The 57,671-nt window shown below is 69.8% G+C and carries 47 protein-coding genes and 2 pseudogenes (1 of these 49 running past the window's edge); 32 read left to right on the forward strand and 17 right to left on the reverse strand.

The features are described 5' to 3' along the window. Window positions 1–119: 119 nt before the first annotated feature. From FM119_RS10470 to FM119_RS10505, 8 genes are all read left to right on the forward strand, one after another. The gene (locus FM119_RS10470; RefSeq protein ID WP_087137876.1) at window positions 120–1,634 is read left to right on the forward strand and encodes an ABC transporter ATP-binding protein; all 1,515 of its coding nucleotides are present in this window, start codon (window positions 120–122) and stop codon (window positions 1,632–1,634) included. Then, on the forward strand, window positions 1,631–2,959 hold the full coding sequence (locus FM119_RS10475) for an ABC transporter permease (protein WP_087137878.1): 1,329 nt from the start codon (window positions 1,631–1,633) through the stop codon (window positions 2,957–2,959). The genes FM119_RS10470 and FM119_RS10475 overlap by 4 nt, the downstream gene beginning before the upstream one ends. Continuing rightward, window positions 2,956–4,242, forward strand: a complete 1,287-nt coding sequence (locus FM119_RS10480; protein ID WP_087137880.1) for an ABC transporter permease — start codon at window positions 2,956–2,958, stop codon at window positions 4,240–4,242. Before FM119_RS10475 ends, FM119_RS10480 begins: the two co-directional genes overlap by 4 nt. Continuing rightward, window positions 4,239–4,682: a cytidine deaminase gene (locus FM119_RS10485; RefSeq protein WP_087137882.1), complete on the forward strand. Its 444-nt coding sequence runs from the start codon at window positions 4,239–4,241 to the stop codon at window positions 4,680–4,682. Before FM119_RS10480 ends, FM119_RS10485 begins: the two co-directional genes overlap by 4 nt. Before the next feature lie 103 nt (window positions 4,683–4,785). Beyond that, a complete protein-coding gene (locus tag FM119_RS10490) occupies window positions 4,786–6,093 on the forward strand; it encodes a thymidine phosphorylase (protein ID WP_087137884.1) in 1,308 nt (435 codons plus the stop codon). Window positions 6,094–6,165: 72 nt separating this feature from the next. Next, window positions 6,166–7,305 carry an adenosine deaminase gene (locus FM119_RS10495; RefSeq protein WP_087137886.1) on the forward strand — a complete coding sequence of 380 codons (1,140 nt, stop codon included), beginning with the start codon at window positions 6,166–6,168 and terminating at the stop codon, window positions 7,303–7,305. 47 nt (window positions 7,306–7,352) lie between these two features. Then, window positions 7,353–7,805 (forward strand): PTS sugar transporter subunit IIA, encoded by a 453-nt coding sequence (locus FM119_RS10500; RefSeq protein WP_087137888.1) that lies wholly within the window; start codon window positions 7,353–7,355, stop codon window positions 7,803–7,805. Then, entirely contained in the window at window positions 7,802–8,074 is a 273-nt protein-coding gene (locus tag FM119_RS10505; RefSeq protein WP_087137890.1) for a PTS sugar transporter subunit IIB, read from the forward strand. Before FM119_RS10500 ends, FM119_RS10505 begins: the two co-directional genes overlap by 4 nt. Before the next feature lie 37 nt (window positions 8,075–8,111). Here the strand turns inward: FM119_RS10505 and FM119_RS10510 are convergent, their stop codons facing one another. Together FM119_RS10510 and FM119_RS10515 are read right to left on the reverse strand one after the other, a co-directional pair. After that, window positions 8,112–9,788 (reverse strand): phospho-sugar mutase, encoded by a 1,677-nt coding sequence (locus tag FM119_RS10510; protein WP_087137892.1) that lies wholly within the window; start codon window positions 9,786–9,788, stop codon window positions 8,112–8,114. Next, window positions 9,785–10,618, reverse strand: a complete 834-nt coding sequence (locus FM119_RS10515; RefSeq protein ID WP_087137893.1) for a purine-nucleoside phosphorylase — start codon at window positions 10,616–10,618, stop codon at window positions 9,785–9,787. The genes FM119_RS10510 and FM119_RS10515 overlap by 4 nt, the downstream gene beginning before the upstream one ends. A 127-nt stretch (window positions 10,619–10,745) precedes the next feature. On the opposite strand from FM119_RS10515, the gene FM119_RS10520 reads away from it, so the two are divergent. Continuing rightward, window positions 10,746–12,176, forward strand: coding sequence for an NAD(P)H-quinone dehydrogenase (locus tag FM119_RS10520; protein WP_087137895.1), 1,431 nt, complete (start codon window positions 10,746–10,748; stop codon window positions 12,174–12,176). 76 nt (window positions 12,177–12,252) lie between these two features. On the opposite strand, the gene FM119_RS10525 is transcribed toward FM119_RS10520, so the two are convergent. From FM119_RS10525 to FM119_RS10540, 4 genes are all read right to left on the reverse strand, one after another. After that, window positions 12,253–12,783 carry a DUF1003 domain-containing protein gene (locus tag FM119_RS10525; RefSeq protein WP_087137897.1) on the reverse strand — a complete coding sequence of 177 codons (531 nt, stop codon included), beginning with the start codon at window positions 12,781–12,783 and terminating at the stop codon, window positions 12,253–12,255. 130 nt (window positions 12,784–12,913) lie between these two features. Continuing rightward, complete coding sequence (locus FM119_RS10530; protein WP_087137899.1) at window positions 12,914–15,037, reverse strand: heavy metal translocating P-type ATPase; 2,124 nt, start codon at window positions 15,035–15,037, stop codon at window positions 12,914–12,916. 67 nt (window positions 15,038–15,104) lie between these two features. Continuing rightward, a complete protein-coding gene (locus FM119_RS10535; RefSeq protein WP_087137902.1) occupies window positions 15,105–16,871 on the reverse strand; it encodes an acetyl/propionyl/methylcrotonyl-CoA carboxylase subunit alpha in 1,767 nt (588 codons plus the stop codon). Between the two features lie 117 nt (window positions 16,872–16,988). Continuing rightward, window positions 16,989–17,618, reverse strand: coding sequence for a Maf family protein (locus FM119_RS10540; RefSeq protein ID WP_087137905.1), 630 nt, complete (start codon window positions 17,616–17,618; stop codon window positions 16,989–16,991). Window positions 17,619–17,683: 65 nt separating this feature from the next. Here FM119_RS10540 and FM119_RS10545 point away from each other — a divergent pair, with 65 nt between their 5' ends. The 4 genes from FM119_RS10545 to FM119_RS10560 all read left to right on the forward strand — a co-directional run bounded on the left by FM119_RS10545 (window position 17,684) and on the right by FM119_RS10560 (window position 21,934). Then, window positions 17,684–18,931, forward strand: coding sequence for a class I SAM-dependent RNA methyltransferase (locus FM119_RS10545; RefSeq protein WP_087137907.1), 1,248 nt, complete (start codon window positions 17,684–17,686; stop codon window positions 18,929–18,931). An 86-nt stretch (window positions 18,932–19,017) separates the two neighbouring features. After that, complete coding sequence (locus FM119_RS10550) at window positions 19,018–19,671, forward strand: response regulator (RefSeq protein ID WP_087137909.1); 654 nt, start codon at window positions 19,018–19,020, stop codon at window positions 19,669–19,671. Further along, window positions 19,668–20,906 carry a sensor histidine kinase gene (locus FM119_RS10555; RefSeq protein ID WP_087137911.1) on the forward strand — a complete coding sequence of 413 codons (1,239 nt, stop codon included), beginning with the start codon at window positions 19,668–19,670 and terminating at the stop codon, window positions 20,904–20,906. Before FM119_RS10550 ends, FM119_RS10555 begins: the two co-directional genes overlap by 4 nt. Further along, window positions 20,897–21,934, forward strand: coding sequence for a hypothetical protein (locus FM119_RS10560; RefSeq protein WP_087137913.1), 1,038 nt, complete (start codon window positions 20,897–20,899; stop codon window positions 21,932–21,934). Before FM119_RS10555 ends, FM119_RS10560 begins: the two co-directional genes overlap by 10 nt. 438 nt (window positions 21,935–22,372) lie before the next feature. On the opposite strand, the gene FM119_RS10565 is transcribed toward FM119_RS10560, so the two are convergent. Both FM119_RS10565 and FM119_RS10570 read right to left on the reverse strand, forming a co-directional pair. Next, entirely contained in the window at window positions 22,373–22,597 is a 225-nt protein-coding gene (locus FM119_RS10565) for an acyl-CoA carboxylase subunit epsilon (RefSeq protein WP_087137915.1), read from the reverse strand. Next, window positions 22,594–24,201: an acyl-CoA carboxylase subunit beta gene (locus tag FM119_RS10570; RefSeq protein WP_087137917.1), complete on the reverse strand. Its 1,608-nt coding sequence runs from the start codon at window positions 24,199–24,201 to the stop codon at window positions 22,594–22,596. The genes FM119_RS10565 and FM119_RS10570 overlap by 4 nt, the downstream gene beginning before the upstream one ends. Window positions 24,202–24,347: 146 nt before the next feature. Between FM119_RS10570 and FM119_RS10575 the strand changes: the two genes are divergently transcribed. The 6 genes from FM119_RS10575 (at window position 24,348) to FM119_RS10600 (ending at window position 30,313) form a co-directional block, all read left to right on the forward strand. Then, a complete protein-coding gene (locus tag FM119_RS10575) occupies window positions 24,348–25,139 on the forward strand; it encodes a biotin--[acetyl-CoA-carboxylase] ligase (protein WP_179205295.1) in 792 nt (263 codons plus the stop codon). 45 nt (window positions 25,140–25,184) lie between these two features. Beyond that, the gene (locus FM119_RS10580) at window positions 25,185–25,727 is read left to right on the forward strand and encodes a PH domain-containing protein (protein WP_087137922.1); all 543 of its coding nucleotides are present in this window, start codon (window positions 25,185–25,187) and stop codon (window positions 25,725–25,727) included. 83 nt (window positions 25,728–25,810) lie between these two features. Continuing rightward, a complete protein-coding gene (locus FM119_RS10585) occupies window positions 25,811–26,944 on the forward strand; it encodes a 5-(carboxyamino)imidazole ribonucleotide synthase (protein WP_087137924.1) in 1,134 nt (377 codons plus the stop codon). 60 nt (window positions 26,945–27,004) lie between these two features. Beyond that, window positions 27,005–27,529 (forward strand): 5-(carboxyamino)imidazole ribonucleotide mutase, encoded by a 525-nt coding sequence (purE, locus tag FM119_RS10590; RefSeq protein ID WP_245827441.1) that lies wholly within the window; start codon window positions 27,005–27,007, stop codon window positions 27,527–27,529. After that, window positions 27,526–28,878, forward strand: a complete 1,353-nt coding sequence (locus tag FM119_RS10595) for an LCP family protein (protein WP_245827446.1) — start codon at window positions 27,526–27,528, stop codon at window positions 28,876–28,878. The genes purE and FM119_RS10595 overlap by 4 nt, the downstream gene beginning before the upstream one ends. A 199-nt stretch (window positions 28,879–29,077) precedes the next feature. Further along, entirely contained in the window at window positions 29,078–30,313 is a 1,236-nt protein-coding gene (locus FM119_RS10600; protein ID WP_087137926.1) for a M23 family metallopeptidase, read from the forward strand. Window positions 30,314–30,376: 63 nt separating this feature from the next. Here FM119_RS10600 and FM119_RS10605 read toward each other — a convergent pair whose 3' ends face one another. Genes FM119_RS10605 through FM119_RS10625 form a run of 5 tightly spaced genes read right to left on the reverse strand, consistent with a single transcriptional unit; the run spans window position 30,377 to window position 36,338 of the window. Continuing rightward, window positions 30,377–31,513, reverse strand: a complete 1,137-nt coding sequence (locus FM119_RS10605) for a glycosyltransferase family 4 protein (RefSeq protein WP_087137928.1) — start codon at window positions 31,511–31,513, stop codon at window positions 30,377–30,379. Next, entirely contained in the window at window positions 31,510–32,379 is an 870-nt protein-coding gene (gene rfbD / locus FM119_RS10610; RefSeq protein WP_087137930.1) for a dTDP-4-dehydrorhamnose reductase, read from the reverse strand. Before rfbD ends, FM119_RS10605 begins: the two co-directional genes overlap by 4 nt. A 53-nt stretch (window positions 32,380–32,432) precedes the next feature. Beyond that, the gene (locus FM119_RS10615) at window positions 32,433–34,988 is read right to left on the reverse strand and encodes a DEAD/DEAH box helicase (protein WP_087137932.1); all 2,556 of its coding nucleotides are present in this window, start codon (window positions 34,986–34,988) and stop codon (window positions 32,433–32,435) included. Then, window positions 34,985–35,737 carry a polyprenol monophosphomannose synthase gene (locus FM119_RS10620; RefSeq protein ID WP_087137935.1) on the reverse strand — a complete coding sequence of 251 codons (753 nt, stop codon included), beginning with the start codon at window positions 35,735–35,737 and terminating at the stop codon, window positions 34,985–34,987. Before FM119_RS10620 ends, FM119_RS10615 begins: the two co-directional genes overlap by 4 nt. Next, window positions 35,730–36,338 (reverse strand): GtrA family protein, encoded by a 609-nt coding sequence (locus tag FM119_RS10625; RefSeq protein ID WP_245827447.1) that lies wholly within the window; start codon window positions 36,336–36,338, stop codon window positions 35,730–35,732. Before FM119_RS10625 ends, FM119_RS10620 begins: the two co-directional genes overlap by 8 nt. 258 nt (window positions 36,339–36,596) lie before the next feature. Between FM119_RS10625 and FM119_RS10630 the strand changes: the two genes are divergently transcribed. The 7 genes from FM119_RS10630 to FM119_RS10660 all read left to right on the forward strand — a co-directional run bounded on the left by FM119_RS10630 (window position 36,597) and on the right by FM119_RS10660 (window position 44,255). Beyond that, a complete protein-coding gene (locus FM119_RS10630; protein WP_087137937.1) occupies window positions 36,597–37,229 on the forward strand; it encodes a dTDP-4-dehydrorhamnose 3,5-epimerase family protein in 633 nt (210 codons plus the stop codon). Then, complete coding sequence (gene rfbA / locus FM119_RS10635; protein ID WP_087137939.1) at window positions 37,226–38,092, forward strand: glucose-1-phosphate thymidylyltransferase RfbA; 867 nt, start codon at window positions 37,226–37,228, stop codon at window positions 38,090–38,092. The genes FM119_RS10630 and rfbA overlap by 4 nt, the downstream gene beginning before the upstream one ends. Window positions 38,093–38,192: 100 nt before the next feature. Continuing rightward, complete coding sequence (locus FM119_RS10640) at window positions 38,193–39,164, forward strand: glycosyltransferase family 2 protein (protein ID WP_087137942.1); 972 nt, start codon at window positions 38,193–38,195, stop codon at window positions 39,162–39,164. Further along, window positions 39,161–39,994 (forward strand): glycosyltransferase, encoded by an 834-nt coding sequence (locus tag FM119_RS10645; protein ID WP_087137944.1) that lies wholly within the window; start codon window positions 39,161–39,163, stop codon window positions 39,992–39,994. The genes FM119_RS10640 and FM119_RS10645 overlap by 4 nt, the downstream gene beginning before the upstream one ends. Before the next feature lie 87 nt (window positions 39,995–40,081). Further along, window positions 40,082–42,469, forward strand: coding sequence for a hypothetical protein (locus tag FM119_RS10650; RefSeq protein ID WP_143822685.1), 2,388 nt, complete (start codon window positions 40,082–40,084; stop codon window positions 42,467–42,469). Between the two features lie 128 nt (window positions 42,470–42,597). After that, on the forward strand, window positions 42,598–43,482 hold the full coding sequence (locus FM119_RS10655) for an ABC transporter permease (RefSeq protein ID WP_087137949.1): 885 nt from the start codon (window positions 42,598–42,600) through the stop codon (window positions 43,480–43,482). Further along, a complete protein-coding gene (locus FM119_RS10660; protein ID WP_087137952.1) occupies window positions 43,482–44,255 on the forward strand; it encodes an ABC transporter ATP-binding protein in 774 nt (257 codons plus the stop codon). Before FM119_RS10655 ends, FM119_RS10660 begins: the two co-directional genes overlap by 1 nt. A 188-nt stretch (window positions 44,256–44,443) precedes the next feature. Here FM119_RS10660 and FM119_RS10665 read toward each other — a convergent pair whose 3' ends face one another. Further along, a complete protein-coding gene (locus tag FM119_RS10665) occupies window positions 44,444–44,692 on the reverse strand; it encodes a hypothetical protein (protein ID WP_087137954.1) in 249 nt (82 codons plus the stop codon). Further along, window positions 44,689–46,362, reverse strand: a complete 1,674-nt coding sequence (locus FM119_RS14045; protein WP_218778771.1) for a methyltransferase domain-containing protein — start codon at window positions 46,360–46,362, stop codon at window positions 44,689–44,691. The genes FM119_RS10665 and FM119_RS14045 overlap by 4 nt, the downstream gene beginning before the upstream one ends. Before the next feature lie 193 nt (window positions 46,363–46,555). Here FM119_RS14045 and FM119_RS14425 point away from each other — a divergent pair. From FM119_RS14425 to FM119_RS10680, 4 genes and pseudogenes are all read left to right on the forward strand, one after another. Then, window positions 46,556–47,032, forward strand: a pseudogene (locus FM119_RS14425) (glycosyltransferase family 2 protein); the annotation flags it as partial. 259 nt (window positions 47,033–47,291) lie between these two features. Beyond that, window positions 47,292–47,492 (forward strand): annotated as a pseudogene (locus FM119_RS14430) (hypothetical protein); the annotation flags it as partial. Between the two features lie 231 nt (window positions 47,493–47,723). Next, a complete protein-coding gene (locus FM119_RS14055) occupies window positions 47,724–48,773 on the forward strand; it encodes a hypothetical protein (protein WP_218778773.1) in 1,050 nt (349 codons plus the stop codon). Further along, a complete protein-coding gene (locus tag FM119_RS10680; RefSeq protein ID WP_087137957.1) occupies window positions 48,743–49,675 on the forward strand; it encodes a CDP-glycerol glycerophosphotransferase family protein in 933 nt (310 codons plus the stop codon). The genes FM119_RS14055 and FM119_RS10680 overlap by 31 nt, the downstream gene beginning before the upstream one ends. 46 nt (window positions 49,676–49,721) lie before the next feature. On the opposite strand, the gene FM119_RS10685 is transcribed toward FM119_RS10680, so the two are convergent. Beyond that, entirely contained in the window at window positions 49,722–51,236 is a 1,515-nt protein-coding gene (locus FM119_RS10685; protein ID WP_143822686.1) for a polysaccharide pyruvyl transferase family protein, read from the reverse strand. A gap of 178 nt (window positions 51,237–51,414) precedes the next feature. On the opposite strand from FM119_RS10685, the gene FM119_RS10690 reads away from it, so the two are divergent. Continuing rightward, window positions 51,415–55,044, forward strand: a complete 3,630-nt coding sequence (locus tag FM119_RS10690; RefSeq protein WP_179205297.1) for a bifunctional glycosyltransferase/CDP-glycerol:glycerophosphate glycerophosphotransferase — start codon at window positions 51,415–51,417, stop codon at window positions 55,042–55,044. A gap of 369 nt (window positions 55,045–55,413) precedes the next feature. After that, a complete protein-coding gene (locus tag FM119_RS10695) occupies window positions 55,414–57,228 on the forward strand; it encodes a glycosyltransferase family 2 protein (RefSeq protein WP_179205299.1) in 1,815 nt (604 codons plus the stop codon). Between the two features lie 73 nt (window positions 57,229–57,301). Here the strand turns inward: FM119_RS10695 and FM119_RS10700 are convergent, their stop codons facing one another. Next, window positions 57,302–57,671, reverse strand: the end of a protein-coding gene (locus FM119_RS10700; RefSeq protein ID WP_087138056.1) for a bifunctional cytidylyltransferase/SDR family oxidoreductase. 1,004 nt of this gene lie beyond the right edge of the window; only the last 370 of its 1,374 coding nucleotides appear in the window; its start codon lies beyond the right edge, outside the window; the stop codon is at window positions 57,302–57,304.

Raw genomic sequence — 57,671 nt, forward strand, 5'->3', positions numbered from 1 at the left:
CCGCCGCACCCCCTCCTCCGCACCGCCGGTCACCGTCGACCGGCATCCCCGGCCGTCAGGCGGCCGGCCAGCCCGAGCACACTCCCCGCACACTCTGCACTCTGAAGGGTGACCACCCCATGACCCTGGAACTCCGAGGGATCACCAAGCGCTTCGGCGCACTCGTGGCCAACGACCACATCGACCTCCGGGTCGAGGCGGGCAGCATCCACTGCCTGCTCGGCGAGAACGGCGCGGGCAAGTCCACGCTGATGAACGTCCTGTACGGCCTCTACCAGGCCGACGAGGGCGAGATCGTCCTCGACGGCGTCGTCCAGGACTTCGCCGGACCGGGTGACGCCCGCCGCGCGGGCATCGGGATGGTCCACCAGCACTTCATGCTCGTCCCCGTCTTCACCGTCGCCGAGAACGTCATGCTCGGCCACGAGCAGACCGGTTTCGCCGGGCGGCTCGACCTGGCCGCCGCCAGGGCGAAGGTCCGCGAGATCTCCGAGCGCTTCGGCTTCGACATCGACCCCGACGCCGTGGTCGAGGACCTGCCGGTCGGCGTCCAGCAGCGGGTCGAGATCATCAAGGCGCTGTCGCAGCGGGCGAAGGTCCTCGTCTTCGACGAGCCGACCGCGGTGCTGACCCCCCAGGAGACCGACGAGCTCATGGCCATCATGGAGCAGCTGAAGGCCGAGGGCACCGCCATCGTCTTCATCACCCACAAGCTCCGCGAGGTGCGCCGCGTCGCCGACACCATCACCGTCATCCGGCTGGGGAAGGTCGTCGGCCAGGCGGAGCCGACCGCGACGAACGCCGAGCTGGCCACCCAGATGGTCGGCCGCGCCGTCGAGCTGACCGTGCAGAAGGCGCCGGCCACCCCCGGCGCCCCGGCGCTGGTCGTCGAGAACCTCACCGTCGTCGACGATAACGGCCTCAAGGTCGTCAACGACGTCAGCTTCACCGTCCACGAGGGCGAGATCCTCGCCATCGCCGGTGTCCAGGGCAACGGCCAGACCGAGCTGACGGAGGCCCTCATCGGGCTGCAGAGCGCGGCGGAGGGCAGGGTCAGCCTGGGAGGGCGCGAGCTCACCGGCCTTACCGTGCGGCAGGCGCTCGACGAGGGCATCGGCTTCGTGCCGGAGGACCGCACCCACGACGGCCTCGTCGGCGAGTTCACCATCGCGGAGAACCTCATGCTCGACCGCTCGACGGGTGCGCCGTTCGTGCGCGCAGGCTCGGTGCAGTACGGCGTGCTCAACGCCTTCGCGGAGGAGAAGAAGGCCGAGTTCGACATCAGGGCCGCCTCCATCCAGACCGCGGCGGGCCGCCTCTCCGGCGGCAACCAGCAGAAGGTCGTGCTGGCACGCGAGCTCAGCCGCGACCTCAAACTCTTCGTCGCCGCGCAGCCGACGCGCGGCATCGACGTCGGCTCGATCGAGTTCGTGCACAAGCGCATGGTCGCCACGAGGGACGCGGGCGTGCCCGTGATCGTGGTCTCCACGGAGCTCGACGAGGTCGCGGCGCTTGCCGACCGGATCGCCGTCATGTACCGCGGCGAGATCGTCGGCATCGTGCCAGGAACAACGTCCAGAGACACCCTCGGTCTCATGATGGCGGGCGAACGCCCGGAAGGAATCGTCGAATGAGCGGCAGCACCCCCACCGACCCCGGCCGCGGGGACGCGGCAGACGGCACAGGGACGGCGGCACCCGCCGCCGAGGCAGCCGCCGCCGCGGCACCCGCCTCCGGAGGGCGACCCGTCGTGCCGCCGCGCGCGGAGCCGACGCTCCTGAGCCGGATCAGCCAGTCCAGCGTCACCGTCACGGTGCTCGCGCTCGTCCTCGGGCTCGTCGCCGGCGGCATCCTCATCGCCGTCACCAACAGCCAGGTGCAGGCCACGGCCGGATACTTCTTCGCCAGGCCGACGGACTTCTTCGCCGCCGTGTGGCAGGCCGTCGCCGGCGGCTACGGCGCGCTGTTCCAGGGCTCGGTGTACAACATCAACCGGCCGGACTTCCTCTCGGGGATCCGGCCGCTCATGGACACCCTCACCTTCGCCACACCGCTCATCGCGGCGGCGCTCGGCGTCGGGCTGGCGTTCCGCGTCGGGCTGTTCAACATCGGCGGTCGCGGACAGATGCTCATCGCCGCCGCCGCCGCGGGCTGGGTGGGCTCGACGATGAACCTGCCGTGGGGTCTGCACATGATCCTCGCCGTCGTCGCCGGCCTGATCGGCGGGGCGGTGTGGGGAGGGCTCGTCGGCTTCCTCAAGGCCCGCACGGGTGCGCACGAGGTGATCCTCACGATCATGCTCAACTACATCGCGTTCTACCTGCTCGCGTTCCTGCTGCGCACCCCCGGGCTGCTGCAGGCGCCGGACTCCTCGAACCCCAAGTCGGGGCCGATGGCCGACACCGCGGTGTTCCCGAAGATCCTCGGCGACCGCTACAACCTGCACTTCGGCTTCATCCTGGTCATCCTGGCGACGATCTTCGTCTGGTGGCTGCTCAACCGCTCGGCGCTCGGCTTCCGGTTCCGCGCCGTCGGGGAGAACCCCGAGGCGTCCCGGGTCGCCGGCATCAACGTCAACAACGTGTACATCTACGCGATGCTGCTCGCCGGTGCCCTCGCGGGCCTCGGCGGGGCCTCTCAGGTGCTCGGGAGCGTGACCAGCGGGGTGACCAGCGGCATCGACGCCGGCATCGGCTTCGACGCCATCACCGTCGCGCTGCTTGGACGCTCCCGGCCGTGGGGCATCTTCGCCGCCGGTGTGCTGTTCGGCGCGCTGAAGGCGGGCAGCTTCAGCATGCAGGCCGCGCAGGGCATCCCCATCGACATCGTCACCGTCGTCCAGGCGGTCGTCGTGCTCATGATCGCGGCGCCGCCGCTGGTGCGCTCGATCTTCTTCCTCAACCGCCCGGCGCGCCGCGCCGCCGCGGCCAGCCGTCTCCCGGAGGTGAGCGCCAAATGAGCGTGACCACGCCGTCCCCCGAGCTCTCCGTCAGCGCCTCGCTGGAGTCCGCGACCGTCAAGAACTGGAAGGCGCCCATCGTCTTCGCGGTGTTCAGCGTCATCGCCGTGGTCGTCTTCGTCGGCTTCCGTCGCGAGGGCGTCAGCGAGTTCCGCTTCGCCACGGGGAGCGACTTCTTCGCCATCCCCCCGCTCGTCGTGGGCTCGACCCCGGCGACGATCGTGCTCAGCGTGCTGCTGCTCGCCCTGACCGGCTACTCGGTCTGGCGCACCTCCACGGCCAGGACCACGCCGATCTGGCTGGTCAGCCTCTTCGGCGTCCTCTTCGTCGCCGACTTCCTCGCCTGGGTGGTCGCGGGCAACTTCATCAACGCCACGGGACTGCTGCTCGGCTCGATCGCCCTCAGCGCCCCGCTGATCTTCGGCGCGCTCGGCGGCGTCATCTCCGAGCGGGTCGGCGTCGTCAACGTCGCCATCGAGGGGCAGCTGCTCGCCGGGGCGTTCACCTCGGCGATGGTCGCGTCCATGACGGGCAACGCCCTCGTCGGGCTCCTCGCGGCGATGGTCGCGGGCGTGCTCGTCGGCATGGTGCTCGCGGTGTTCTCGATCCGCTACCTCGTCGAGCAGGTCATCGTCGGCGTCGTGCTCAACGTGCTGGTGGCCGGCCTGACCGGTTTCCTCTACTCGACGGTGATGGGCTCCAACGAGGCGCTGTTCAACTCCCCGCCGAAGCTGCCGCAGCTCCCGATCCCCGTGCTCAGCGAGATCCCCGTGATCGGGCCGATCCTGTTCCGCCAGACGCTCATCATCTACCTGATGTACGTGGCGATCTTCCTCGTCTGGTGGGGGCTGTACAAGACCAAGTGGGGTCTGCGCCTCCGTGCCGTCGGCGAGCACCCTCAGGCCGCCGACACCGTCGGGATCCGGGTCAACATGACCCGCTTCTGGAACGTCTCGCTCGCCGGCGCGATCGCCGGGCTCGGCGGGGCGTACTTCACCCTCGGCTCGGTCGGCGGGTTCACCAAGGAGATGACCGCGGGAGCCGGGTTCATCGCCCTCGCCGCCGTCATCTTCGGCCGCTGGGACCCGATCAAGGCCACGCTCGCCGCGCTGCTGTTCGGCTTCGCCAGCAACCTGCAGAACGTCCTCGGAGCGATCGGCTCGCCGGTGCCCAGCGAGTTCATGCTGATGCTGCCCTACGTGATCACGATCCTCGCCGTGGCCGGCTTCGTCGGACAGTCACGGGGGCCTGCGGCCTCGGGGAAGGCGTACGTCAAGCAATGACCGAGACACCCGCGACCCGTCCGCCGGGCGGCGGCCCCGTCACCGACGAGGTCTGGGACCGCCTGCACGCGGGAGCCGTCGACGCGCTCACGCACGCCTACGTCCCCTACTCGCACTTCCCCGTCGGGGTGGCGGCGCTCGTCGACGACGGCCGGATCATCGCCGGGGCGAACGTCGAGAACGCCAGCTACGGGGTGACGCTGTGCGCCGAGTGCTCGCTCGTCTCCGCGCTGCACATGGGCGGGGGAGGCAAACTCGTCGCCTTCGTCTGCATCGACGGCGCGGAGCAGGCGCTCATGCCCTGCGGCCGCTGCCGCCAGCTGTTGTTCGAGCATGCCGCCCCCGGCATGCTGCTGAAGACGGTGTCGGGGATCCGCACCATCGACGAGGTGCTTCCCGACGCCTTCGGGCCGAGCACCCTCGCCGCGTACGCCGGCTGAGCAGCGCGCCGGCGCCGAACGCCGGCATCCGCCACACGCAGGGCCGACCGGCCCGACGACAGGCCGGGACCACGAGGAACGGCCGAGACCAGGAGGACGCACCATGACCACCGAGCAGCGCACTGTCGAGCCCTTCGACGCCGTCGACCTCATCCGACGCAAGCGCGACCGCGGCGAGCTGACCACGGAGGAGATCCGCTGGCTCGTCGACGCCTTCACCCGGGGCTACGTCGTCGACGAGCAGATGTCGGCCCTGGCCATGGCGATCCTGCTCAACGGCATGGGCCGACGCGAGATCAAGGACCTGACGCTGGCGATGATCGACTCGGGCGAGCGCCTGAACTTCGACGGGCTCGGCAAGACGACGGTCGACAAGCACTCGACCGGAGGCGTCGGCGACAAGATAACCCTCCCGCTGATGCCCCTCGTGGCCGCGTTCGGTGTCGCCGTGCCGCAGCTGTCGGGGCGGGGGCTCGGGCACACCGGCGGCACGCTCGACAAGCTGGAGTCGATTCCCGGCTGGCGCGCTGACCTCAGCAACGCCGAGATCAGGGAGCAGCTGCGCGACGTCGGAGGCGTCATCTGCGCGGCGGGCGCCGAGCTCGCACCGGCGGACAAGCGGCTCTACGCCCTGAGGGACACCACGGGAACCGTCGAGGCGATCCCGCTCATCGCCTCGAGCATCATGTCGAAGAAGATCGCCGAGGGCACCGCCGCGCTCGTCCTGGACGTCAAGTTCGGCTCGGGCGCCTTCATGCGCGAGTACGACCGTGCCGAGGAGCTGGCGCGCACCATGGTCGAGCTGGGGCGCGACGCCGGGGTGAACACCGCCGCGCTGCTGACCGACATGAACGCGCCGCTCGGCCTCGCGATCGGCAACGCCAACGAGGTCCGCGAGTCCGTCGAGGTCCTCGCCGGCGGCGGGCCGGCCGACGTGGTCGAGCTGACCGTCGCCCTCGCCCGCGAGATGCTCGCCCAGGCCGGGCAGCCGGACGCCGACGTCGAGGCCGCCCTCGCCGACGGACGGGCGATGGACGTCTGGCGTCGTTTCGTCGTCGCCCAGGGCGGAGACCCGGACGCCGCACTGCCGGAGCCGCGGCACACCCACACGGTGAGGGCCGAGGCGGCGGGCGTGGTCGCCGGCCAGGAGGCGCTGCCGTTCGGGATCGCCGCGTGGAGGCTCGGCGCCGGGCGCGCCAGGCAGCAGGATCCGGTCGTGCATGCGGCAGGCATCGACCTGCACGTCAAGCCGGGCGACGCGGTCGTGGCGGGGCAGCCGCTCTACACCCTGTCCGCCGACGAGGAGGGCCGCTTCCCCCGCGCGCTGGAGGCGCTCGAGGGCGCGCTGACGCTCGATGCCCCCGGCACCGAGGTCTCGCGCGGCCCGATCGTCGCGGCCCGCATCGGCTGAGGCGTGTGAACAGCGCGTGCACGGCCGCGACACGCGCTGTTCCGCACCCGTCGCGGCGGCTAGTCTGAGGGTATGAGCGCAGCCCCCGAGTTCCAGCTTTCCGACGGCGTCAACCTGCAGGCACTGCCGAAGGTGTCGCTGCACGACCACCTGGACGGGGGACTGCGGCCCGCGACGATCATCGAGCTGGCCCCGGCGGCCGGCGTCGAGCTGCCCGCCGACGACCCCGACGAGCTCGCCGAGTGGTTCGTCGCCCAGTCCACCTCCGGCAGCCTCGTCGAGTACCTGAAGACCTTCGACCTCACCACCGCCGTCATGCAGACGGCCGACAACCTCGAGCGCATCGCACGCGAGTTCGTCCAGGACCTCGCCGCGGACGGCGTGATCTACGGCGAGATCCGCTGGGCGCCCGAGCAGCACCTCGCCGGGGGGCTCACCCTCGACGAGGCGGTCGAGGCCGTGCAGTCGGGCATCGAGCAGGGCATCGACGACGTCGAGTCCGCCGGGGGGTACATCCGCATCGGCCAGCTCATCACGGCGATGCGCCACGCGGACCGCGCCCTCGAGATCGCCGAGCTGGCCGTCCGGCACCGTGACTCCGGTGCCGTCGGCTTCGACATCGCCGGCGCCGAGGCCGGATTCCCGCCGAGCCGCCACCGCCTCGCCTTCGACTACCTCGCGGCCGCGCACTTCCCCGTGACCGTGCACGCGGGCGAGGCCGACGGCCTGGACTCCATCTCCGGCGCCCTCGTCGACGGCCGTGCGCTCCGACTCGGCCACGGCGTCCGGCTGGCGGAGGACATCGAGACGGTCCGCAGCGACGCGGAGAACAGCTACGTGGCGCTCGGCGAGCTGTCCCAGTGGGTGAAGGACCGCGAGATCCCGCTCGAGCTCAGCCCGACGTCCAACCTGCAGACCGGGGCCGTGCAGGAGTGGGGCGACGACCTCGTCGACCACCCCTTCGACCTGCTTTACCAGCTCGGCTTCCGCGTCACGGTCAACGTCGACAACCGGACGATGAGCGGCACGAGCCTGACGCGCGAGCTGGCCCTGCTCTCGGACGCCTTCGGCTACGACCTGGACGACATCGAGAACTTCCAGGTGAACGCCGCGCGCGCCGCGTTCCTGCCGCTGGAGGACCGCGAGGAGCTCGTCGAGGCGATTCTCGACGGCTTCGAGGACGCCGCGGAGGGTGTGCGCTCCGCTCGGTAGTAATCTGGTGGTCCCAGCTCCGCGACGACGAAGTGAGTTCACAGCCCATGCCCCTGCCTCCTCTGCCGGCATCCGCGATCAGCCTGCGCGCCGAGGCGGCCGACTGGCGTCAGGCCGTCGCACGCGCGGGCGAGGCCCTGGAGCGGTCGGGTGCGACGCTCGCCGGGTACGCGGACCGCATGGTCGAGGTGATCACCGCCTACGGCGCCTACGTCGTGGTCGCGCCGGGACTCGCCCTCGTGCATGCACGCCCCGGCGATGACGTGCTCAGCGAGGGCATCGCCGTCGTCACGCTCGCCGAGCCGGTGAGCTTCGGACACCCCTACAACGACCCGGTGAGCGTCGTCGTCGCCGTCGCGAGCGTGTCCAACGACGAGCACGTCACGAGCGTCGCCGAGCTCGCCAACGTCTTCAACGACCCGCAGGCGGTCCCGCGGCTGGCCGCCGCGACGAGCGTCGACGAGGTCAGCAGGCTGTTCGCGGAAGGAGAGGCCGGATGAGGATCGTCGCCGTCTGCGGTGTCGGGGTGGGCAGCTCCGCCATCCTCAAGCTGAACGCCGAGCGGGCGCTGGCCCGGCTCGGGCTGACCGCCGACGTCTCGGCGAGCGACATCGACTCGGTGGGGGTGTCCGCGGCCGACGCCCAGGTGATCCTCACCTCGCCCGAGCTGGTCGATCGGATCGGCCCGACCGCGGCCGACGTCGTGGTGATCGAGAACTACTTCGACCTCGACGAGGTCACCCGCAAGGTCGAGGACGCGCTGTCCTGAGCGGGCGCGGGGCCGGGCGGCCCCGCGCGTCGCGGCCTCAGGACCCGGGAGCGACCTCGGCGACGATGGCGGACAGGTCCGTCCGGATCGCCTCGAGTAGCGGTGCGGCCCGGTTCGCGGCGTCGACCCGGACGTCGAGGTAGAACTTCAGTTTCGGCTCGGTGCCGCTCGGCCGTGCCATGACCCGGGACCCGCCGGCGAGCACGAAGCGGAGCGCGTCGGTGCTGGGGCCCTCGTCGGGGTGCAGCAGGTCGTCGACCCGGTCGACGGCGAGTCCGCCGAGGACCGTGGGCGTTTCGGCGCGCAGCCGCGCCATGACGGCGCCGATGATGCCGAGGTCCTCGACGCGCACCGACAGCTGGGAGCTGGCGAAGTGGCCGAAGCGCTCCGCGAACTCGTCGAGCAGCCCGGCGATGCTGCCGCCGTCCGCCGCGGTGCGCTCGGCCAGGTCGAGGAACGCCACAGCCGCGGAGATGCCGTCCTTATCGCGCAGCGTGCCGGGGTTCACCAGGTAGCCCAGCGCCTCCTCGTAGCCGAACAGCAGCCCGGGCACGCGGGAGACCCACTTGAACCCGGTGAGCGTCTCGACGAACTCGAGGCCGTAGGCGCTGGCGACCTCACCGAGCGCGGGGGAGGAGACGATGGACGCCGCCAGAGCGCCGCCCGTGCCGAGCCCGTGCGCCGTCTGAGCCGCCTGCCAGCCGAGCAGCCAGCCGACCTCGTTGCCGCTGAGCTGCCGGTAGCCGCCCTCGGCCGCGGCGTCGGGGATCGCGACGGACATGCGGTCGGCGTCGGGGTCGTTGGCGATGATGAGGTCGGCGTGGGCAGCCACCGCGTCGCGGACGGCGAGGTCGAGCGCGCCGGCCTCCTCCGGGTTGGGGAACGCGACGGTGGGGAAGGCGGCGTCCGGGTCGCGCTGCTCGACGACCGGCTCGATGCCGGAGAAGCCGGCGCGCTCGGCGACGGCGGCGAAGGTCTCCCAACCGACGCCGTGCATGGCCGTGTAGACCACGCGCAGGCTCGCCCTGGTGTCGCGCGGGGACGCGAGCGAGGCGGTCGCGGCGACGTAGGCGTCGACGACGTCCTCCGTGGCGATCGCGTAGTCGTCCGAGCGGGGCAGCTCCGTGACACGCTCCTGCTCGGCGACGGCGGTGATCGCCGCGGCGATGGCGCTGTCCGCGGGCGGGACGATCTGCGAGCCCTCATCGGCCCCGCCCAGGTAGACCTTGTAGCCGTTGTCGCGCGGGGGGTTGTGGCTCGCCGTGACCATGACGCCGGCGGAGGCGTCGAGCTCGCGCACGGCGAAGGCGAGCACGGGCGTCGGCAGCAGGCGGGGGAGCAGGATCGCCCTCAGGCCGGCCCCGGCGACGATCTCCGCGGTGTCGCGGGCGAAGACGTCGGAGTTGGTCCTGCCGTCGTAGCCGATGACCACAGACGGGGTCGTGCCCGGCTCGGCCCGCTCGGCCAGGTAGCGGGCCAGTCCGGCGGCCGCCTGCGAGACGAGCACGCGGTTCATGCCGGTCGGGCCCGCCTGGACGGGGCCGCGCAGCCCGGCGGTGCCGAAGGCGAGGCGGGAGGAGAAGCGCTCGGTGAGCTCGCCGAGTGCGGCCTCGTCGCCGCCCTGCGCGGCCTCGATGAGCGCGGTCAGCTCGGCCCTGGTCGTCGCGTCCGGGTCCTGGGCGACCCAGTCGACGGCCGCGGTGATGGCGCTCACAGCGCCGCCACGATCCGGGCCAGCAGCGCGCTGATGCCCGCCTCGGCGGTCTGGCCGGCCTCGATGACCTCCTCGTGCGACAGCGGCGTCGACTGGATGCCCGCGGCGAGGTTGGTGATCAGTGACAGGCCGAGCACCTCCATGCCCGCCTCGCGGGCGGCGATCGCCTCGAGCGCGGTCGACATGCCGACGATGTCGCCGCCGATGGTCCTGGCCATCCGCACCTCGGCGGGCGTCTCGTAGTGCGGGCCGCGGAACTGCGTGTACACGCCCTCGTCCAGGCTCGGGTCGATGCCGTGCGCGATGGCGCGCAGGCGCGAGGAGTACAGGTCGGTGAGGTCGACGAAGGTGGCGCCCTCGAGCGGAGAGTCCGCGGTGAGGTTGATGTGGTCGCTGATGAGGACGGGCGTCCCCGGCGTCCAGTGCTCGTTGATCCCTCCCGCGCCGTTGGTGAGGATCATCGTCGACGCGCCGGTGGCCGCGGCGGTGCGGACGCTGTGCACGACGCGGCGGACGCCGTGCCCCTCGTAGTAGTGCGTGCGCGCGCCGATGACGAGCGCCCTGGTGCCGTTCTCCAGCAGGATCGAGCGGATCGTCCCGGTGTGTCCCGCGAGCGCGGGGCGGGAGAAACCGGTGATCTGCTCGGCGGGGACGGTCGCGGTTGTCTCTCCGATGAGGTCCGCGGCCTTGCCCCAGCCGCTGCCGAGGGTGAGGGCGATGTCGTGACGGTCGACGCCGGTCGCGGCCGCGATGTCTGCGGCCGCCTGGGCGGCGATCTCGGCCGGCCGGGCGGCCGGGTCGTCCAAGGGGTTCTGTGCTGTGTGGGCCATGGACCAACTGTAGCCGCGGGCGGGGACGCTGGGACGGCGCCCTGCGGGCTGCTCCGATGAGCGCGGTGGGGTTCCGCGGCCGCTCCCCATTTGGTCCGCCCCGCGCGGCCGCGAGAGAATGGGAGGCATGGCGAACGAGTTCGAACGGATCCAGCGGGTTGTCGTCGTCGGCGGCGGTCCCGGCGGCTACGAGGCGGCTCTCGCCGGAGCCCAGCTCGGCGCGGAGGTGACGCTCGTGGAGCGCGGCGGCGTCGGCGGCGCGGCGGTCATGACCGACGTCGTCCCGTCGAAGAGCCTCATCGCCACGGCGGAGGCGGCGAGCGCGATCGGCGGCGCCGGCGACCTCGGCGTCCAGTTCTTCGGGCGCACGCCGGAGGGCAGGCCGCTGCGCGTCGAGACGGCCGTCAACCTCGCCGCCGTGAACAAGCGTCTGCTCGGCCTCGCCCGTCAGCAGTCGGAGGACATGCGCACTGCCCTCGTCCGCGCGGGGGTGCGCATCGTCAACGGCCAGGGCCGGCTGGACGGCGACCGGAGGGTGGTCGTGTCGACGGGGCGCGGCGGCACCGACTTCGACGAGCTCGAGGCTGACACGATCGTCGTCGCCGTCGGCGCCAGGCCGCGGCGCCTGGACAGCGCCCAGCCGGACGGCGAACGGATCCTCACCTGGACGCAGCTCTACGACCTGCAGGCGATCCCCGAGCACCTCATCGTCGTCGGCTCCGGGGTGACCGGTGCCGAGTTCGCCTCGGCCTACCGTGCGCTGGGCGCGAAGGTGACGCTCATCTCCAGCCGCGACCAGGTCCTGCCCGGCGAGGACGCCGACGCGGCCGAGGTGATCGAGCGGGTGTTCACCCGCAACGGCATGACGGTGCTCAACCGCTCGCGGGCGGAGAGCGTGGTGCGCACCGAGGACGGCGTCGTCGCGACCCTCACCGACGGGCGGACCGTCGAGGGCAGCCACTGCCTCATGGCGGTCGGCTCGATCCCCAACACGGAGGACCTGGGCCTGGCGGAGGCGGGTGTGCAGCTGACCGAGTCCGGTCACATCCGCGTCAACCGCGTGGCCAGGACGAGCGTGCCCAACATCTACGCCGCCGGGGACTGCACCACGTCGATGCCGCTCGCTTCCATCGCCTCCATGCAGGGGCGCACGGCGATGATGCACGCGATGGGCGATGCGGTGCACCCGATCGAGCTGCGCAACGTCGCCGCGAACATCTTCACGCAGCCGGAGATCGCGACGGTCGGCTGGACCCAGCGCCAGATCGAGGACGGCATCGCGCAGGGGGAGATCTACAAGATCGCCCTCGCCTCGAACCCGAGGGCGAAGATGATCGGGATCAAGGACGGCTTCGTCAAGCTGTTCGCCCGGACCGGCTCCGGGACGGTGATCGGCGGCGTGATCGTCGCGCCGAAGGCGTCGGAGCTGATCTTCCCTCTCGCCCTCGCCGTGGAGCACAGGCTCAACGTCGACCAGGTGGCGAGCGCCTTCACGGTGTACCCCTCGCTGAGCGGCTCGATCGTCGACGCCGCCCGCGCGATGCACATCGTCTCCTAGCCGGAGCCGGAGCCGGAGCCGGAGCCGGAGCCGGAGCCGGAGCCGGAGCCGGAGCGTCGGACGCGGCCGAGGGCCGTCAGCGCGGGGCGTCCCGCCGCGTCCGATCGTCGGAGGAGTCGTCGCCGGTCAGCCGGTCGTTCAGCTCGCCGACCTGCTTGCGCAGGCGCTGCACCTCCTTGAGCAGCTCGGCCGAGCCGAGGCGGACGTCGACGAGCTCACGGGCGATGTACTCGGTGTCGGCCACGTTGCGCTCGGCGCGGATGCGGTCCTGCTCGTTCTGCACGCGGTCGCGCTCGACCTGCCGGGTCTGCGCCAGCAGGATCAGCGGCGAGGAGAACGACGCCTGGATCGACAGCAGCAGGGTCAGGAAGGTGAAGGTGTAGGGGTCGAACCGCCACGGTGTGAGCGTGTTGATGATGATCCACACGGCCACGAAGACGACCATGATCGCCAGGAACAGCGGCCGGCCGAAGAACATCGCCACCGCCTCGGAGGCGCGGCCGAGGGCGTCGGTGCTCTCGAGGTCGCCGCTGCGCGGCGCGCGTCTGCCCGCCTGTGGTGTCGCCAGGTCGGTGCTTCGACGGGTGAACAGTCCCTTGACGGCCATCGATTCTGCCTCTCCGAGTGGGCGGACGGGGGAGCCGCGGACCACCGGTGCCCCGGCCAGCGCCCGCCTGCGCCATCGTTCAGCATAACCGGGTCGTGCCCCGCCCCCGTTCGCCTGGTCCGCGGGGGTGTCAGGCGGACCGGGTCAGGGCGCTCCGCCTGATGCGCTGCGCGTTGAGGGCGACGATGACCGTCGAGGCGCTCATCAGCACGGCGCCGAGCGACATCGGCATGCTGATGCCGATCGGTGCGAGGACGCCGGCGGCGAGCGGCACGGCGGCGAGGTTGTAGCCGGCGGCCCACCAGAGGTTCTCCGTCATGATGCGGTAGCTCCGCCTGGACAGCTCGCGCACCGCCGCGATGGCGCGGGGGTCGTCGCCGCTGAGCACGATCTGCGCGGAGTCGATGGCGACGTCCGTCCCCGCCCCGATGGCGAGGCCGACGTCGGCCCTGGCGAGGGCGGGGGCGTCGTTGACGCCGTCACCGACCATCGCCACGACCTCTCCGCGGCTCTGCAGCTCGGCGATCATGGCCGACTTGTCGGTCGGCCGCAGCCCCGCGTGCACCTCGGTGATGCCGAGCTCGGCCGCGACCGTGTCCGAGACGGCCGCCGTGTCCCCGCTGGCCATGACGACGTGGACGCCGTCGTCGCGAAGCGTCTGGACGGCCTCGGCCGACTCCGGGCGGATCGTGTCGACGACGCGGAGCAGCCCGACCAGCTCGTCGCCGTAGCGGACGTACAGCACCGTGCCGCCGGCGAGCAGGGCCCCGTCCGCCTCGGCCGGGACGGCGATCCCCGCGTCGTCGAGCATCCGCGGCCCGCCGATCGCCGCGTCGACCCCGGCGATGAAGCCGGTCATCCCTGTGGAGGCCTCGGACCTGGCGTCCGTGGCGTCGGGCACGCTCACGCCGGTGGCGGTCGCCTCGGCGCGGACGGCCCGGGCGATCGGGTGCTCGCTGTCGTGCTCGAGCGCGGCCGCGACGGCGAGGACGCGCGGCGCACTCCACTCCGCGTCGAGCGGGACGATCCGGTCCACGCGGGGGGACCCCGCGGTGAGCGTGCCCGTCTTGTCGAAGACGACCGTGGTGACCTGGCGCATGCGCTCCAGGGCGACCCTGTCGGCGATGAGGATGCCGTGGCGTGCGGCCTGGCCGCTGGCGATCGCGACGACGAGGGGGATCGCCAGGCCGAGGGCGTGCGGGCAGGCGATGACGAGCACCGTGATGGTGCGGATGGTGGCGTCGTCGGGGCGGCCGAGGGCGAGCCATACGACGGCGGTGAGCACGGCCGCGCCGAGCGCGAACCAGAACAGCCAGGCCGCGGCCCTGTCGGCCAGCCGCTGCGTCGGGGTCGTGGAGCTCTGTGCCTCCTGCACCAGCGCGCGGATCCCGGCGACGGTGGTCGCCTCGCCCGTGGCCTCGACCCGGACGCGGAGGGCGCCGTCGGTCGAGATGGAGCCCGCGACGACGCGGTCGCCCGCGCGCCGGGTGACGGGCACCGACTCGCCGGTGATGAGGGACTCGTCCACCTCCGCCCTGCCGTCCATGACGCGGCCGTCGGCGGGGATGCGCCCGCCCGGCCTGACCAGGACGTCGTCGCCGGGGGTGAGATCGGCGACGGGGACGGTGGTCGTGGTGCGTCCGTCGGGGCCGATGCGGTCGGCGGTGTCGGGCAGGAGTGAGGCGATCGACTCGAGGGCGTCGCCCGTCTTCGCCAGTGCGGCCATCTCGACCCAGTGGCCGAGCAGCATGATCACGACCAGGAGTGCGAGCTCCCACCAGAAGCTGAGCTCGTGCCCGACCAGGCCGATGCTCGAGGCGAGGGAGGAGAGGAACGCCACCGTGATGGCCAGCGCGACCAGGAGCATCATGCCGGGTCGCCTGGCCACGATCTCGTCCTTCGCCCCGAGGAGGAAGGGCGAGCCGCCCCAGAGGTACATCACCGTTCCGAGGAGGGGGGACACCCAGGCGAGGGAGTCGGGGACCGCGTGCTCCGCACCGAACAGCATCCAGAACCCGGAGCTGGCGGCGATGGTGGGGATCGCGAGCGCGAGCATGATCCAGAACAGTCGCCGGAAGTGGGCCGCGTGGCCGGCGTGGCCCCCGTGCCCGGCGTGGTCCATGCCCGCCATGCCGGCATGGCCCTCGTGTCCGTGGCGGTCCATGCCGGTCATGCCTGCGGCAGGGTCCGTGTGCGCCGCGTGCTCCTGGTGTGCCGTGTGTCCCTCGCGAGGGTCGTGTCCTGGCGTGCTCATGACTCGACCCTATACCCCCATGGGGTATAGGGTCGAGTGCGTGTCGACGGCCGCGGCCGGGCGGCGGTCAGTCGACGATGCGGAGCAGCTGGTGGCCGGCCGGAACCGTCTGTCCGACGGGCGCATCGATGGAGCGGACCGTCCCGTCGCGGTGCGCGGTGATCGGCTGCTCCATCTTCATCGCCTCGAGGACGACCACCAGGTCGCCCTTGACGACCGTCGCGCCGTCCTCGACCGCGAGCTTCACGACGGTTGCCTGCATCGGCGACGTCACCGACTCGCCCGTCGCCGCGGCGGACTGGCTGCGCTTGCCGCGCTTGGCAGGTGCGTGGGCGCCGCGCCTCGCCTGGCCGCCCGCGGCTGCGAGCAGCGACTCGGGCAGGGACACCTCGAGGCGCTTGCCGCCGACCTCGACCGTCACCGAGTGCCGCTCCGTCGCCTCGGAGGAACTCGCGACCTCACCGTTCCACGGCTCGATGTCGGCCTGGAACTCCGTCTCGATCCAGCGCGTGTAGACGCCGAAGGCGCCGTTCTCCGCGGTGAACGCGGGGTCGCGCACGACCGCCCTGTGGAACGGCAGCACGGTCGGAAGGCCGGACACCTCGAACTCGTCAAGCGCGCGGCGGCTGCGCTCGAGCGCCTGCTCGCGCGTGGCGCCGGTGACGATGATCTTGCCGAGCAGCGAGTCGAACGCGCCCGAAATCTCGTCGCCGGCGGTCACGCCGCTGTCGACGCGGATGCCGGGGCCGCCGAACGTCTTGAACGCGGTGACGGGGCCGGGCTGGGGGAGGAAGCCGCGGCCGGGGTCCTCCCCGTTGATGCGGAACTCGAAGGAATGCCCGCGCGGAGCCGGGTCGTCGTAGTCGAGCACGCCGCCCTCGGCAAGACGGAACTGCTCGCGCACGAGGTCGAGGCCGGTGACCTCTTCGGACACGGGGTGCTCCACCTGGAGGCGCGTGTTCACCTCGAGGAAGGAGACGGTGCCGTCCTGCCCGATGAGGAACTCGCACGTGCCCGCGCCGACGTAGCCGACCTCGCGCAGGATGGCCTTGGACGAGGTGTACAGCAGAGCCGTCTGCTCCGCGGTGAGGAACGGTGCGGGGGCCTCCTCGACGAGCTTCTGGTGGCGGCGCTGCAGCGAGCAGTCGCGCGTGGACACGACGACGACGTTGCCGTGTGCGTCGGCGAGGCACTGGGTCTCGACGTGACGCGGCTTGTCGAGGTACTTCTCGACGAAGCACTCGCCCCTGCCGAACGCGGCGACGGCCTCGCGCGTGGCCGAGTCGAACAGCTCGGCCACCTCGTCGCGGTCCCTGGCGACCTTGAGGCCGCGGCCGCCACCGCCGAACGCCGCCTTGATGGCGACGGGAAGGCCGAACTCGTCGACGAAGTCGAGGACCTCCTCCGCGCCGGAGACCGGGTTGAGCGTCCCGGGGGCGAGCGGGGCCTTCACCTTCTCGGCGATGTGCCTGGCCGACACCTTGTCGCCGAGCAGCTCGATGGCGTCCGGCGACGGCCCGATCCAGACCAGGCCCGCGTCGATGACCGCGCGCGCGAAGTCGGCGTTCTCGGCGAGGAAGCCGTAGCCGGGGTGCACGGCGTCCGCGCCGGATCGGCGGGCCACGGAGAGCAGCTTGTCGATGACGAGGTAGGTCTCCGCGCTGGTCGAGCCGTTGAGCGCGTAGGCCTCGTCGGCGAGGCGGACGTGCAGGGCGTCGCGATCCTGGTCGGCGTACACGGCGACCGAGGCGATGCCGCTGTCGGCTGCGGCGCGGATGACACGGACGGCGATCTCGCCACGATTGGCGATCAGAACTTTCGTAATACGGGGCACAGTCCTTTAGCCTATTCGCCGCCCGCCGCCGGGCTTTGGAATGGCGCGACAAAAAACCCGTCCGCGCGCGTGAACGTCTCTACAAATCCTCGGCCCGCGGCGGAGGGGACGGCCAGGTCAGCGGCCGGCCCGCAGCTCCGCCAGGCCCACCCCGAGCTCGGCCAGGGCGAGCCGGAGGCCGGGGAGCGACAGGCCGATGACCGCCGACGGTGCGCCGGAGACCGCGGCGATCAGCGGCGCGGCGAGGCCGTCGATGGTGAACGCGCCCGCCACCTCCAGCGGCTCGCCCGAGGCGACGTAGTCGAGGATCTCTTCCTCCGTGATGTCGTCGGCGAACCGCACCTCTGCCGCGTCGGTCCGCGTGACGGACGGTCGGTCCGGTGAGCGGGTGTCGATGAGGTGCAGGCCGCTCCACAGCACGCCGGTCGCCCCGCGGTTCTCCCGCCAGCGCGCCGCGGCCCGCTCGGCCGTGTGGGGCTTGCCGAGGCTGCGGCCGTCGAGAAGGAACGACGAGTCCCCGCCGAGGACGATGCCGTCGGCGCAGCGGTCCGCGACGGCCTCCGCCTTCGCCCTGGCCAGCAGGGCGACCATCTCCGGAGTGGTCATCTCACGGCCCAGACGCGCCTGCTCGCGTTCCACCGCCGCCGGCTCGTCAACCCGGGACGGGACGACGACCGGCTCGACGCCGATCTGAGCCAGCAGCGCCAGGCGGGCGGGAGAGGTGGAGGCGAGGTAGAGGCGCGTCATGTCCTGTGCTGTCCTTCGTCGAGGGGCGAATGGTGGTCGGGTGCGTTCCGTGTCATGCTCGACGGATGGACGAGCAGCACCCCCACGAGGTCGACCTGGAGATCACCGGAATCGCGCACGGAGGGGTGAGCGTCGCCCGGCTGGACGGGCGGGTCGTGTTCGTCACCGACACCCTACCCGGCGAGCGGGTGAGGGCCAGGCTCAGCGACACGAGCAAGCGGTCGTTCTGGCGCGCCGACACCGTCGAGGTGATCGAGGCGTCCCCCCACCGCACCGCGCACGTGTGGGCCGAGGCCGGCATCGACCGCGATCCGAGTGAGCGTGCCGGCGGTGCCGAGTTCGGGCACATCGCGCTCACCCACCAGCGCGCGCTGAAGGCGGAGGTGCTCACCGACTCCCTCGCCCGGTTCGCGGGACTGCGGCGCGACGTCGAGGTTCTCGGCGTCGAGGACGACGACGCGACCGACGGCACGGGGTGGCGCACCAGGGTCAGGGCGCACGTGGACGCCGACGGTGTCGTCGGGCCGTTCGCCTCCCGCAGCCACCGCGTCATCCCCGTGGCCGGCTACCCGCTCGCCGTTCCCGCGGCCGCCGCGCTCATCCCGTCCCGGCTCGCCCCCGGCACCGCCGAGTGGGTCGACGTCGTCGCCCCCTCCGCCGGCGAGCCGGTCGTGCTCACCGGCAGCGGCCGCACGCCGCACGGCGGTGCCGGGATCGTCGAGAGGGTCGGCGACCGGGAGTTCCGGCTCGACGCGTCGGGGTTCTGGCAGGTCCACCGCAACGCCGCGGCCGTGCTGTCCTCCGCCGTCGCCTCCGCCGTCGCGTCGGACGGGCGATTCGACCCCGCCGCGGCCAACCACGACCTCTACGGCGGCGTGGGACTTCTCGCCGCGGCGCTCGCCGGCGTCGGCGGGGCGTCCACCCGTGTGACGAGCGTGGAGTCCTCGGCGACGGCAACCGAGTTCGCCTCGGAGAACCTCGCCGACTGGATCGGGGCACGGGCCGAGACGGCCCGCGTCGACCGCTACCTCGACGGCCTGGCGCGCACCGCGTCGCCCCGCGAGCGCGAACGGCTCCGGGCGGCGACGATCGTGCTCGACCCGCCGCGGCAGGGGGCGGGGGCCGCGGTGGTGGACCGGCTGCTCGAGCTGCGGCCGCAGACCCTCGTGTACGTCGCCTGCGACCCGGTCGCGCTGTCCAGGGATCTCGGCCGCCTGCTCGCGGGCGGCTACGAGCTGGGCGGCCTCACCGGGTACGACCTCTTCCCGCACACCCACCACGTCGAGGCGGTCGCGGTGCTTCACCGCGGCTGAGCCGTGGCGGCCGGCGCTCCCGCCCGACGTCGCGCCCGCGCCGCGCCGTGCGGGACGGCGTCGCGGGGCTGGCTTAGCATGGACACGTGGTGACAGTATCGATCGTCGACGATCACGAGTCCGTCCGGCTCGGCCTGCAGGCGAGCCTGGAGACGGCCGGTTTCTCCGTCGAGCACAGCGTCCCCAGCGTCACCGAGCTCCTGCAGCGCGTGGCCGCAGCAGAGTCGGGTGCGGGCGACGTCGTCGTCCTCGACCTCTCCCTCGGCGACGGCAGGAGCGTCACCGAGAACGTCACGGCCGTGCAGTGCACCGGGGCGGCCGTGCTCATCCACAGCATCGCCGACCGCGTCCCCGCCGTGCGTGAGGCGCTCGCCGCCGGCGCGTCCGGGGTGGTCCCCAAGTCCTCGCCGATCTGCGACGTCGTCAACGCGATCGCGACGGTCGCCCGCGGCGAGGAGCTCAACAACCTGGAGTGGGCCTCCGTCGTCGGCGCCGACGACGAGTTCGCCCGCGTCCAGCTCGGGCCGAGGGAACGCGAGGTGCTCAACCTCTACGCCTCGGGTCTCCCGCTCAAGGCCGTCGCCGCTCAGCTGGGGATCGCACCGTCGACCGCGCGGGAGTATCTGGCGCGCGTCCGTGAGAAGTACGTCGAGGTCGGCAGGCCCGCCCCGACGAAGGTCGACCTGCTCCGCCGGGCGGTCGAGGACGGCATCCTGCCGTCGCTGACCGAGGGGACATGAGCCCCGACCGGCTGTTGCGCCCGCCGAGGGGCGTCGCGCCGCAGCCCGACTTCACGCTCCGACGGGTGCAGCGGCTGCTCCAGGTGTCGGTGGCGCTGTATGCGCTCGTGTTCGGCACGCAGTCGCTGTTCGTCGCACTGGGCGAGGGGACGGGGCTGCCCCCCGTGATCGGCGAGGTCGTCGTCGCGGTGTGCCACCTGCTCGTCGCCGGCGTCGCCGTGGCCGGGCTCCTCGGCAGGGGGGCGAGGCAGGTGAACGCCTGCTTCGCGATCGCGTACCTTCTCGTCATCGCGATGTGGCCGGTCCTCGGCAGCGCCTCCGACCCGATGGGACACCCCTGGACCTGGTTCCTCTGCTCCCTCGCCAGCGCGTGCGCCGTCCAGGCCGCGGGGCTCGTGGTCTCCGCCCTCTACGTGGCCGTCGCCTCGATCGGGTACGGCGCGGCCCAGTTCCTCGTGCTGCCCCGGTCCGAGGTGGCCACGACGACCGCGCTGTTGGACACCTCCTACGCGCTCATGATCGGCTACCTCATCGTCACGCTCTGGCTGATCTTCCGGACCGCGGCCGTCAGCCTCGACACGGCGAGGAACGCCGCCCTGGTGCGCTACGACGAGGTGGTGAGGCAGGACGTGGTCGGTGCGGAGCGGATCGCCGTCGACGCCCTCGTGCACGACTCGGTGCTCGCCGCGCTGCAGACCGCCGCCCGCGCCGAGGACGCCCCCGGCGGCCGGGCGGCACGGACCATGGCGGCGCGGGCCATCGCCGTGCTCGTCTCCTCACCCGACGTCGACCCGGACGAACTGCGCCAGCGCACCAGCGTCGCGTACCTGCGGAGGGAGCTCGCGTCGCGGGTCGCCGCATCCGGTGCGGGAGCGGTGTTCCGCGACCTGCTGTCGGCGGAGGGGGGCACGCTTCCGCGGGACGTCGCCGAGGCGCTCGTCCGGGCGGCGACGCAGGCACTGGAGAACAGCGTCGCTCACGCGGGCGGTCCCGGGGTCAACCGGTGCGTCACACTGCGCGGCGGTGCCGGGAACGTGGTGATCGTCGTCGAGGACGACGGGTCGGGCTTCGTCCCGGCCACGGTCGAGCCGCGCCGGCTCGGCCTGCGCGTCTCCATCATCGAGCGGATGGCCGTGTTCGGCGGCGACGTCACCCTGGACACGGCCCCGGGGGAGGGCACCAGGGTGGAGCTGCGCTGGCCCGCACCGCAGGACGGCGGTGCGACGTGGCGCTGAACAGGACGCTCCTCATCGCTCTTGCGGTCGTCTTCTCCGCCTACAACCTGGTGAGGGGCGTGATCACGCTGGGGCAGGCCCAGAGCCCGTGGCCCTCCGTCTGGGCGATGGCGCTGTATGCCACCGCGACGACGATCAGCCTGTGGCTGGGGATGAGGGGGCCGCTGCCGATCTGGGCGGCGGTCGTCAACCTGAGCACAGCCATCGTCGTCCCTGTGCTCGTGACGTCCCAGCTGGACGGCGGCGTCGACAACGGCTACGCGAGCTGGCACGTCGCCTCGATCGGGGCGCTCATGACAATCACGATCGTGCTGCGCCAGGAGGTGTTCGGCTGGGCGGGCATCCTCTTTTTGTCCGTGCAGACGGTGCTCTGGACGGGGCTGAGCACGGCCGTGGGGGTCGGCATCAGCGGTGCGCTGTTCTGGGGCGCGCTCGCCAGCCTCCTCACCAGGAGCCTGGTCGCCATCGACCGGCGGGCACGCGAGCTGGCCGACGCCGAGCGGGAGGCCGCGCGCTGGCAGGCCGTCCAGTGGGCGCACGACGCCGAGCGCACCGCGCGGCTGGAGCGGACGACGCGTGAGGCGATGCCCGTGCTCCGCGACGTCATCCTCGCCGGAGGCGTCCTGCCCGAGCGGCAGCGGGTCGAGGCGGGGATCATCGAGTCGGCGCTCCGCGACGAGATCCGCGGTCGCGCTCTGATCACCCCGCTCGTGCGGAGCCGGCTCGAGGAGATCCGGCGGCGCGGGACCCGGGTGGCCGTGCTCGACGAGGGCGGCCTGGACGAGATGGGTCCGCGCGAGCGCCTGCTCGTCCTCGACCGTCTCGCGGGGGAACTCGACGGCCTGGTGTGTGCCTCGCTCGTGGTCAGGACGGGGGCGACGGGGACGTCGACGGCGGTCACCGTCGTCGGGCTCGACCAGTCGCCCGACCCGGACGATCCGGAGGACGACGTCGTCGTCTGGGTCGAGATCCTCAGGGACGGCTCCGTCCTGCGACACCCGCTCGGTGAGGCGGCGACCGAACGCTGACCGCGGAGCGTCGCGTGCGCGTGGCGCGGGGCCACTCGCATCGGAGGGGTGGCTCCGGGTCGGGTGCGTATACGCGGTCCCGCGGGCGGCCGGGTTGCTCTGGGGCGGGTGCGGGTTCCGCGCGCGGAAGCCGGATGCGGCGTCCGGATGCCGGGTTCGCACTCCGGATGCGGCGTCCGACTGCGGCGTCCGACTGCGCGGTGACAACGGAAGAAGGGCCGTTCGTGACGAACGGCCCTTCCGTACCCCGGATCAGAGAGGCAACCCGAATGCCGATCCGATCCGTCCCCCAATAACTCACCCGTAACCCTTGTAAGGCGAGCACTTAGGTGGAGCCCCAGATTGGAACTCCGACGATTGCCATCATTCCGACCCGGGTACCCCGGCGATAGTCGTCACTTTGGGGGACACCGTCGCGCGCCCCGTCCCGCCGACCGGTCAGCGGCCGAAGTGCTGCCAGCGCCCCGGCCCCGGCTGCCAGGCGGAACGCATCGACCGCTGGCTCCGCGACCATGCGGTGGGCGCCCGCACGGCGGTCGCCTGCGCGCCGAGCGACTCCGACTCGACCGCGAGGGCGCTGAGCACGGCCGTGACCGCGGCGAGCTCCTCGTCGCTCGGCGAGCCGGAGACGAAACGGATCGCGCCGGAATCCTGGACGGTCACAGCGGGATGTTCCCGTGCTTCTTCTGCGGCAGGCTCGCGCGCTTGGTCCGCAGCGTGCGCAGGGCTTTCACCACAGACACGCGTGTCGCCGCCGGCTCGATGATCCCATCCAGCTCGCCGCGCTCGGCCGCGAGGAACGGGCTGGCCACGTTGTAGGTGTACTCGTTGGCCAGCCGCGTGCGCACCTCGTTGACGTCCTGGCCCGCGGCCTCGGCGTTCTTGATCTCGCCCCGGTAGAGGATGTTGACGGCACCCTGACCGCCCATGACCGCGATCTCCGCCGTCGGCCAGGCCAGGTTGATGTCCGCGCCGAGCTGCTTGGAGCCCATCACGATGTAGGCGCCGCCGTAGGCCTTGCGCAGGATCACCGTGACCAGCGGCACGGTGGCCTCGGCGTAGGCGTAGAGCAGCTTCGCGCCGCGTCGGATGACGCCCGTCCACTCCTGGTCGGTGCCGGGCAAGTAGCCGGGCACGTCGACGAGGGTGAGGATCGGGATCGAGAACGCGTCACAGAAGCGCACGAAACGGCTGGCCTTCTCGCCCGCCTCGATGTTGAGCGTCCCGGCCATCTGCGAGGGCTGGTTGGCGATGATGCCGACCGGCCTGCCCTCGACCCGTCCGAAGCCGATGACGATGTTCGGCGCGAACAGCGGCTGGACCTCGAGGAAGTCGCCGTCGTCGACGACGTGCTCGATGACGGTCTTGACGTCGTAGGGCTGATTGGCTGAGTCGGGGATGAGCGTGTTGAGCTCGCGGTCCTCGTCGGTGGTCTCGAGGATCGGGTCCGCGTCGTACGCCGGGGCGTCCGACATGTTGTTGTCGGGGAGGAAGCCGATGAGGGCCCTGGCGTAGCCGAGCGCGTCGTGCTCGTCCTCCGCCAGGTAGTGGGCGACGCCGGAGCGGGTGTTGTGCGTCAGCGCGCCGCCGAGCTCCTCCATGCCGACGTCCTCGCCGGTGACGGTCTTGATCACGTCGGGGCCGGTGACGAACATCTGGCTGGTCTTGTCGACCATGATCACGAAGTCGGTCAGGGCGGGGGAGTACACGGCGCCACCGGCGGCCGGTCCCATGATGATCGAGATCTGGGGGATGACGCCGGACGCGGCGGTGTTGCGGCGGAAGATCTCGCCGTACTTGCCGAGTGCGACCACGCCCTCCTGGATGCGCGCCCCTCCGGAGTCGAGGATGCCGATGATCGGCACGCCGATGCGCAGCGCCAGGTCCATCACCTTGATGATCTTCTCGCCGGCCACCTCGCCGAGGGAGCCGCCGAAGACGGTGAAGTCCTGCGCGTAGACCGCGACCTGGCGTCCGTTGATGGTGCCCGTCCCCGAGACGACGGCGTCGCCGTAGGGGCGCTTGGCGTCCATGCCGAAGGCGTGGGTGCGGTGCCGCACGAACTCGTCGAGCTCGACGAAGCTCCCCGGGTCGAGCAGCTCCTCGATGCGCTCGCGGGCGGTCAGCTTGCCCTTGGCGTGCTGCTTCGCGATCGCGGCCTCACCCGAGGCGACCACGGCCTCGTGGTATCGGTTCTGCAGGTCCCGGATCTTTCCGGCTGTGCTGCTGAGATCGGGGCCGTCGGCGCTGTTCAGGTCTTCGCTCACCCGACTCACTCTAGCGGGGCGCCCACCCCGCTCCTGTGGAGAATCGCGACAAGCCGATCCGCGTCGCGTTGTCGGGGTGCTCCTGCCGCTCGGCTCGGCCGCCGCCCGGACGGAGCGGCGTGACGGGCCGCCGCTACGCTGACCGGGTGAGCATCCGCAGCGACTACCCCCTGACGACCGCGATCGCGAGCCGGCTGTTCGCGCCGGGCGTCGTGGACTCCACCTCGGACGAGCTGGCGCGTCGGCTGGTCGACGACCCGGCGCTCCCCGACGGCACGACCGTGGTCAGCGCGGCGCAGCGCGGTGGACGCGGGCGTCTGGGTCGCTCGTGGTCGGCACCCGACGGCACGATGCTCGCCCTGTCCACCCTCGTCGACGTCGGATCTATCCCGGCGTCGCTGCTCGGCTGGCTGCCGCTGCTCAGCGGCGTCGCGGTCGCCGACGCCCTCGAGGACGTCGCTCCGGGGATCGGCGCGCGCCTCAAGTGGCCCAACGACGTCCTCGTGTCCGGCGGCAAGATCGCCGGGATCCTTTGTGAGCTCCGCGAGGGGTCGCCGCTCAGGGCGATCGTCGGGATCGGGATCAACACCGGCATGACCGAGGATCAGCGTCCGGTGTCGACGGCGGGATCGCTGGCGATGGAGGGGGTCGACGGCGTTCCCGATGACCGCCTGGCCAGCGCGGTGCTCGCGCGGCTGGGCGCGCTCGTCGGCGACTGGCGCGACGCCGGGGGGGACCCGGTCGGCTCGGGGATCGCCGCGCGCGTGGACTCCCTCTGCCAGACCCTCGGGCTGCGCGTGCGCGCGGAGCTGCCGTCGGCTGAGCTGATGGGCACGGCGCTGCGCATCGACGGCGAGGGGCGGCTCGTCATCGGGGTCGACGGCGCGGCCGAACAGGCGGTGTCGGCGGCGGACATCACCCATCTGCGCGCGCTCTGAGCGCGCCGTGCTCCCTCCGCGGGAGCCGGTGATAGTAATAGGGGTATGAGTGGAACGGACTGGTCGCAGGCCCGCGAGGTCGACGATGAGCGTCCGCTCGTCCCCACCGAGTGGGAGGTCGCCCGGGTCCGCGCGAGCGCCAGGGGCCTGCTGCTGCCCGCTGTGCTGTTCGTCGCGCTCTGCGGCCTCGTTCCGTTCGCCCTCGGGTTCGTCGACCGCCCCTGGCAGGCCTGGGTGCTGCTCGGCTCGGCCGTGGTCGTCGCCGTCTTCGGCTGTGTCATGCCGTACCTCATGTGGCTCAGCCGCTCGTACACGATCACGTCCCGCCGCGTCATCGTCAAGCACGGTGTCTTCGTCAGGACCCGGCGCGAGATGTTCCACTCCCGCGGGTACACCGTCACCCTCAGGCGCGGCCCCATCCAGTCGATGACGAGGTCGGGGACGGTGACCCTGTCCAACGGGATCGACGCGCCGCTCGCGCTCGACGACGTCGCCGGCGCCGGACGGGTCGCCGACGCGCTGACGGAGCTCGTCGAGCGCTCCCAGTCGGCCAGGCCGCGCACCGACGCGACCCGCGTCCTGGGCTGACGGAGCCCGCCTTTTCGGCTGACGGCGTCCGGTGCGCCAAGATGGTCCCACGGACGTTCGGAGCAGGGCCGGGAGGAGCACGGATGAAGCGGGTCGGGGTAATCGGCGGAGGACAGCTGGCACGGATGATGATCGCGCCCGCGGTGGAGCTGGGGCTGCCGATCGGCGTCCTGGCCGAGGCGGAGGGGGCACCGGCCGCGCTCGCGACCACGCTCGTCGGCGACTACAGGGACCTCGAGACCGTCCGGGCCTTCGCGGCGACGGTCGACGTCGTCACCTTCGACCACGAGCACGTCCCGCAGGCGGTGCTGCGCGCGCTCGTCGCGGACGGCGTGGTCGTGCGTCCGGGACCCGACGCCCTGCAGTACGCGCAGGACAAACTGCTCATGCGCGAGCGGCTCGGCGAGCTCGGGCTGCCCGTGCCCGCGTGGGGCCGGGTGGCCTCACCGGAGGAGCTCGCCGCGTTCATCTCCCGCCACGGACCCCGGGTCGTCGTGAAGACGCCGAGGGGCGGCTACGACGGCAAGGGTGTGCGGGTCATCGAGCACGCAGCCGAGGCCGACGACTGGTTCGCCTCGCTGGCGGAGGACGGCAACGGCGGCAGTCTGCTCGTCGAGGAGTTCGTCGAGTTCTCTCGCGAGCTCGCTCAGCTGGTGGCGCGACGGCCCGGCGGGGAGATCGCCCTGTGGCCCGTCGTCGAGACGGTCCAGAAGGACGGCGTGTGCGCCGAGGTCGTGGCCCCCGCGCCCGCCTCGGACGGCCCCGTGTCCGAGACCGCGGCGGCCATCGCCGTGGCCGTCGCCGAGGGGCTGGACGTCACCGGCGTCCTCGCGGTCGAGCTGTTCGAGACGGTCGACGGGAGGGTGCTCGTCAACGAGCTCGCGATGCGGCCGCACAACTCGGGTCACTGGAGTCAGGACGGTGCGGTCACCGGCCAGTTCGAGCAGCACCTCAGGGCCGTCGTCGATCTGCCGCTCGGCGACCCGAGCCCGCTCGCCCCCGCCGCGGTCATGATCAACGTGCTCGGCGGCCCGGAGGGGCAGAGCATGCCCGACCGCTACGACCGGGCCGCGGCGCTGAACCCCTCGGCCAAGCTGCACTCCTACGACAAGCTCTCCCGTCCGGGGCGCAAGGTCGGCCACGTCACCCTCATCGGCGACGACGCGGAGCGCGTGCTCGCCGACGCGAGGGCGGTGGCAGCGGTCTTCGCGGACTGATCCGGGACGCACGTGTGCCGCGCAGCTGATCTCCACGATCGGCGCTCTACGATGGTGCCCATGTCTTCACCCTCCACGCCTGCCGAGCCGTCGGCCTCCCCGCTCATCGGCGTCATCATGGGCAGCGACTCGGACTGGCGCGTCATGCAGGACGCGGTCGCCGTGCTCGACGACTTCGGCATCCCCTGCGAGGTCGACGTGGTGTCGGCGCACCGCACCCCCGAGCGCATGGTCGAGTACGGGCGGACGGCGCGCGAGCGCGGCCTCAGGGCGATCATCGCCGGCGCGGGGGGCGCGGCGCACCTGCCGGGGATGGTGGCCGCCGTCACGACGATCCCCGTCATCGGCGTCCCCGTCCCGCTGAGCCACCTCGACGGGATGGACTCGCTGCTGTCGATCGTGCAGATGCCGGCGGGGATCCCCGTCGCGACGGTGTCGATCGGCGGCGCGAAGAACGCCGGGCTGCTGGCCGCCGCGGTGCTGGGCAGCTCCGATGCGGAGCTGGGCGCCCGGCTGGACGCGTACCGCCGTGACCTGAACGATCAGGTCGAGGTCAAGCGCCAGGCGCTGCGCCAGAAGCGATGAGCGCGACCGTGTCCTCGACGCAGCCCATCCGCGACCCCGACGTCGATTCGCAGCGCCTGATGGGGCGGCGGGGCTGGTGGCTTGTCGTCCTCAACGTGCTCATCCCCGGCTCGGCCCAGGTGCTGGCGGGGAACAAGCGGCTCGGTCGGATCGGCCTGAGCGCGACGCTGACCCTCTGGGCTCTCGTCGTGGTCACCGTCATCCTCGTCCTCACGGCACGCAGCTGGCTGCTCTCCGTCGCGCTCACCCCGTGGTTCCTCATCGTGGTGCAGGTGCTGTTGGCGCTGTACGCCGTGCTCTTCGTGGTGCTCACGCTCGACACGCTCCGGCTGGTGCGGCTCGTGCGGCTGTCGGGCACCTCGCGCGGTCTGGTCGCCGTGCTCACGGTCGTCGGGCTCGTGCTCAGCGTCGGCGGTGCGTCGTGGGGCTCGTACCTGGCCGGTGTGGCCGGCGGGGGCATCGGCTCGATCTTCTCGGCGACGCAGTCGCTGCCCGCCGTGGACGGGCGCTACAACGTGCTGCTGCTCGGAGGGGACGCGGGCGACGACAGGGAGGGGCTGCGGCCGGACAGCATCTCGGTCGTCAGCATCGACGCGGACAGCGGTGAGGCCGTCATGATCGGCCTCCCGCGCGACATGCTCGGCGCGCGCTTCGCCGAGGGCTCGCCGATGGCGGCGAGGTACCCGGACGGCTACTGGAACTGCGACGTCGACGTCTGCAAGCTCAACTCGATCTACACCGAGGCCGAGGTCTGGCACGCCGACTACTATCCGGACGCCGTGGCGAACTCCTCCAGCCCCGGCATCGAGGCGACGAAGGATGCCGCCGAGGGCATCACCGGTCTGACGATCCAGTACTACGTGCTTGTCGACATGGCAGGGTTCTCGAGCCTCATCGACGCGCTCGGCGGGGTCGACATCGAGGTGACCGAGCGGCTGCCGATCGGCGGCGACGAGAACTTCAACAACGTCGACGAGTGGATCGAGCCGGGCATGCACCACTTCAACGGCTACTACGCGCAGTGGTACGCGCGCAGCCGGCACGGGACGAGCGACTACGACCGGATGGCGCGGCAGAAGGAGCTCATCGCCGCGGTGGTCAGCCAGTTCGAGCCGGTCAACGTGCTGACCAAGTTCGAGGACGTCATGTCCGCCGGTTCGGACCTCATCAAGACCGACGTCCCGGCCAACCAGCTCGGCTTCTTCGCCGAGCTGGCGAACAAGACGAGGACGCACGAGCTGCGCACCTACGACCTCACGCCGGAGAACGGCGTCGACCAGGACAACCCCGACATCGACGCGATCCACACGGCGGTCGAGGCGGAGCTGGAGGCGACCCCGACGCCCTGATCCACTGACGCGTTATCTTTTCGTGACAAATTCCGGGGAAAGGTCGAAAGCGCGTCCGCACTGTCGTATCCTCGAATGGTCGTCGATCCCCGGATCGCGGCGACGTCCCGGAATCCCACCCCCGCTGTCTTCCGGAGACGAGTACCCGAACGTTCGCGACAGGACCCCTGTGTCGGTGGGATCTGGAGGCATTCACCCCGTGGCAAACAGCACAGACCCGACCCGGAACCCGGGACACGGCGACGACGCCGCTCCCGCCAGGGACGCGGCCGCGCCGATGACCCGACGGCAGCTTCGCGAGATGCGCCAGGCGCAGGAGGACGCCGTCCGCCGCGTCGATGAGGCGTCGGGACCGGTCGAGGCGTCGGGACCGGTCGAGCCGTCGGTGCCCGTGTCGGCTCCGCAGCCCGCACCTCGTGCCTCCGAGCGTCCCGGTTCCGTGCGCCCGGCCGCCGGTGGGGGCGCGGGCGACGACCGCACCCCCGAGCGATCACGTGTTCTGCCCGCCGAGATCAGCAGCCACGATGCGGTCCACCCGCTCGACACCCTCCCGCTGCCGAGCGTCGCCCGCCGTCCCTCCGCCTCGCGCCGATCCGCTGCCCCCGCCCGCCCCCGCTCGGCGGCCAGCGCGACGATTTCCCTCTCCTCCTTCTCCGCGGCACCGCCGGCGGCCCGTGCTCGGCGCCGCGCCCCGCGCACGGCCGCGGCCGCGCCGCGCAAGTCGGTCAAGACCTCGCTCATCGTCGGGCTCGCCGTCCCCGGACTGTTCGCGACCGCCGCACTGCCCGCGTATGCGCTCGGCGGCGACGGCTCGGTCGCGGACGCCAAGGCCAGCCTCAGCGGAGTGGCTCAGAGCCAGTCGCTCTCCGTCTCGGCCGAGGTCGCTCCCGTCGACCTCGCGGCCGACGACTACGGCACGAGCAACGGCTCGGACCAGATCGCGGCGTCCGCGGCCGGATCCGGTGACACGGCCGGCGCGCTCGACTCCTACCTCAACGCCTCGGACGACGGCTGGTGGCGTCCCCTTCCCGGCCCGATCACCTCGCCCTACGGTCCCCGCAACCTCATCTGCAACGCCGTCGGCTGCTCCAACTCGGTGCATGAGGGCATCGACTTCGGCAACGACTGCGGCACTCCCATCCGAGCGGTGGCCGACGGCAGGGTGACCTTCGTCGGCGACGCGGGCGGCTACGGCAACCGCGTGATCCTCGAGCACGACGACGAGGACGGCCAGAAGCTCGAGACCGTCTACGGCCACCTGCTCAGTGGCTCGATGTCCGTTCAGGTCGGCGACGAGGTGTCCGGCGGCCAGATCATCGCCGAGGTCGGTGCGACCGGGGTCGTCAGCGGCTGCCACCTCGACCTCAAGATCATGCTCGATGGCGACACGACCGACCCCGACCCGTTCCTCGTGGGCAAGGGCGTCACCGTCTGACCCCTCACCGACGACGGAGGGCCCCGACCGAACGGTCGGGGCCCTCCGCAGTTCGCGGCGGGATCAGAGGTCGGCGTGCAGCTGCCAGATCTGCTCGCCCGTGGACGCCCAGCTGTAGGCGCGGGCGCGGTCCTGACCGATGACCGCGAGCTCCGCCCGGCGTTCCTCGTCGGAGACGAGCGCGGCGATCGTCGCCGCGAGTCGCACGCTGAAGCCCTCGCCGTCGAGCGGGACGACCTCAGCCGAGTCCCCGGCGACCTCGCGGAGGGAGGCGTCGTCGGAGATCACGACGGGTGTGCCGAAGCTGAACGCCTCCAGCGCCGGAAGGCCGAAGCCGACCGCGCGCGACGGCAGAACGAAGGCGTCCGCCCTGTCGTACAGCACGGCGAGATCGGCGTTGCTGACCCGGCCGAGGGCCCGCACGCGGTCCGGGTCGACCCCCGAGGAGGCGAGCACGGCCGCCACCGAGACCTCGCCCCACGGCTCGCCGCCGACGATGAGGAGACGGGCGTCCGCCAGTGCGGGCTCCGCGAGCGCCGCCACCAGCTCGGTCAGCCCGCGGCGGGGGTCGAGGTCGCCCTGCGCGAGCAGGTAGTGCTCGGGCAGCTCCAGGCGCTGGGCGCGCCACTCCGCGTCGACGGGGAGCGTCAGCTGGGGTGACACGCCGTGCTCGATGACGCGCACCCGATCGCCGAGCGCGACGATCTCGGTCAGCTGCGCAGCCACGGCGTGGGAGGGCACGATGACGGCGTCGGCGAACTTCCGCGCCCGGCGCAGCATCGCCTTCTGCCAGGCGACCTCGGAACTGTGCAGGGACTTCGGGTGGGTCCACGCGAGCGTGTTGTGGACCGTGACGACGGACTGCGCGCTCTCGTAGCGACGGTCGTGCTTGCGCAGTGGGGCGAGCAGGTCGGGGGCGTGCAGCATGCCGGGGGCGATGCCGGTCGCGAGGCCCAGCTGCCACGCGGTGCGCAGCTCGCGGTGGGGGAGCGGCGAGACGTGCAGGTCCGCCAGGCCGGGCAGCCGTTCCGCGATCGCGGCCGCACCGGCGCTCCCGCTCGCCGACACGATCCCCTCGACGACGCAGTTGCGCGGCGCGGTCGCGATGAGCGCGCGGGCGAGCTCCTCGGCGTACCGCGAGACGGAGGTGGGCTGCTCGACGGTGAGCCGGTCGAGGACGAGGCGAAGCACCGCGCTCATGCGTCCGCCCCTGCGGGGGGTGCGACGGCCCCGACGGCGACCGCCTCCTCGAGCGCCTCGCGCCAGTCGCGCGGGGCAGCGATGCCGACGCGGGCCCAGGCGTCGTGGCCGAGAACGGAGTAGGCCGGACGGGGCGCTGGCCGGACGAAGGCGGTGCTGTCGGTCGGCTGCACGCGCTCCGGGTCGAGGCCGGAGAGCTCGAACACGGCCCGGGCGAAGCCGTACCAGCTCGTCTGGCCGGCGTTCGTCCCGTGGTAGATCCCTGCGGGAACGCCGGCGTCGACGAGCCGCGAGATCTGCTCGGCGAGGTCCCTCGTCCACGTGGGCTGCCCGAGCTGGTCGTCGACGACCTGCACGGTGTCGCGGCTGCGCGCGAGCGTGAGCATCGTACGGGCGAAGTTGGGACCGCCGGCGCCGTAGAGCCACGCCGTCCGGACGACGGCCGTGCCGTCGGGGTGCGCGGCGAGGGCCTGCTCCTCTCCCGCCGCCTTGGTGCGGCCGTAGGCGCTGACCGGACCCCGTGGCGCCGACTCGGCGTACGGGGTCGTCGCCGTTCCGGGGAAGACGTAGTCGGTCGACACCTGGATGAGGCTCGCCCCGTGGCGCTCGGCCGCCTCCGCGAGCAGGCGCGGCCCGGTCGCGTTGACGGCGAGGGCGCGCTCCTCGTCCGTCTCGGCGGCGTCGACGGCCGTGTAGGCGGCGGCGTTGATCACGACGTCGTGCCCCGCGACGGTCTCATCGACCGCGGCGGGGTCGGTGACGTCGAGCTCGGCCCTGGTGAGGGCGGTCAGTCGATGGTCGCCGAGCACGGTGATCAGGTCCTGGCCGAGCATCCCGCCCGCACCGGTGATGAGTATGCGCCCCATGTGTCCCTCCTGTTCGCCCCCCGGCCGTGTGCACCGGGCAGACGTGCTCGAGTCTAGTTGTCGGTGTCCTGCGGGAGCTGACCACTGGGGCCGAAACCCGTGACGCGGACGACCGCCTCGCCGCGCTGGACCGACGCGGCGAGGTCGACGCTCGCGGTGATGCTCCAGCCGCGCTCGTCGTGCGGGTCCTCGATGATCTGCCTGACCCGCCAGCTGTCCCTGCCCCTGTCGACGAGGAACAGCTCGGGGCTGCGCGCGGACGGCCCCGTCCCGATGGCGTCGTGCTCGTCCCAGTAGCCGTCGGCCGCATCCGCCCAGGCATCGGCCGTCATGCCGATGCCGGAGTCGAGGGCGCCGAGCGCGTCGTAGTCCTCGCGCTCGAGGAGCAGGACGCGACGGAACATCTCGTTCCTGACCATCACGGTGAAGGCGACGGGGGAGTCGAGGACGCTGCGCGGCCTGACCTCCGCCTCGACCGCGGGGCGGGCGACGGCGTCCGGGTCGGCGAGCAGCGCCCACTCGTCGAGCAGGCTCGAGTCGGTCTGCGCCACCACCTCGCCGAGCCAGCTGATCAGGTCGCTGAGCGCCTCGCTCTTCTTCTCGTCGGGGATCGTCTGCCGGAACGCCCTCACGGCGTCGGACAGGTAGCGCAGCAGCACGCCCTCCGAGCGCTGGATGCCGTGGAACGCAACGAACTCGCCGAAGGTCATGGCCCGCTCATACATCTCGCGCACCACCGACTTGGGGCGCAGCTCCTGGTCGCCGACCCAGGGCGAGGCCGCCCGGTACTCCTCGAAGGCCGCGGTCAGCAGCTCGTCGAGGGGCTTCGGGTGGGTGACCTGCTCGATGAGCTCCATGCGGGTGTCGTAGTCGACCCCGTCCGCCTTGAGCGCCTGGATGGCCTCCCCCCTCGCCCTGTGCTCCTGGGAGAGCAGCACCGGTCGGGGATCGTCGAGCGTCGCCTCGACGATGGAGACGATGTCGAGCGCGTACTCCACGCGGAGCGGGTCGTCGTCGTCCCTCGGCTCGATGAGCTCGAACGCGGCGAGGGCGAACGGGGACAGCGGCTGGTTGAGGGCGAAGCCTGGCTGCACGTCGACGGTCACCTCGAAGCGCACGGCGCCGGCGTCGTCGACGGTGCGGACCACGACACCCGAGCGCAGCAGCGCCTGCACGATGCGGATCGTCTGGACGGCGAGGGCGCGCTGCCTGCTCCGCGGCTCGTGGTTGTCGAACACGAGCGCCCGCAGGATGGCGAAGGCGTCCCCGCCGCGGGCGATCACCGCGAGCACCATGGCGTGCGAGATGCGCATCTGCGACACGAGGGTCTCCGGCGCCTTCGCGATGAGGCGGTCGAAGGAGGGCTCGCCCCAGCTGACGAAGCCGTCGGGGGCCTTCTTCCGGACGATCTTGCGCTTCTTCTTGGGGTCGTCACCGGCCTTCTGGACGGCCTTGAGGTTGTCGATCTCGTGCTCGGGGGCCTGCGCGATCACCGTTCCGGCCGTGTCGTAGCCCGCCCGGCCCGCGCGTCCGGCGATCTGGTGGAACTCTCTGGCGCTCAGCTGGCGCATGCGGGTGCCGTCGTACTTGGTCAGCGCGGTGAACAGCACCGTGCGGATGGGAACGTTGATCCCGACGCCGAGGGTGTCCGTGCCGCAGATGATCGGCAGCAGGCCGTCCTGGGCGAGTCGCTCGACCAGACGCCGGTACTTGGGCAGCATCCCCGCGTGGTGCACGCCGATGCCGAGGCGGAGGAGGCGGTTGAGGGTCGTGCCGAAGCCGGAGCTGAAACGGAACCCGGCGATCGCCTCGCCGATCTGGTCCCGCGCCCCCCGCGACACCAGGCCCATGCCGGCCAGGCCCTGCGCACGCTCCAGCGCCTGGGCCTGCGAGAAGTGCACGATGTAGACCGGTGCCCTCCCCGTGTGGATGATCTCGTCGACCGTCTCGTGCACCGGAGTGGTCGCGTAGTCGAAGCTCAGCGGGACGGGTCGCTCCACCCCGGTGACCTCCACCGTGGGGCGTCCGGTCCGCCTGCTGAGGTCCGCGGCCAGCTCGCTGACGTCGCCGAGCGTCGCCGACATGAGCAGGAACTGCGCGTGCGGGAGCGTGAGCAGGGGCACCTGCCACGCCCAGCCCCTGTCGGGGTCGCCGTAGTAGTGGAACTCGTCCATGACGACGGTGCCGACGGGGGTGTCCTCGCCGTGGCGGAGAGACAGGTTCGCCAGGATCTCCGCCGTGCAGCAGATGATGTCGGCGTCGGGGTTGACGGCGGAGTCGCCCGTCATCATGCCGACCCTGTCGGCGCCGAAGATGTCGACGAGGGCGAAGAACTTCTCCGACACCAGCGCCTTGATCGGCGCCGTGTAGTAGCTGCGCTCGCCGCGGGCCACCGAGACGGCGTGCGCGGCGATCGCCACCATCGACTTCCCCGTGCCCGTCGGGGTCGACAGGATCACGTTGGCCCCGGCGACGAGCTCGAATGCGGCCTCCTCCTGCGCGGGGTAGAGGGTCAGCCCCCGGTCGGACGCCCAGGACTCGAACACGTCGAAGACGGCGTCCTGCTCGGCCTCGGGGGTGTCGGCGAGGCGATCGGCGAACGCGGTCACCTGCGGGCTCCCCGCCGGCCGAGGCGGCGGACGAGGCCCCACCCGGTCACCCGCACCATCGCCTCGGCGACGATCGCGGTGCTCATCTTGGAGTGGCCGAGCTGCCGCTCGCGGAAGACGATGGGGTGCTCGACGACGCGGTAGCCGGCGTCGAGCGTCTCCAGGGTCATGCCGACCTGGAAGATGTATCCGTGCGCGTGCACCTCGTCGAAGTCGATGGCGCGCAGCGCCTCCGCCGTGTACACGCGGTACCCGGCGGTGGCGTCTTTCACGTCGATGCCGAGGGCGGCCCTGACGTACCAGTTGCCCCCTCGGCTGAGCAGCTGCCGCCGTCGCGGCCAGTCCTCGATCCCTCCGCCGGGGACCCAGCGTGAGCCGATGACCAGCCCCACGCCGTCCCTGGCGCCCTCGGCGGCCAGGCGGAGCATCGCCGGCAGCTGGTCGGCCGGGTGCGAGCCGTCGGCGTCCATCTCGACGAGGTAGCGGTAGCCGGCCGACAGCCCCCAGCTAAAGCCCTGCAGGTACGCGGTTCCGAGCCCGAGCTTGCCGCTGCGGTGCATGACGGTGACCCGGGGCTCCTCGGCGGCGATGCGGTCGGCGAGCTCGCCGGTGCCGTCGGGGGAGTTGTCGTCCACGACCAGCACGTCGACGTCGTCGAGGGTGGACAGGATGCGCTCCAGCACGAGGGGGATGTTCTCGACCTCGTTGTAGCAGGGCACGATGACCAGCGCGCGGCCGGGGTCAGGCATGACGGTCCTCTCCCGTCAGCGTGGCGACGCCGCCGGTGGCGGGTGCGGTGGGGGTCAGGACGGACCCCGGCCCGGTCGGGCGTGCTGCGGCGCGCCCCCTGTCCTCGGTCGGCGTCCTGTCGCGGTACACCCAGGTCCTCAGCAGCGCGAAGCGGAACGCGGTGCCGAGCCCGAGCCCCACGACGTTGCTGGCGATGTTGTCGGCGACGATCGAGGTGAAGCCCAGCACGTAGTGGCTCACCCACAGGCATCCGAGCGTGATCGCCATGCCGCCGAGCGACACCAGCACGACCTGGACGAACTCCGTCCCGACGGTCATCCGGCCGGGGCCGCCTCCCGCACGGCCGCGCCGGAACGTCCAGCTGCGGTTGCCCAGCCAGTTGAGGACGATGGCGACGCTGACGCTGATGGTCTTGGCGCCGAGCGGCGACTGCCAGGGGACGTCGGTGCCGAAGACGCCGAGCCGGAGCAGGTTGAACAGGGTCACGTCGACGACGAACCCGACGCCGCCGACGACGAGGAACTTGGCCAGCGACGCCGACAGGTGGCGGATGCGACGCCTCAGGCGCGACGGTGTGCCGTCGATGGGCGGTGGCGTCACGAGGTCCTCTATCGGGTATCGGGAGTGGAACGGCGACCTCGGGAGGGTGTCCTGCAGTCTTGACGTGAGGCCTTCATCTTACTGTGCACCTCGTGCGCATGGGAGGGCGCTGTGGCGATCGGATCGGCGGGGGGAATGCGGGGTCGGCGGGCGCGGCCGCTGGTGCCCCTCCGCTCCCCGGCGTCGCTTGGGCACGTCGCTCCCAGGCGTCGGCGGCGTGCTCGCGGCGCGGTCAGGCGCGATTGCTAGGATTCCCCCGTGCAGATCCGCGAACTCACCATCCCCGACAGCTACGAGATCACCCCCCAGGTGTTCGGCGACGACCGCGGGGTGTTCCTCGAGTGGTACCGCTTCGACCGCCTCGAGGAGACCATCGGCCACAGCCTCGACCTGCGTCAGGCCAACACCTCGATGTCCTCCCGCGGGACGCTGCGGGGGATCCACTTCGCCGACATCCCGCCGAGCCAGGCCAAGTACGTGACCGTCACTCACGGCGCGGTCGTCGACTACATCGTCGACATCCGCGTCGGCTCGCCCACCTTCGGCCAGTGGGACTCCGTGCTCCTCGACGACGTCGACCGCCGCGCCGTCTACCTGGCCGAGGGCCTCGGGCACGCCTTCGTCGCCCTGACCGACCGGGCGACCGTGAGCTACCTGGTGTCCTCGACCTACGCCGCGGAGCGCGAGCACGGCGTGAACCCGCTCGACCCCGACATCGGCCTGGCCATCCCCGAGGCGGCCGGCGAGCTGCTGCTGTCCGAGAAGGACACCGCGGCGCCGAGTCTCGCCGAGGCGGCCAACGCCGGCCTGCTGCCCACCTGGTCGCAGGCGAGGGAGTTCTACGCACAGCTCAACGCGGGCGGCACGCACGAAGGGGGACAGGGCTCATGAAGGGCATCATCCTCGCCGGGGGATCCGGTACCAGGCTTTGGCCGATCACCAAGGGCATCTCCAAGCAGCTGATGCCGATCTACGACAAGCCGATGGTGTACTACCCGCTGTCGACGCTGATGATGGCCGGCATCAGCGAGGTGCTGATCATCACCACCCCCGAGTACAACGACCAGTTCCGCGCGCTCCTCGGCGACGGCTCCGAGCTGGGCATGCGGATCGAGTACGCCGTCCAGCCCTCGCCGGACGGCCTGGCGCAGGCCTTCGTCATCGGCGAGGAGTTCATCGGCGACGACAGCGTCGCCCTCGTCCTCGGCGACAACATCTTCCACGGGGTCGGCCTCGGCTCGGCCCTCACGAGCGGGCCCGAGTCGCTCAGCGGGGCGCAGATCTTCGCCTACCAGGTCTCCAACCCGCGGGCGTACGGCGTCGTCGAGTTCGACGAGTCCATGACGGCCGTGTCCATCGAGGAGAAGCCGGCGGAGCCGAAGTCCAGCTACGCCGTCCCGGGCCTGTACTTCTATGACAACTCCGTCATCGAGGTCGCCAAGTCGATCACGCCGAGCGAGCGCGGCGAGCTCGAGATCTCCTCCGTCAATGAGCACTACCTCGATGCGGGAACGCTGCAGGTGCAGGTGCTCGAGCGCGGGACCGCCTGGCTCGACACCGGCACCTTCGAGTCGATGATGCAGGCCGCCGACTACGTCCGCGTCATCGAGCACCGCCAGGGCTACAAGGTCGGCTGCATCGAGGAGATCGCCTGGCGGGCCGGCTGGATCGACGACGAGCAGCTGCGCACCCTCGCGGCTCCGCTCATCAAGAGCGGATACGGCCAGTACCTGGTCGACCTCCTCGACTCCTAGCCGCGCATCGGTTCGGCCGGACGGTCGGCTAGTCTGGTTCGGTCGAGTCGCCGCGGGCGGACAGTGCCGGGCCCGCTCGTCTCGGACGAAAGGACCCCGCATGACCCCCAGCCCACGCGTCGTGGCCGTCGTCGTCGCCTTCAACCGACGCGACCTGGTCACGGAGACGCTCGAGTCGCTCTTCGCGCAGAGCCGCCCCGTCGATGCCGTCATCGTCGTCGACAACGGCTCGACCGACGGCACGAGCGAGCTGGTCGCCGAACGGTTCCCCCGTGCACGGCTGCTCACTCTGGACCGGAACACCGGCGGCGCCGGCGGCTTCGCGGTCGGCATGGAGCGCGCGCTCGCCGTGGAGGACGCCGACTGGGTGTGGGTGATGGACGACGACACCGTGCCGACGGAGACGGCGCTCGAGGCCCTGCTTCGCACCGCGCGGGTCGCCCCGGAGGGCAGCGATCTCTTCGCCTCCCGTGTGGTGTGGACGGACGGCCGCGAGCACCCGATGAACATGCCCCGGCGCAAGCCCTTCGCCTCCCGCCGGTCGATCGCGGCGGCGGCCAGGCACAACGCGTACCCGGTGCGCTCGGTGTCCTTCGTGTCCATGATGGTCTCCGCCGCGGCGATCAGGCGCGTCGGCCTGCCGGTCGCCGCGTACTTCCTCTGGAACGACGACTTCGAGTTCACCGCCCGCGTGCTCCGGCGCTCGCGCGGCTACCTCGCCGCCGACAGCCTGGTGGTGCACAAGACGAAGGTGTTCGGCTCGACCGACGCCGACCCGGGGGAGCGCTTCTGGCTCGAGGTGCGCAACAAGCTCTGGCTGTTCCGCTTCTCGGACGCCTTCAGCCTGCCGGAGAAGGCCCTCTACCTCGTGGCGACGCTGCGCCGCTGGGCGCGGACGTTCCTCGCCTCCTCCGACAGGGGCGTGCTCCGCCGCGGCCTGGCCACGGGCCTGCGCGACGGTCTGCGCACGGCTCCCGAGCCGAACGACGTCGTCCTGGACGGGCTGCCGGAGGCGATCGTCCGCGGCCAGCACGAGCTCCAGGCCGGGGCGGACAGCGGCCGTTCCCGATGAGTGACGCCGTCCCGTTCAGCGTGCTGCTGCCGGTGTACGCCGGCGATGAGGCGGCGCACTTCGAGCGCGCGTTCCGTAGCGCCGTGCAGGAGCAGACGCGGCGGCCGGCGCAGGTCGTCGTCGTCCAGGACGGGCCGGTGCCGGGAGCGCTCGCGGACGCGATCGCCGTGGCGGTGGCGGGCTCGCCCGTCCCGGTCGTGCACGAGGTGGTCCCGGAGAACAGGGGTCTCGCCCACGCGCTCACGGTCGGCCTGGCGCTGTGCGCCCACGACGTCGTCGCCCGGATGGACGCCGACGACATCTCGCTCCCCGAGCGCTTCGAGCGGCAGCTGCCGCTCATCGAGGCGGGGGTGGAGCTGGTCGGCTCCGGGCTGTACGAGTTCACCGGCGACGGCGACATCACGGCGGTGCGGACGCCGCCCGTCGGCCACGACGAGATCAGCGCCTTCGCGCGGTTCCACGACCCGTTCAACCACCCGACGGTGGTGTACCGCCGCGCCGCGGTCCTGAGCGCCGGCGGCTACCGCCCGCTCGAGCTGATGGAGGACTACTGGCTGTTCGCCCGGATGATCCGCGACGGCGCCCGCGTCGACAACGTCGCGGAGCCGCTGGTGATGTACCGCACGGACTCGGGCTCCTACTCCCGGCGCGGAGGCTGGCGGCTGTTCCGCAGCGAGCTCGCGCTGCAGCGGCATCTGTACCGCGAGGGATTCATCGGGACGGGGCGGTTCCTGCGCAACGTGCTGGTGCGCGGCGGCTACCGCTTCGTGCCGGTCGGCGTGCGGAAGTTCCTCTACCAGCGGGTGTTCGCCACCAAGACCTCGTCCTGACGAACACTCGGCGTGTCGCTCCCCGGCTGGGAGTGTGATCAGTGTGACTATTGTTTTTGGTGTGAAAGTTGCGCATAGTATTGCCTCATGCGCCCCACACCCCCTCAGCGTGTGCTCCGCACCGCGATCGTCGCCGTCCTGAGCTTCGCCCTCGCCGCGGTGATGCTCGTCGCACCCAGCGTCCCCGGTGTCCCCGGCGCCGACGAGGAGCCGGCAGCGGCGGCCGACCTGTCCAAGTTCGACCCGTCGAACATCATCAGCGACGCGGTGTTCTTCAACTCGGGCACCATGACGCAGGGGCAGATCCAGAACTTCCTGGCCTCCAAGGCCGCGAGCTGCTCGGGCGTGACCTGCATCAAGGACTACCGCCAGACCACGACCAGCCGTGCCGCCGACAGCTACTGCAAGGCCTACACGGGCGCATCGAACGAGCTCGCCTCGGCCATCATCTACAAGGTGTCCCAGGCCTGCGGCATCAACCCGCGCGTGCTCATCACGACGCTGCAGAAGGAGCAGGGGCTCATCACCAGCGGCGCGTCCACGTCCTCGGCCAGGTGGAAGATCGCGATGGGGTACGCCTGCCCCGACACCGCGGCCTGTGACACGCGCTACTACGGCTTCGCCAACCAGGTGTACTCCGCGGCGCGCCAGTTCAAGGTCTACGCCTACTCCGGCTACTTCACCTGGTTCCCGGTGGGCAAGGCCAGCTCCGTCCAGTACCACCCGAACGCGGCCTGCGGCTCCTCCCGCCTGACCATCAAGAACAAGGCGACGGCCGCGCTGTACTACTACACGCCGTACCAGCCGAACGCCGCCGCCCTCGCGGCCGGCTACGGGGCGTCGAGCAACTCCTGCGCGGCCTACGGCAACCGCAACTTCTACAACTACTTCACCGACTGGTTCGGCTCCACCGGCGGCGGCAACAGCTCCAGCGGCAACGGCGTCACCAGCCACCTGATCCAGGCCACGGGTCAGAACGAGGTGTACCTGGTCAACGGCAAGACCAAGTTCCACGTCGACAGCAAGGCCAACTACAACGTGCTCAAGTCCAAGCTGGGTGCCGCCCAGAAGGTCAGCGTCGCGACGGTCAACGGCTACACGACGAGCACGAAGAAGGCCACGCTCGTGCTCCGGAACGGCACGGGAGATGACGTCGTCCTCATCGACAACGGCCAGTACCACCGTTTCACCTCCTGCGCCCAGGTGGCGCTGTGGGGGACCAGCTGCGCCAACGCAGCCAACGCCGCGCCCGCCGCGCTGGCGAAGTTCGGCAAGGGCGCGGACGTCGCGCCCTTCGTCCGGACCCCCAGCAGCAGCAACGTCTACTGGATCAAGGGCAACACGACCGCCTACTGGACGAAGAACAGCCAGGCCAACAGTGCGCTCAACGGCGGCAAAGCGCCCTACGTGGCCACGCTCCCGGACGCCCGCTTGAAGAAGCTCACCGTGTCGTCGCAGCGGGTGCTCGCGCCGCACTCCCTCGTGAAGACCTCGGGCAGCTCGCAGCTCTGGTACGTCAACGGCCTCGGCTCGCGGCACCGTGTCGCGCACGCCTCGGTCGCCGCCGAGCACGGCGCCTCCACGACGGTCACCACTGTCAGCGACGCCGAGCTCAAGCCGTACAAGGCCGGAGCCAACCTCGGCCTGCTCGTCGGCTGCGGCGGGACCGAGTACGTCGGCTCGCGCGGCACGCTCGTGCCGGTCGGCTCGGCCGCGAAGGGCGGCCTGCCCTCCGCCGTGACCCTCGACGGCCTGAACTGCGCCCTGACGAAGAAGGACACCAAGAAGCTCACCACGGCGACCGTGTTCGTCCAGGACACGAGCAACAACCGCGTCTACGTTCCGCAGAGCGGCCAGTGGCGCTGGTCGCGGAACGCCGACATGCACGCCACGCTCAATAACGGCTCTGCCCCGCGCGTGCTCAAGGTGGCGGGGACGACGCGGACGTCCGTGCTGGCCACCGGCCCGACGGCGATCGTTCCCGGCAACCTGTACAAGCAGGACGGCGACTCGATCGTGTACCTCGTCACCGATGCGAAGACGCGGTACCGCCTGCCGGTCTGGGGCATGGCGAACGACTACGGGCTGGCCCGCACGAGCCACCTCGTGGCCCCGTCGACGCTGTCCGCTGCGTCCTACACGAAGAAGGACGCCGGCCTGTTCGTCCGCTGCGGCAGCACGAACTACATCATGAACGGCGGCAAGGCGACCAAGGTCCAGAAGGTGCCCGCCGGGTTCACGCCGATCACGCTGTCGAGCGGTTTCTGCTCGAGCATCACGACGTCCGGCTCCGTCAGCGGCCGCGTCTTCGTCAAGGCGAGCGGGACCGGAAAGGTCTACGAGCTCGTCAATGGGAAGGCCAGGTGGATCACCACGCGCGCCAAACTGGAGAAGCTCAACGGCGGATCCTGGCCGACCGTCCTCAGCATCCACGCGGACTCGCTGCGCGTGATGCCGAAGGGCCCGAACTACTGATCAGCGCTGCCCCGCGGCGGCGGCCGGGACCCACGGCCGGCTGCCGGGGACACCGCCAGCAGCCGGGGTATGATGCAAGGCGCGGCCCGATCCGGCCCGTCTCCGCCTAGAAAGAGTGACCCACCCCAGTGACTACCGTTGACCTGAGTGAGTTCAGGACGCCCGGACGCGGTCGAGGCATCCTCGACGTCTTCCGCTGGCACTATCTGCTCCGTCTGCTCGTCAGAAAAGGCACCCAGACCCGCTACCGCAACTCCGCCCTTGGATGGGGCTGGTCGTATGTGAAGCCGGCAGCCCAGTTCGGCGTCTACTACGTCGTGATGGGCATCATCCTCGAGCTGCACCGCAACATTCCGCTCTTCGCGGTGTACCTGTTCTCCGGCATTGTGATGGTGAACTTCTTCAACGAGTCGTTCTCGAACGCCACCAAGTCGATCACCGACAACCGTGCGCTGGTGAAGAAGATCTACCTTCCACGTGAGCTGTTCCCCATCGCCGCCGTGATCGGCGCGTTCATCCACTTCCTGCCCCAGGCCGCGATCCTGCTGGTCGTGTGCCTGCTGATGGGCTGGACGCCGTCGTTAATCGGGCTCGCCGCGATCGTCGTCGCCATCGTCATCGTCGCGGTGACGGCGCTCGGCCTCGGCATGTTCTTCGGCGCCCTGAACGTCGCGTACCGCGACGCGCAGAACTTCGTCGAGATCATCCAGGTGTTCTCCACCTGGTCCGTCCCCGTGCTCTACACCTGGCACATGGTCGCCGACAAGGCGCCGGAGTGGCTGTTCAACATCTACATGGTGAACCCGCTCGCCGCCGCCGTCGAGCTGTTCCACCGCGGGATGTGGCGGCCCGTCGCCGAGCGCGCGATCGCGACGGACGGCGGCGAGCTGTTCGCCGGCCCGGCCAACCTCTGGCTGAATGCCGGCATCGGCCTGGCCATCGCCGTCGTGTTCCTGCTCGCCGGGCAGGCCGTGTTCCGCCGCTTCGAGCGCCGCTTCGCCCAGGACCTGTGATGACGAACGTGTCCGAGACCACAGAAAGCACCCCAGCCGTGGCAGAGAACAAGCCGAGCATCATCGTCGACCACGTCCGCAAGGACTTCCTGCTGCGCAAGTCGCACTCCTTCAAGGAGGCCTTCATCGGCTGGATCCGCGGCAAGGAGGTCAAGGCGAAGAAGTTCCAGGCGCTCGACGACGTCAGCTTCATCATCAACGAGGGCGAGTCCGTCGCCATCATGGGCTACAACGGCTCCGGCAAGTCGACGATGCTGAAGCTCATCTCGGGCGTCCTCGAGCCGGATGCGGGCAAGATCCTCATCCGGGGGCGCCTCGCCGGGCTGATCGAGGTCGGCGCGGGCTTCCACCCGGAGCTCTCCGGTCGCGAGAACGTCTACCTGAACGCCGCGATCCTCGGCATGCAGAAGGAGGAGATCGACAAGCGCTTCGACGACATCGTCGCCTTCAGCGAGATCGAGGCCTTCATCGACCAGGAGGTCAAGCACTACTCCTCCGGAATGTTCATGCGGCTGGCGTTCTCCGTCGCGATCCACACGGAGCTCGACATCCTGCTCGTCGACGAGATCCTCTCCGTCGGCGACGCCCCCTTCAAGGAGAAGTGCCGCGCCAAGATCCGCGAGCTCGCCGGTCAGGGCAAGACGATGGTCATCGTCAGCCACGACCAGCGCATGATGAAGGAGCTCTGCGACCGCGGCATCGTCATCAAGAAGGGCAAGCAGGTCTACGACGGCCCTGTGGCGGACGCCATCGAGGTCATGCAGCAGAAGTAGCGGTGTCGCCGACGACGGGAGCCCCGACCGAATGGTCGGGGCTCCCGTCGTCGTTGCGGGGTGGGGCAGTGCGGGGTGAGGCAGCGCGGGACTGCCGGGATCGCCGGCGCGGGCGAAGCCGCGGGCCGGGCGGTCGCGCGCCGGAGGCTCGGGCGGTCGCGGGCACGACGTCCACGCCGCCGGGGGCGTCACGTGCCGGACGGGTCCCCGTCCTGGCCGAGCCGGTCCACGACGACGTCGTAGAGCTCCGCGATGCGGAGGTTGTCGGCACGCAGCTCGTCGACGTCGCGCTGCAGCTCGAGGATCTGCGCCTGCGCCTCGGCCAGCTGCTCGCCGAGGGTAGCGGACGACGGTGCGGTCAGCGAGCGGTGCACCCGCTGGGTCGTGGTCGGTGCCACGCGCGACAGCGCCCGACTGATCCGTCCGGCGATGCTCATCGGTTCTCCTCCTGGGTCGGCGTCGTCAGGGTGATGGTCCCGACGACGAATTCTCTCTCACCGTGCGGTGTGGTCCTCACACCGTCGCGCTCGATGCGGAACGAGAGCCCGTGCGGTTCGAGCTCGTCCGCCAGGGTCTCGACCGGCAGGTGCCAGCTGCTCGGGTCGTCGAAGCTGTACGCGTCCTCGTCCAGTACCGTGTCGACCGCCACGACGGCGGAGCGCGGCTCCGGTGAGGGGTGCCGCAGTGCGGAGCGGATCAGACCGAAGACCGCCGATCGGGTCTCGCCCGTCAGCGTGTGCAGGACGAAGGCGGCGCTGATCGACCACGGCGAGGGGTCGGCGCGGATCCGGACCGCGAGCTGGTCGACGCGACGGCGCTCGTTCAGGTTGAGGAACTCGGCGTCGACGCCGGCTGACCGTGCAAGAGCGACGGCCTTGAGCGAGTAGTCCACGCCGAGCACGCGTCGGCCGTCGCCCGCCAGGGCCGCGGCGATCGCCCCCGACCCGGTCCCGAGGTCGAGCACGCTCCCGCCGGCGGGGAGCAGCGCTCTGGCGCTGCGCAGGTAGCGCTGCTGCCCGTCGAGGTGCTCCGGGGCGGCGACGGACGAGTAATACGACTCCCAGTGCACGCGCCCGGTGTTGAAGCTGCCGAACCAGTTCTCGTACCTGCGCCGGGTCGCCGAGGGGGTCTCGAAGTGGAACGCGGGGTCAGGGGTGCGCCAGTCCGCGCCGTAGCAGGCGGCGAGCCAGTCCTCGGGGACGGGAGGGGCGGGCACCTGGACGCCCTCCCACTCCACCCGGACGGTCGGCAGGAGCGACGACCTCGGCACCGGCGCGCGCAGGTGGAACGGCTGGCAGAAGTCCTCGCCGCGGAAGAACCCGGTGAAGATGTCGATGTAGTGGTCGATGTCGCCGCCGTCGATGAGGAACGTCACCTGCAGGTGAGCGCCGCTGTGCCGGACGACGGTGTATCCGGCGTCGGCGAGCTCCCGCTCCATCCGGTAGCTGCGCAGCACCAGGTCGGCGGGGGAGGAGTCGGGGAAGATCACCGAGAGGTCGCTGTCGTCGTCGTTGGGCAGCATGCGCCCGTCCCTGACCAAGCCCAGCAGGGTGCCGCTGGTGATCGCCACGTCGTAGCCCAGAGTCTCCAGGTCGTCGCAGAGGACGGCCGTCCGGGCGATCAGCCGCTGGCGCAGGTCCTCGTCCGCGGTGACGACCGCCCCGAGGACGCCCCACTTGTTCACGACGAGCGCTTTGCCGTTCGCGTCGACGACCGTGGTCCGCTCGGGGCTGTCGTCGAAGGTGACGTCGCTGCCGGCGACGACGCTCGCCGTCGCCGCGTCGGTGACGGTCAGGCGAGTGCTCCCGCGCAGGTGGGGCCGGAGTGGCTCGGGCCAGGGCAGGCGGTGCACCCGCCTGTGCGGCTCCGGCAGCGTCGTCGACCAGATCGGGCGGCCGTCGAAGGAGACGGTGATGGTGGCATCGGGGTCGAGCCCGATCAGCGCGACGCGCAGCTCGTCGACGTCCGCGCGGAGGATCGCACCCGTGTCCGAGGCGTCGCGGGCCGCGTCGCGCCGGGCGGCATGGACGAGGTCGGTGTCGAGCGCCGACGTCCGCGGAAGATCACCGTCCGGCACACGAGCGGAGCCGTCTGCGTCGATGTTCACGCGGGCTCCTCTTGTGCTGCACGAGTCGGTGGCCGTCGAGGACACGGCGTGGTCGACGGGGAAGGTTCGGGTGAATTCGAATCTAACAGGTGGGGCTGCGGCCGACTGCGCGATTCGCCGCTCCGCTTCGCAGTCACCATGAAAGCGGCCGATCCCAGGCCGAGTTCGACGGGCGCGTGACAAAATCGACTCTGTGAACCCCGAGCAAACGACAGATGAATCCGCGCGTGCTGATCCCGCCCCCATCCTCGTCAGTGTCGTCATCCCCGTGTTCAATCCGGGCCCGCACATGGCCGACCTCATCGCGAGCCTGCGCAGGCAGAGCATCGGCCTCGACCGGATGGAGGCGATCTTCGTCGACGACGGCTCGACCGACGGCAGCGGCGAGGAGCTGGAACGCCTCGCCGAGCAGGAGGACTGGGTGACCGTCGTCCGCCAGCCGAACTCGGGCTGGCCGGGCAAGCCGCGCAACGTCGGGATGGACCTGGCCAGGGGCGAGTTCGTCATGTTCAGCGACCAAGACGACTGGCTGGGCGACGAGGCACTCGAGCGCATGCGGGACTACGGCGTCGCCAACGGCGCCGACGTGATCGTCGGCAAGATGGTCGGGATCCGCCGCACCGTCCCCAAGAAGCTGTTCGAGAAGGACATCCCCTACGCCAGCGTGAGCAACACGCTCCTCGCCGACTCCATGACGCCGCACAAGATGTTCCGTGCGAGCTTCCTCGCCGCCACGGGCCTCCGGTTCGCCGAGGGCAAGCGCCGGCTCGAGGACCACCTGTTCGTCACCGAGGCGTACCTGCGTGCCAGGAACGTGTCCGTGCTCTCCAGCTACGACTGCTACTTCCACATCTCGCGCGACGACGGGGGGGAACGCGGGGTTCCAGCGCTTCGACGCCCGCGGTTACTACACCAACCTCCGCGAGGCGATGGACGTCCTCGACACCTATCTGCCCCCTGGTCGCGACCACGACGTCTTCATGAACCGCTGGGTCAGGGTCGAGATCCTCGGGCGGCTCCGCGGCACCCTCCTGGGCAAGCTCGACGACGAGGGACGAACCGCGCTCGTCACCGAGGCTCGGCGGACTCTGCGCGAGCGCGTCCCCGTCACCGCGGACGCCCGTCTCTCGAGCCCGGCCGACCGGTTCGCCGTCGCCATCCTCCGACACGGCACCGTTCAGGAGGCGTCGTCACTGCGAACGCTCGCGTCGAACCTGGACCCTGAACTGGTGTTGAGCGCTTCGGCGTCGGGTGTGGCGGAAGGCGTTCTCACAGTGGTCGTCGACGGCTCCAGGAGGAACGCTGCAGAACTCACCGTCCGTGAGGCTGCTGGAGGCTCCCTCAGCGCGGAGACACTTGCCGTGCTCGAGGCCGAGGGCTGCGGTGGCGACGCGCTGGCTCCTGATCAGCTGCACTGGGCGTTCGGAGCGACGTCGACACGTGAAGCCGGGCGCTACGTCATGGACGCAAGTCACCGGTTCCGCCCGGAGTACTTCTCCGCGGACACGGTCCGGGGGACCAGCGCGCTGGGCCCGCTGCGGCCCCGTGTTCTGCTCGGCCGCGCCGGAAGCACGGACGATGCCGATCGTGTCAACATGGAGGCGAGCGCCGCCGGGACCCCCGCGGCGACCGTACTGTCGGCTGAGGACCAGCGACGGGCTCTGATCCGCGGCTACCTGGACCACTTCAACCGGTGGAGCGGGCGGCTGCACGGGCTCTCCCTCGCCGCGGTGGTCGCCGGCGTGGTGAGTTTGGCGAGCGGCTCCGCCCTCGTCGCCACCTTGAGCTCCATCGTCGTGCTCGCCCTGACCGTCGCCGCTCAGCAGCGTGCCGCCTGGCTGGGCCGGTTTCCTGCCCCGAGGCTGATTCTGCTCCTGGCGCCCGCGGTCGCCTTTACCTCCACAGGGAACACCGTGTCCAGCCTCGTGATCGTGGCGATGGCTCTGCTCATCACCGTCGAGGCGCTGCTCAACCAGCCCGCGAACAAGCTGCCGCGTATTCCGATGGCCAATGTGCCCGGGATGACCGATCTGCCGACGCTGAAGCGCACCTTCAAGGTGGGGTACGTCTTGCTGGTTGTGGCGGAGGCCGCTGTGATCGCGCTCCTGGCGTACGGACTGCCGCTGCTTGCGATCGTGCCGCTCCTTGCCGGTATCGCGCTGCTGGGGTACATCGCTTTCCGGATCAAGGCCGTGCGCGCGCAGCACCACCGCATGGTCGTCGCGAAGTTCGACCGGCTTGCCGAGCTGGAGCCCCGCTTCCTCGTGCATTGGGACGGCCCCCTGGCCGGTACCTATCAGGTGGGGATGTGGGGGACGCACTCCGGGCAACCAAGCTGCCGTTTGCGATCGTGGTGCGCAATGACCAGCACGTCAGAGCGATGTCCGACGCGACGAACGGCCTGCCCGTGATCCACATCGGCGACTCCGTCGACGTCGATCGCTCGATTCTGCCCAGCCTGCACGCCATCGTGTACGTCAACACCGCGGTGAAAAACGCGCACTACATTCGCTTCACCCATCTGCGTCAGATCCAGATCAACCACGGTGACAGTGACAAACCCGCGAGCGCGAGCAAGGCATTTCGCATGTTCGATGTGAACATGGTCGCGGGTCAGGCCGCCGTCGACCGCTTCGCCCACTACGGCGTCCGCGTTCCGCGCGAACTCGTTCGCATCGTCGGCCGGCCCCAGGTCGCCGCGATCGAGACGGCCAAGCAGAGTTCGGTCGACACGGTGCTCTATGCGCCGACCTGGGCGGGATTCTTCGGTGACTCCGACTTCAGTTCGCTCCGGCAGGGGGAAGCCATCGTGGGTGCCCTCCTCGCGCGAGGCAAGACCGTGATCTTCCGGCCGCATAGCTTCACGGAGAGGAATCCTGAGCTCGCTCAAGCGGCGGAACGAATCCGCGCGATGCTGCGAGCTGACTCTGAAACCTCTCATCGCGGTCACCTGTTCGGGCGAATCGCTGAGAGCGAGATGGGGATCGTCGACTGCTTCAATCGATCCGACGCCATGATCGCCGACGTCTCAAGTATCGTGACCGACTACCTGTACTCGGAGAAGCCCATGGCCATGGTGTCGGCCAATACGGATGTCGCGGCATTCCGGGAGTCGTTCCCCGTGTCCCGCAGCCTGTACGTCGTTGATCAGGAGCTGCGCAACTTCGAGAGCGTCCTCAATGAGCTCGCGGTGACCGACACCGGTAGGCTTGCGCGGCTCGCGGCACGTCGTTACTACCTGGGCGAGTTCGCACGACGGAGCTACGCGAGTGACTTCGTCACGGCATTGCGGGAGGAAGTGTTCCGGCGCTGAGCCTCGGTTTGGCCGGGGCGAGGGTTCAACCGTGGTCACGCCGCGATCAAGGGCGACCCGAACGGCGACTACGTGTGCTCAGTAGACGCTTCGCAGCTCGTTTTCTAAGCGCAGAGATGTACTCGTCGTTTTCTCGGGCGCGTCGTGAGACTGACGTGACCTCGTACTTCAACGTCTGGACCACTTGCTCGAGCTCGCTGTCATCGGAAGGCTTGGGCGGGCATATCGGTTTCGGGGCGAAGGGGGGAACGTAACGGTCCGCCGCGGGTGACTTCGTCGATCCACACAGCCAGCGAAGACGTGACGCGAGCTCGGCTCCGTTCGAGGAGCGCACGGGCGTAGCAGCAGGCGCGAGTTGCGCGGTGCGGAGCTTCTCGTCAAAGGCCTCATTCTGGTTTCCCGGCTGGTGGACATGACGGAGCCCGTTTCTTTCGAGGAAGTCGATCCAGCGCTCGAAGGTGGGCTGCCGCCGGGTATTGAGCTCACTAAAGTCCGCGCGGTTGAATAAGGACTCTGCGGTGCATTCACCGATACCGTTTCGACCCACCGGTTCAGCGGGCATGCCGTGATATGAGGCGAGTTCGGCGGTACGGGAGTCGAAGGTCAGAACTACGCTCGGGGTGCCTGCCGCGAGGGCTGCGATGTTGCCGTGGATGCGCGTGCCGAACGCGAAGTCGCGCGTAGCCATGAACTCATGCCAGGTGCGGGCGTCGACGAAGAACCGGACCTGGCCGTCGTGGTGGTAGGGGTGATCGAGCGTGCCGGGCAGGTCCTTGTTCCATCCGGCAATCGGTTCCCCCCAGAGCAGAAGCCCGAGCTCCCGGTGTTCTTGGGGGACGAAGACGATATCGGTGAACCGCTTGTGGTGTCGCCGCAACATCTCCGCCGACCCCGGCACGGTCGGGGTGATGTTCACCGCGAGCTTGCTCGTCGGGTTGAGGCTATTGAGCTTCTTCTCGATCGTGGGGGCATTGCCGCGGAAGTCAAACATGGAGGGACAACCGATGACGTCGATGTGGTCGTCGCCGAAGCCCAGCGATGCCAAGTAGTCCTTCGTGATCTCCCCGCGCACGCCGACGCTGGCTGAACGATCGAGCACGGCGGACACGAACGCGCGCACGTCCTCGTTCAAGGCGTCGCTCACCCCGCTGAGATCGCCGCTTGAAGGCAGCTGTGCTCCCACCCCGGTTACCGTGACCGGAATGTCGAGCTCGGTGACGACCGTTGTGAGCCGTCTCAGCGCGGGGCGGAATTGCTCTCGAAACGCGTTGGCGAGGGGGACGACGAATCCGTTGAATTCATCCTTTATACGGGATGCGTGGGCGCGATCGCTGCCTGTGCGCTCGGTCGTGAAAGAATCCGGCACCAGATCGATATTCGGAACACTGAGGGTCCGGAACACCGACTCCGCGAAAAGCAGATTTCCGCTGTTCGCGCCGAAAACTCCGTTGGGCCCGTGGGCGAAACTCGCTTCCAGTGAAAGCGTCTGCGTCGGGTCCTTGGGAGCGCGGATCAGGATCCTGTGAGTCGGCATGGTGCGTGAGCCTACCGGCTCAGTCACGGAATTGCTTCCCTCCGCAGAGGCGGCCTGGTGGCTGGGTTGTTGATTCCTAATGCATACGCCGGTACCCGCTGCGGTGCCGCGACCTCACCGTGGAGTAAGCTGGCCAACGGCAACGTCTTCGCCCTGTCGCGAGCGTTGGCGACCACCAACCCCTGACACATCGAACAGGAGACGCGTGAAGCTGCCTGCCGTAGTGCACGATGCACTCGCACACCCCCGTCTGCTGCCTGCGCGTGAGAGCGTCCGGGCGGCGAGGAACTGGGCCATCGGAGTCGGCCGCCGGATGGGGGTGCGTCCCGATCGATTCCGCGCGGGGCTGCTCAGCGTTGTCGTTCCGGCGTATGGTGTCGAGGCGTACATCGCCGAGACGCTCGGTTCGTTGAGTAAACAGCGCTACAGCAATATCGAGATCATCGTCGTCGACGACGGTTCTCCGGACGCGAGCGCTCATATTGCTCGGAAGATGGCTCGCTCCGACCCAAGAATTCGTGTTATCTCGCAAAAGAACCAGGGGCTGAGCGGGGCACGAAACACCGGTATCTCTGCTGCCAACGGCGAGTATCTTGCGTTCCTCGACGGAGATGATTTCGTCGACCGGCACGCTTACTCCGACGCGATCGGAGCGCTTGTCGAATCAGGGTCGGATTTCGCTGTTATGCCATACCGGCGAGAAAAGAACGGAACATTCCCATCGGCCGCGCCTTGGATTCGATCGGCGCATCAGGTGACGCGGCTCGGCGTAACTATCGATGAGTTCCCGGACATTCTCGTCAACGCCGTGGCATGGAGCAAGGTGTACCGTAGGGACTTCTGGGACGCCAGTGGCTTTCAGTTTCCCCAGGGTGTGCTCTACGAGGACCAGGCCGTCTCGACGGCTGCGTATACGGCAGCGCGGTCGTTCGATGTGCTTAGCCGGGTCAGTATCAACTGGCGTATCCGGGCCGATCAGACCTCCATCACCCAGCAGATCACTCAGCCGCGGAACATCCGGGATCACGGCGCCGCTGTCCAAGAGTCCCTGCAAATCCTTCGGGAGGCCGGCCGTGAGGAAGTCCACGACGAGCGCCTGCGACAGGTCCTCAACAACAACATGGGTGAGTTCCTCCTCCAGCTGCGCGGCATCGGCGGCGAAGCATGGACCGAGTTCCAGCACATGGTCAAGGGGCTCGTAGATCTCACCGGGGAGCGGGGCCTTTGGTCTCAGATCGATGCGCGTAAAAAGGTGCTCCTCAGCCTGGTCGTCGCAGGCGAACGAGACGCGGCGCTAGGCTTCTTGCGAGACGGCGGATGGCACGCCGACCACTTTCCCGCTCGAGCGGCCAACGCGGAACTACACGCCGATGGCGCACCATACGCAGCTGTCGAGCAGTTGGTACCACCATTTGCAATGGAGCTCAGTGCCACAGAGACCCAGGCCACCGTCGAGGTGCGGTCAGTGGAACGCGTCGACGATGACCTGTACCGCCTGCGGGCGATTGCCTACATCAACCGCATCGCAGGGAACGACTACACGTTCGCGGCCGCTCTCGTCGATCACCGCGGAGGGACGGGGACCCCGCTCGAGGTGCGTCGGGGGGAGAGCCTCGGTGATGTCGTCGGTCACACGCGACGCTATGCGGACATGTCGGATGCATCGATCGAGATTGATCTCCCCCTCGAAGCGCTGGCCGGTACAGGAACACTCGCGCTGCACGTTGAACTGGGATGGCACGGTGTTGCTCGCTCGACGACGGCGAGATTGTGGGGGAATGCCAGCGTTCCGCGTCCGGGATTCAACGAGCAGGGCCTTATAACGGAGTTCGTCAGGAGCGTGGGCGGCGAACTGGAGATCAGGCAGAGTCGGCGCGACTTTGTCGTCCGTGCCGCCAAGATCGATGGTGAGGACGTCACGGTTTCCCTGGTGGCTGCCGCGCAGCCGGAACGTCTCATCCTCGTGGACCGCGGCGACCGCTTCGGGCTTGAGCGAGTGAATGTTCCTCTCCGTGCCGTAGGTGATGGAACGTGGACCGCACGGTTCCGACTGCCGCGTCGGCCAGGGGCCGACCGCTGTACGCACAACTACAATGTCACGGTTCGGGACGCCGCCGGAAAAGACCATCGTGCCGCGATTGAGCCCGGCGTGGAGCAAAACGGGAAAGCCGTTGAGGTGGTGTCGCGCTACACGACGCGCGCGACCGGAGAGCTGTCGGATACGGAGACTTCCGCAGACGTGCTGGTGCGGCATCACCGCGGTCGCGTCTTCGCGGATGAGGTGCGCCTGACGCCCGACGCGCTTGTCGTCGACGCGTCGTTCGTTCCCGGCACACGACTCATTGCCGCCTCCATCATCTCAGGTTCGCTGACCTTTCCCGTTCCGATCGAGCGCGTCTCTGACACGGCAGTCCGGCTCGTTATTCCGCGAAACGTACCGGGAGCCGACGGCGTGGTCAGGCCGTTGAAGTCGGGGGACTACACGGTGATGTTCCGGACTGCGACGGGCAAGGTCGAGCTTTCGCCAGCAACGGCGATCATCCAGTCCCTCTCCGTGAGGTTTGACGACGGCGAACACTCCTACGTTCTGTTCGGTGCCTCGCGGGGATCGGCGGGACCTCGAGCCGTCCGGCTTGGCGTCGAGCCTTATCGGCGCACCGATGAGCGCGGCGGGGGAAATCAGTGGCGTCTGAAGGACGAGTACCGGCACGAACGGCGACCGCTGCGGCGGGCCATACTGTTCCGCAATCTCTACAGCGAAGCCGCGAACGACAGCGCGCTCGCCGTTCATAACGAGCTACTTAGACGTGGAAGCGACATTGAACGCGTGTGGGCGGTGCGAGACCGCTCGGTCCCGGTCCCGGACGGCGCAGTGACTGTGGTCGAGGGAACCAGGGAGTATTTCGAGGCGTTCGCGCTTTCGCAGTATGTGATGGTGAACGTGCACCAGCCCGACTGGTTCTTCAAGCGGGATGAGCAGACGCTTATCCAGACTTTTCACGGTTATCCGTTCAAATTCAACGGGCGTGAGTGGTGGGATCGACTCGATTTCGGTGCCGAAAGAAAGGAGTCCTTCTTCCGGCGGGCGGACGAATGGGACATCCTGGTCTCTCCTGCCCCATACGCCAGTGAGCACCTTCAGACGTTCTATCGCCCGGAACGCACGGAGTTCCCCGAGATGATCGAGCTGGGGTACCCGAGAAACGATGTTCTGGTTCGCGGCGACGCGGAGCGACGCGATCGCGCTCGCCGGGTGCTCGGTATCGGCCCAAACCAGCGCGCGATTCTTTACGCGCCCACGTTTAGGGACTACGTGTCCGGTGACGATATGAGCGCCGATATGGTGGCGCTTCTCGACTACGCCCAACTGGCTAAGCGGTTGGGTCCGGGCTACGTCGTGCTGTTGCGTGGGCACCCGTTCAACGCCCGCCGGGGGACCAAGGTCCCTGCGACGGTCATCAACGTGACGGATTATCCGGACATCAACGATCTCATCCTCGCGTCGGACATCGGTGTTCTCGACTATTCGTCGCTCCGGTTCGACTACGCGTTGACGGATAAGCCTATGGTGTTCTTCGATCCCGACCGTGACCGCTACTTCAGCTACCGGCAGGGTTTCATCCCGTATGACGGCACCGCGCCGGGCCCGCACGTCGATACCTTGTCGTCGCTGACCTCGGTGGTCAAAGATCCGCCCGCCTCTGCACTCCACGGCTCTGACGAGCGCAAGGAGTTCCGGGAGCGCTTCACGCCCCTTGAGGACGGAAGAGCGGCTAGCCGTCTCGTTGACGCGATGCTCGAGATAGGGGCGAGTAAAGCTGCCGACCAGCGATAGCGCGCGGCTGGCACGTCGGGTGCGCCCCCTGTGGATGGACTCGTAGAGGAGCTGGGGCGAGTTGTTGGCGGCGACACGGGCGCCGGCGCACATCGCGGGGTTTTGGTTTGGCGCCGGGCGGGGCGCCGCGCAGGGACCCGGGCGGCGTTTTTTGGCAGGTGGCCCCGGGGCGCTACGCGCACTCGTTCGAGGCCCTCGACACGCATGACGCGCAATCGCGCATCCCCGCACGGAGTTCCATCGGCACACGATCGACGAGGTTTTACGAGGCACAATGGTTATTGTGCTCCGTGTCGGTGGCAGCCAGAACCAGTCGGGAACATACACTTAAATCCAGCGGCAGGCCCAATTGTGATAAAGCGAGATTCTATGGAACCGAAAGTCAGCGTAGTTGTTTCTACTCACAACTCGCAGCATGATGTCCACCGTCTGGATGAATCACTGCGAGGCCAGACACTCCCGCAGAGTGATTTTGAGGTGATCTATGTTGACGATGGATCGACGGACGCCACATTGGAAATTTTGAACGAGCTCGCCGCGTCATTCGACAACACGCACGTGATCTCGATCGATAACTCGGGTTGGCCGTGTCGGCCGCGAAATGTGGGCATCGATGCTGCTCGAGGTGAGTATGTGGCGATCATGGATGATGACGACGTCTTTTTTCCGGATGCGCTGCGGGCTGCGTACGAGTTTGGGAAATCAAACAATTCTGATGTCGTTAACCCGAAAGAGTCTCACTCCGAGGTTCCGTCCTGGTCGATGGCTGTGTTTAAGAAAAACGTGCCGAATGCTCGTAATGTGCTAGCACCTTTTTCACTGATGGCTCTTAATCCGCGCAAATTGTACCGGCGACAGTTCCTTAATGATCATCAGTTGCGCTTCCTGGATAACGGCGAGCGAGTGCCGTTTGAGGATGCTCTCTTTAATATGGCCGTCTTTGCTAAAGCTTCGGTCGTGTCAATTCTGGCGGACACCCCATACGCGGTGTGGGTGCAGAGCGGGCAGGCGAGTATTAGTTCGACTGTGGTGCTGGAGCCCGAAGAGCGGTTCAAGGGGCAGGAACGCGTGCTTCGTACGATTACGGAAACCACCGAGGCCGGGAGTGTCCAGCGAGACTCTGCGTTGCTGTATGTGCACCATTCTCGGGGTGCCGGGTTTTTCTCACGTCACATTGCGCGGAAAACCGACGACGAATTAAGTCACCTGGTTGAGCTGGCTCATACGCACACAATCCCCTATCTGGATCCCCATCTCGATGACCTATTAGCGAGTTCGTTGCACGACCGCAGCACTCTCTTGCGTGCCCGGAAGAACGCCGAGTTGCGTGAAATAGCGGCCTGGGACGAGGAAGTCGTTGGCAGGACGACGCTGACCAGAATGCGGTCGACGCCGCAAGGTGGCGTTAGACTGTCTCTCCGCACCGTGTGGCGGCGTTCGGGAGAGCGGAAACCGGGGATCTATCGCGATGAGGCCGGGGTCTTGCGCAGAGCGTACCCGGAGGCAGTCCGGGGCGCTCTCGGTCGCGAGGTGGCTGGCTTAGACCGGGATATTCAAGATGCGACGGTGCGACTCGGAGTTCGGCATCGTTCCCAACCGGTGACCTGGACATTCGACACGAGGATCACTAGCAAGACTCTGGAGGGGCCCGACCAAGATCTCGACCTTGTCGTCGAATCTGAAGTGGAGCTGACCGGTCTCGAAACCTCAGCGGGTAATGTTCTGAACGGCGGGAGTTGGGTTCTCAATAGCTTTACGGCGCTGTTCCAGTACACACAGCAGCGTCCGCTCCGGGTTGGGGATAGTACGATCACCAGGGCATACACCGCTGCGGATGGTCGCGTGATGACGGTTGCTCGTGTCGCTTCCGGTTATGAGCTGACGGTCGCACGCCTCACGGTCACTCTCGATAGGTCCGGGGGTGCACCGATGATTCGTTTTGTCGAGACCGACATCGCTCCGATCAAAGGGAAGATCTTGATGGGAAGGAAACTAGTGTTTCCGTGGGGCGATCGTTTGATGGTATTCGCTCAGCGCAGCGTGGCCGCACGGCGACTGGTGCGGTTGCTGGCTCGCGCTCGCTGGACAGCAGTAGACCGGACTGGTGGCATAACTAGCGTGGCTGCTCCATCGCGATTGGGTGCAACAGTTTTTATCCAGGGGATCCCGTACGCCATCAGCTGACGCGATTGCCGTGAAACTTGTCGGGCCCGTCCGCTCCAGGGAGCGAACGGGCCCGACACGTAGGCGGGACCAGCTACCGCACGGTGACGTCGACGACCTGCCCGGTCAGCTCGCTGAGCACCGTGCGCGCAGTCGCCTCGGCGACCTTCTCCGGCGTGAGCAGGGTGTCGGCGGGCTCGTCGCCGAAGGCGGCCGTCCGCATCGGGGTGGCGGTGCGCTGCGGGTTGATGCAGTTCACGCTGACGCCGCTGTCGGCCCACTCCTCGCTGAGCGCCTGGGTGAGGTTGACCACGCCGGCCTTCGTCGCGGAGTACAGGCTGTATCCGGCACGCCCGCGCGTGTACGAGCTGGAGGTGAACAGCACGAGGTCGCCGTGGCTCGCCTCGAGGTGGGGGTACACCTCCCGCGCGATGATGGCGGGCGCCAGCAGGTTCGTGTTGATG

This window comes from Mycetocola reblochoni REB411 (assembly GCF_900163835.1).
GTDB classification, from domain to species: Bacteria; Actinomycetota; Actinomycetes; order Actinomycetales; family Microbacteriaceae; genus Mycetocola_B; species Mycetocola_B reblochoni.

What these genes read in the sequence shown, in the direction of transcription:
- FM119_RS10695 (WP_179205299.1), top strand. Translation starts at nt 55,414, where the DNA reads ATGGAACCGAAAGTCAGCGTAGTTGTTTCTACTCACAACTCGCAGCAT.
- FM119_RS10530 (WP_087137899.1), bottom strand. Translation starts at nt 15,037, where the DNA reads ATGAGCACGCCAGGACACGACCCTCGCGAGGGACACACGGCACACCAG.
- FM119_RS10480 (WP_087137880.1), top strand. Translation starts at nt 2,956, where the DNA reads ATGAGCGTGACCACGCCGTCCCCCGAGCTCTCCGTCAGCGCCTCGCTG.
- FM119_RS10545 (WP_087137907.1), top strand. Translation starts at nt 17,684, where the DNA reads ATGGACGAGCAGCACCCCCACGAGGTCGACCTGGAGATCACCGGAATC.
- FM119_RS10520 (WP_087137895.1), top strand. Translation starts at nt 10,746, where the DNA reads ATGGCGAACGAGTTCGAACGGATCCAGCGGGTTGTCGTCGTCGGCGGC.
- FM119_RS10495 (WP_087137886.1), top strand. Translation starts at nt 6,166, where the DNA reads ATGAGCGCAGCCCCCGAGTTCCAGCTTTCCGACGGCGTCAACCTGCAG.
- rfbA (WP_087137939.1), top strand. Translation starts at nt 37,226, where the DNA reads ATGAAGGGCATCATCCTCGCCGGGGGATCCGGTACCAGGCTTTGGCCG.
- FM119_RS10680 (WP_087137957.1), top strand. Translation starts at nt 48,743, where the DNA reads ATGTCCGACGCGACGAACGGCCTGCCCGTGATCCACATCGGCGACTCC.
- FM119_RS10515 (WP_087137893.1), bottom strand. Translation starts at nt 10,618, where the DNA reads ATGGCCCACACAGCACAGAACCCCTTGGACGACCCGGCCGCCCGGCCG.
- FM119_RS10475 (WP_087137878.1), top strand. Translation starts at nt 1,631, where the DNA reads ATGAGCGGCAGCACCCCCACCGACCCCGGCCGCGGGGACGCGGCAGAC.
- FM119_RS10665 (WP_087137954.1), bottom strand. Translation starts at nt 44,692, where the DNA reads ATGAGCATCGCCGGACGGATCAGTCGGGCGCTGTCGCGCGTGGCACCG.
- rfbD (WP_087137930.1), bottom strand. Translation starts at nt 32,379, where the DNA reads ATGGGGCGCATACTCATCACCGGTGCGGGCGGGATGCTCGGCCAGGAC.
- FM119_RS10500 (WP_087137888.1), top strand. Translation starts at nt 7,353, where the DNA reads ATGCCCCTGCCTCCTCTGCCGGCATCCGCGATCAGCCTGCGCGCCGAG.
- FM119_RS10650 (WP_143822685.1), top strand. Translation starts at nt 40,082, where the DNA reads ATGCGCCCCACACCCCCTCAGCGTGTGCTCCGCACCGCGATCGTCGCC.
- purE (WP_245827441.1), top strand. Translation starts at nt 27,005, where the DNA reads ATGTCTTCACCCTCCACGCCTGCCGAGCCGTCGGCCTCCCCGCTCATC.
- FM119_RS10660 (WP_087137952.1), top strand. Translation starts at nt 43,482, where the DNA reads ATGACGAACGTGTCCGAGACCACAGAAAGCACCCCAGCCGTGGCAGAG.
- FM119_RS10505 (WP_087137890.1), top strand. Translation starts at nt 7,802, where the DNA reads ATGAGGATCGTCGCCGTCTGCGGTGTCGGGGTGGGCAGCTCCGCCATC.
- FM119_RS10585 (WP_087137924.1), top strand. Translation starts at nt 25,811, where the DNA reads ATGAAGCGGGTCGGGGTAATCGGCGGAGGACAGCTGGCACGGATGATG.
- FM119_RS10555 (WP_087137911.1), top strand. Translation starts at nt 19,668, where the DNA reads ATGAGCCCCGACCGGCTGTTGCGCCCGCCGAGGGGCGTCGCGCCGCAG.
- FM119_RS10580 (WP_087137922.1), top strand. Translation starts at nt 25,185, where the DNA reads ATGAGTGGAACGGACTGGTCGCAGGCCCGCGAGGTCGACGATGAGCGT.
- FM119_RS10470 (WP_087137876.1), top strand. Translation starts at nt 120, where the DNA reads ATGACCCTGGAACTCCGAGGGATCACCAAGCGCTTCGGCGCACTCGTG.
- FM119_RS10605 (WP_087137928.1), bottom strand. Translation starts at nt 31,513, where the DNA reads ATGAGCGCGGTGCTTCGCCTCGTCCTCGACCGGCTCACCGTCGAGCAG.
- FM119_RS10620 (WP_087137935.1), bottom strand. Translation starts at nt 35,737, where the DNA reads ATGCCTGACCCCGGCCGCGCGCTGGTCATCGTGCCCTGCTACAACGAG.
- FM119_RS10490 (WP_087137884.1), top strand. Translation starts at nt 4,786, where the DNA reads ATGACCACCGAGCAGCGCACTGTCGAGCCCTTCGACGCCGTCGACCTC.
- FM119_RS10595 (WP_245827446.1), top strand. Translation starts at nt 27,526, where the DNA reads ATGAGCGCGACCGTGTCCTCGACGCAGCCCATCCGCGACCCCGACGTC.
- FM119_RS10485 (WP_087137882.1), top strand. Translation starts at nt 4,239, where the DNA reads ATGACCGAGACACCCGCGACCCGTCCGCCGGGCGGCGGCCCCGTCACC.
- FM119_RS10540 (WP_087137905.1), bottom strand. Translation starts at nt 17,618, where the DNA reads ATGACGCGCCTCTACCTCGCCTCCACCTCTCCCGCCCGCCTGGCGCTG.
- FM119_RS10640 (WP_087137942.1), top strand. Translation starts at nt 38,193, where the DNA reads ATGACCCCCAGCCCACGCGTCGTGGCCGTCGTCGTCGCCTTCAACCGA.
- FM119_RS10645 (WP_087137944.1), top strand. Translation starts at nt 39,161, where the DNA reads ATGAGTGACGCCGTCCCGTTCAGCGTGCTGCTGCCGGTGTACGCCGGC.
- FM119_RS10525 (WP_087137897.1), bottom strand. Translation starts at nt 12,783, where the DNA reads ATGGCCGTCAAGGGACTGTTCACCCGTCGAAGCACCGACCTGGCGACA.